Origin of the sequence: Flavobacterium fluvii (genome assembly GCF_900129545.1) — a bacterium.
GTDB classification, from domain to species: Bacteria; Bacteroidota; Bacteroidia; order Flavobacteriales; family Flavobacteriaceae; genus Flavobacterium; species Flavobacterium fluvii.
Map to the genome: position 1 here is coordinate 1,153,427 of NZ_FQWB01000001.1, position 57,671 is coordinate 1,211,097.

The 57,671-nt window shown below is 37.5% G+C and carries 49 protein-coding genes and 1 tRNA gene (2 of these 50 running past the window's edge); 27 read left to right on the forward strand and 23 right to left on the reverse strand.

Annotated features, from left to right (window positions below; all coding sequences use genetic code 11):
* The 3 genes from BUC16_RS04670 to BUC16_RS04680 form a co-directional block, all read left to right on the forward strand.
* On the forward strand, positions 1 to 105 hold the 3' end of the coding sequence (locus BUC16_RS04670) for a xylulokinase (RefSeq protein ID WP_073368291.1). Its footprint begins 1,380 nt before the window's first position; 105 of the gene's 1,485 nt are visible here — the last part of the coding sequence; the start codon falls outside the window, past its left edge; its stop codon occupies positions 103 to 105.
* A 7-nt stretch (positions 106 to 112) separates the two neighbouring features.
* Positions 113 to 1,438 carry a xylose isomerase gene (gene xylA, locus BUC16_RS04675; protein ID WP_073368293.1) on the forward strand — a complete coding sequence of 442 codons (1,326 nt, stop codon included), beginning with the start codon at positions 113 to 115 and terminating at the stop codon, positions 1,436 to 1,438.
* A 151-nt stretch (positions 1,439 to 1,589) separates the two neighbouring features.
* The gene (locus BUC16_RS04680) at positions 1,590 to 3,278 is read left to right on the forward strand and encodes a sodium/sugar symporter (RefSeq protein WP_073368295.1); all 1,689 of its coding nucleotides are present in this window, start codon (positions 1,590 to 1,592) and stop codon (positions 3,276 to 3,278) included.
* Between the two features lie 195 nt (positions 3,279 to 3,473).
* Here BUC16_RS04680 and BUC16_RS04685 read toward each other — a convergent pair.
* Positions 3,474 to 3,549 (reverse strand) — tRNA-Phe (locus tag BUC16_RS04685).
* 97 nt (positions 3,550 to 3,646) lie between these two features.
* On the opposite strand from BUC16_RS04685, the gene BUC16_RS04690 reads away from it, so the two are divergent.
* The 7 genes from BUC16_RS04690 to BUC16_RS04720 all read left to right on the forward strand — a co-directional run bounded on the left by BUC16_RS04690 (position 3,647) and on the right by BUC16_RS04720 (position 10,552).
* Positions 3,647 to 4,381, forward strand: coding sequence for a type III pantothenate kinase (locus BUC16_RS04690; RefSeq protein ID WP_073368296.1), 735 nt, complete (start codon positions 3,647 to 3,649; stop codon positions 4,379 to 4,381).
* Positions 4,374 to 5,627 (forward strand): BamG family beta-barrel-assembly machinery protein, encoded by a 1,254-nt coding sequence (gene bamG / locus BUC16_RS04695; protein WP_073368298.1) that lies wholly within the window; start codon positions 4,374 to 4,376, stop codon positions 5,625 to 5,627. The genes BUC16_RS04690 and bamG overlap by 8 nt, the downstream gene beginning before the upstream one ends.
* 53 nt (positions 5,628 to 5,680) lie before the next feature.
* Positions 5,681 to 6,235 carry an LPS export ABC transporter periplasmic protein LptC gene (gene lptC, locus BUC16_RS04700; RefSeq protein ID WP_073368299.1) on the forward strand — a complete coding sequence of 185 codons (555 nt, stop codon included), beginning with the start codon at positions 5,681 to 5,683 and terminating at the stop codon, positions 6,233 to 6,235.
* Positions 6,236 to 6,252: 17 nt separating this feature from the next.
* Complete coding sequence (locus tag BUC16_RS04705; protein WP_073368301.1) at positions 6,253 to 6,447, forward strand: hypothetical protein; 195 nt, start codon at positions 6,253 to 6,255, stop codon at positions 6,445 to 6,447.
* A 2-nt stretch (positions 6,448 to 6,449) separates the two neighbouring features.
* Positions 6,450 to 7,709 (forward strand): hemolysin family protein, encoded by a 1,260-nt coding sequence (locus tag BUC16_RS04710; protein ID WP_073368303.1) that lies wholly within the window; start codon positions 6,450 to 6,452, stop codon positions 7,707 to 7,709.
* A gap of 109 nt (positions 7,710 to 7,818) precedes the next feature.
* The gene (locus tag BUC16_RS04715) at positions 7,819 to 9,918 is read left to right on the forward strand and encodes a peptidylprolyl isomerase (protein WP_073368305.1); all 2,100 of its coding nucleotides are present in this window, start codon (positions 7,819 to 7,821) and stop codon (positions 9,916 to 9,918) included.
* A gap of 247 nt (positions 9,919 to 10,165) precedes the next feature.
* Positions 10,166 to 10,552 (forward strand): hypothetical protein, encoded by a 387-nt coding sequence (locus BUC16_RS04720; RefSeq protein ID WP_141226080.1) that lies wholly within the window; start codon positions 10,166 to 10,168, stop codon positions 10,550 to 10,552.
* Between the two features lie 187 nt (positions 10,553 to 10,739).
* Here the strand turns inward: BUC16_RS04720 and BUC16_RS04725 are convergent, their stop codons facing one another.
* From BUC16_RS04725 to BUC16_RS04735, 3 genes are all read right to left on the reverse strand, one after another.
* Positions 10,740 to 11,657, reverse strand: coding sequence for a GYDIA family GHMP kinase (locus BUC16_RS04725; protein ID WP_073368308.1), 918 nt, complete (start codon positions 11,655 to 11,657; stop codon positions 10,740 to 10,742).
* Positions 11,658 to 11,743: 86 nt separating this feature from the next.
* Positions 11,744 to 13,066: a hydroxymethylglutaryl-CoA reductase, degradative gene (locus tag BUC16_RS04730; protein ID WP_073368310.1), complete on the reverse strand. Its 1,323-nt coding sequence runs from the start codon at positions 13,064 to 13,066 to the stop codon at positions 11,744 to 11,746.
* A gap of 241 nt (positions 13,067 to 13,307) precedes the next feature.
* Positions 13,308 to 14,561 (reverse strand): ABC transporter permease, encoded by a 1,254-nt coding sequence (locus BUC16_RS04735; RefSeq protein ID WP_073368312.1) that lies wholly within the window; start codon positions 14,559 to 14,561, stop codon positions 13,308 to 13,310.
* A gap of 165 nt (positions 14,562 to 14,726) precedes the next feature.
* Between BUC16_RS04735 and purH the strand changes: the two genes are divergently transcribed.
* The 6 genes from purH to rodA all read left to right on the forward strand — a co-directional run bounded on the left by purH (position 14,727) and on the right by rodA (position 21,905).
* Positions 14,727 to 16,253, forward strand: coding sequence for a bifunctional phosphoribosylaminoimidazolecarboxamide formyltransferase/IMP cyclohydrolase (gene purH / locus BUC16_RS04740; protein ID WP_073368313.1), 1,527 nt, complete (start codon positions 14,727 to 14,729; stop codon positions 16,251 to 16,253).
* A gap of 53 nt (positions 16,254 to 16,306) precedes the next feature.
* On the forward strand, positions 16,307 to 17,335 hold the full coding sequence (locus tag BUC16_RS04745; RefSeq protein ID WP_073368315.1) for a rod shape-determining protein: 1,029 nt from the start codon (positions 16,307 to 16,309) through the stop codon (positions 17,333 to 17,335).
* A 62-nt stretch (positions 17,336 to 17,397) separates the two neighbouring features.
* Entirely contained in the window at positions 17,398 to 18,225 is an 828-nt protein-coding gene (gene mreC / locus BUC16_RS04750) for a rod shape-determining protein MreC (RefSeq protein ID WP_073368317.1), read from the forward strand.
* Complete coding sequence (locus BUC16_RS04755) at positions 18,218 to 18,724, forward strand: rod shape-determining protein MreD (protein WP_073368318.1); 507 nt, start codon at positions 18,218 to 18,220, stop codon at positions 18,722 to 18,724. The genes mreC and BUC16_RS04755 overlap by 8 nt, the downstream gene beginning before the upstream one ends.
* Positions 18,721 to 20,652 (forward strand): penicillin-binding protein 2, encoded by a 1,932-nt coding sequence (mrdA, locus tag BUC16_RS04760; protein WP_073368320.1) that lies wholly within the window; start codon positions 18,721 to 18,723, stop codon positions 20,650 to 20,652. Before BUC16_RS04755 ends, mrdA begins: the two co-directional genes overlap by 4 nt.
* Positions 20,653 to 20,669: 17 nt before the next feature.
* The gene (gene rodA, locus BUC16_RS04765; protein WP_073368322.1) at positions 20,670 to 21,905 is read left to right on the forward strand and encodes a rod shape-determining protein RodA; all 1,236 of its coding nucleotides are present in this window, start codon (positions 20,670 to 20,672) and stop codon (positions 21,903 to 21,905) included.
* 3 nt (positions 21,906 to 21,908) lie between these two features.
* Here the strand turns inward: rodA and BUC16_RS04770 are convergent, their stop codons facing one another.
* On the reverse strand, positions 21,909 to 22,754 hold the full coding sequence (locus BUC16_RS04770) for a DNA/RNA non-specific endonuclease (protein ID WP_244534339.1): 846 nt from the start codon (positions 22,752 to 22,754) through the stop codon (positions 21,909 to 21,911).
* A gap of 15 nt (positions 22,755 to 22,769) precedes the next feature.
* Positions 22,770 to 25,046, reverse strand: a complete 2,277-nt coding sequence (locus BUC16_RS04775) for a carboxy terminal-processing peptidase (protein WP_073368323.1) — start codon at positions 25,044 to 25,046, stop codon at positions 22,770 to 22,772.
* A 200-nt stretch (positions 25,047 to 25,246) separates the two neighbouring features.
* On the opposite strand from BUC16_RS04775, the gene surE reads away from it, so the two are divergent.
* The 4 genes from surE to BUC16_RS04795 all read left to right on the forward strand — a co-directional run bounded on the left by surE (position 25,247) and on the right by BUC16_RS04795 (position 29,626).
* Entirely contained in the window at positions 25,247 to 26,026 is a 780-nt protein-coding gene (gene surE / locus BUC16_RS04780; protein WP_073368325.1) for a 5'/3'-nucleotidase SurE, read from the forward strand.
* Positions 26,019 to 26,291 carry a hypothetical protein gene (locus tag BUC16_RS04785; protein WP_073368326.1) on the forward strand — a complete coding sequence of 91 codons (273 nt, stop codon included), beginning with the start codon at positions 26,019 to 26,021 and terminating at the stop codon, positions 26,289 to 26,291. The genes surE and BUC16_RS04785 overlap by 8 nt, the downstream gene beginning before the upstream one ends.
* A gap of 121 nt (positions 26,292 to 26,412) precedes the next feature.
* Positions 26,413 to 27,525: a lipid-A-disaccharide synthase gene (lpxB, locus tag BUC16_RS04790; RefSeq protein WP_073368741.1), complete on the forward strand. Its 1,113-nt coding sequence runs from the start codon at positions 26,413 to 26,415 to the stop codon at positions 27,523 to 27,525.
* Between the two features lie 67 nt (positions 27,526 to 27,592).
* Positions 27,593 to 29,626, forward strand: a complete 2,034-nt coding sequence (locus BUC16_RS04795) for a ComEC/Rec2 family competence protein (RefSeq protein WP_073368746.1) — start codon at positions 27,593 to 27,595, stop codon at positions 29,624 to 29,626.
* 2 nt (positions 29,627 to 29,628) lie between these two features.
* Here the strand turns inward: BUC16_RS04795 and BUC16_RS04800 are convergent, their stop codons facing one another.
* The 8 genes from BUC16_RS04800 to tamL form a co-directional block, all read right to left on the reverse strand.
* Positions 29,629 to 30,090, reverse strand: a complete 462-nt coding sequence (locus BUC16_RS04800) for a thioredoxin family protein (RefSeq protein ID WP_073368744.1) — start codon at positions 30,088 to 30,090, stop codon at positions 29,629 to 29,631.
* Between the two features lie 41 nt (positions 30,091 to 30,131).
* Positions 30,132 to 31,937 (reverse strand): peptide MFS transporter, encoded by a 1,806-nt coding sequence (locus BUC16_RS04805; protein ID WP_073368328.1) that lies wholly within the window; start codon positions 31,935 to 31,937, stop codon positions 30,132 to 30,134.
* 6 nt (positions 31,938 to 31,943) lie between these two features.
* On the reverse strand, positions 31,944 to 33,455 hold the full coding sequence (locus tag BUC16_RS04810; protein ID WP_073368330.1) for a peptide MFS transporter: 1,512 nt from the start codon (positions 33,453 to 33,455) through the stop codon (positions 31,944 to 31,946).
* A gap of 4 nt (positions 33,456 to 33,459) precedes the next feature.
* Entirely contained in the window at positions 33,460 to 35,118 is a 1,659-nt protein-coding gene (locus BUC16_RS04815) for a peptide MFS transporter (protein ID WP_073368331.1), read from the reverse strand.
* A gap of 74 nt (positions 35,119 to 35,192) precedes the next feature.
* Positions 35,193 to 36,890 carry a peptide MFS transporter gene (locus BUC16_RS04820; RefSeq protein WP_073368333.1) on the reverse strand — a complete coding sequence of 566 codons (1,698 nt, stop codon included), beginning with the start codon at positions 36,888 to 36,890 and terminating at the stop codon, positions 35,193 to 35,195.
* A gap of 291 nt (positions 36,891 to 37,181) precedes the next feature.
* The gene (gene accD, locus BUC16_RS04825; RefSeq protein ID WP_073368334.1) at positions 37,182 to 38,036 is read right to left on the reverse strand and encodes an acetyl-CoA carboxylase, carboxyltransferase subunit beta; all 855 of its coding nucleotides are present in this window, start codon (positions 38,034 to 38,036) and stop codon (positions 37,182 to 37,184) included.
* Between the two features lie 76 nt (positions 38,037 to 38,112).
* A complete protein-coding gene (gene fbaA, locus BUC16_RS04830) occupies positions 38,113 to 39,180 on the reverse strand; it encodes a class II fructose-bisphosphate aldolase (protein ID WP_073368336.1) in 1,068 nt (355 codons plus the stop codon).
* Positions 39,181 to 39,247: 67 nt separating this feature from the next.
* Positions 39,248 to 41,803, reverse strand: coding sequence for a translocation and assembly module lipoprotein TamL (gene tamL / locus BUC16_RS04835; protein WP_073368338.1), 2,556 nt, complete (start codon positions 41,801 to 41,803; stop codon positions 39,248 to 39,250).
* Positions 41,804 to 41,840: 37 nt separating this feature from the next.
* Here tamL and BUC16_RS04840 point away from each other — a divergent pair, with 37 nt between their 5' ends.
* The gene (locus tag BUC16_RS04840) at positions 41,841 to 42,572 is read left to right on the forward strand and encodes a TrmH family RNA methyltransferase (RefSeq protein WP_073368339.1); all 732 of its coding nucleotides are present in this window, start codon (positions 41,841 to 41,843) and stop codon (positions 42,570 to 42,572) included.
* A 53-nt stretch (positions 42,573 to 42,625) separates the two neighbouring features.
* On the opposite strand, the gene porT is transcribed toward BUC16_RS04840, so the two are convergent.
* The 4 genes from porT to BUC16_RS04860 form a co-directional block, all read right to left on the reverse strand.
* Positions 42,626 to 43,345 carry a type IX secretion/gliding motility protein PorT/SprT gene (gene porT / locus BUC16_RS04845; protein WP_073368341.1) on the reverse strand — a complete coding sequence of 240 codons (720 nt, stop codon included), beginning with the start codon at positions 43,343 to 43,345 and terminating at the stop codon, positions 42,626 to 42,628.
* 2 nt (positions 43,346 to 43,347) lie between these two features.
* The gene (gene ubiE / locus BUC16_RS04850; protein WP_073368342.1) at positions 43,348 to 44,079 is read right to left on the reverse strand and encodes a bifunctional demethylmenaquinone methyltransferase/2-methoxy-6-polyprenyl-1,4-benzoquinol methylase UbiE; all 732 of its coding nucleotides are present in this window, start codon (positions 44,077 to 44,079) and stop codon (positions 43,348 to 43,350) included.
* A 121-nt stretch (positions 44,080 to 44,200) separates the two neighbouring features.
* Positions 44,201 to 44,686, reverse strand: coding sequence for a dihydrofolate reductase (locus BUC16_RS04855; protein ID WP_073368344.1), 486 nt, complete (start codon positions 44,684 to 44,686; stop codon positions 44,201 to 44,203).
* 3 nt (positions 44,687 to 44,689) lie between these two features.
* On the reverse strand, positions 44,690 to 45,031 hold the full coding sequence (locus BUC16_RS04860) for a 2TM domain-containing protein (RefSeq protein ID WP_073368345.1): 342 nt from the start codon (positions 45,029 to 45,031) through the stop codon (positions 44,690 to 44,692).
* A 238-nt stretch (positions 45,032 to 45,269) separates the two neighbouring features.
* On the opposite strand from BUC16_RS04860, the gene BUC16_RS04870 reads away from it, so the two are divergent.
* Complete coding sequence (locus BUC16_RS04870; RefSeq protein WP_073368348.1) at positions 45,270 to 45,566, forward strand: isoamylase early set domain-containing protein; 297 nt, start codon at positions 45,270 to 45,272, stop codon at positions 45,564 to 45,566.
* 64 nt (positions 45,567 to 45,630) lie between these two features.
* Here the strand turns inward: BUC16_RS04870 and BUC16_RS04875 are convergent, their stop codons facing one another.
* The 5 genes from BUC16_RS04875 to BUC16_RS04895 all read right to left on the reverse strand — a co-directional run bounded on the left by BUC16_RS04875 (position 45,631) and on the right by BUC16_RS04895 (position 49,646).
* Positions 45,631 to 46,056, reverse strand: coding sequence for an HIT family protein (locus tag BUC16_RS04875; RefSeq protein ID WP_073368350.1), 426 nt, complete (start codon positions 46,054 to 46,056; stop codon positions 45,631 to 45,633).
* A 36-nt stretch (positions 46,057 to 46,092) separates the two neighbouring features.
* Positions 46,093 to 46,917, reverse strand: coding sequence for a thymidylate synthase (locus tag BUC16_RS04880; RefSeq protein WP_073368351.1), 825 nt, complete (start codon positions 46,915 to 46,917; stop codon positions 46,093 to 46,095).
* Between the two features lie 78 nt (positions 46,918 to 46,995).
* Entirely contained in the window at positions 46,996 to 47,622 is a 627-nt protein-coding gene (locus BUC16_RS04885) for a bifunctional nuclease family protein (protein WP_073368353.1), read from the reverse strand.
* A 165-nt stretch (positions 47,623 to 47,787) separates the two neighbouring features.
* Entirely contained in the window at positions 47,788 to 48,756 is a 969-nt protein-coding gene (locus BUC16_RS04890) for an electron transfer flavoprotein subunit alpha/FixB family protein (RefSeq protein ID WP_073368354.1), read from the reverse strand.
* 143 nt (positions 48,757 to 48,899) lie between these two features.
* Entirely contained in the window at positions 48,900 to 49,646 is a 747-nt protein-coding gene (locus BUC16_RS04895; RefSeq protein ID WP_073368356.1) for an electron transfer flavoprotein subunit beta/FixA family protein, read from the reverse strand.
* Positions 49,647 to 49,885: 239 nt separating this feature from the next.
* On the opposite strand from BUC16_RS04895, the gene BUC16_RS04900 reads away from it, so the two are divergent.
* The 5 genes from BUC16_RS04900 to BUC16_RS04920 all read left to right on the forward strand — a co-directional run.
* On the forward strand, positions 49,886 to 50,887 hold the full coding sequence (locus BUC16_RS04900; protein ID WP_262987413.1) for a pyruvate dehydrogenase complex E1 component subunit beta: 1,002 nt from the start codon (positions 49,886 to 49,888) through the stop codon (positions 50,885 to 50,887).
* Positions 50,888 to 51,003: 116 nt separating this feature from the next.
* Positions 51,004 to 53,490 carry a DUF5686 and carboxypeptidase-like regulatory domain-containing protein gene (locus BUC16_RS04905; RefSeq protein WP_073368748.1) on the forward strand — a complete coding sequence of 829 codons (2,487 nt, stop codon included), beginning with the start codon at positions 51,004 to 51,006 and terminating at the stop codon, positions 53,488 to 53,490.
* Positions 53,491 to 53,769: 279 nt separating this feature from the next.
* A complete protein-coding gene (locus tag BUC16_RS04910; RefSeq protein ID WP_244534341.1) occupies positions 53,770 to 54,303 on the forward strand; it encodes a DNA-3-methyladenine glycosylase family protein in 534 nt (177 codons plus the stop codon).
* Between the two features lie 111 nt (positions 54,304 to 54,414).
* Positions 54,415 to 54,945 (forward strand): inorganic diphosphatase, encoded by a 531-nt coding sequence (locus BUC16_RS04915; protein ID WP_073368360.1) that lies wholly within the window; start codon positions 54,415 to 54,417, stop codon positions 54,943 to 54,945.
* A gap of 471 nt (positions 54,946 to 55,416) precedes the next feature.
* Positions 55,417 to 57,671, forward strand: partial view of a sodium-translocating pyrophosphatase gene (locus tag BUC16_RS04920; protein WP_073368362.1) — the 5' portion only. It continues 322 nt past the right edge of the window; the window shows 2,255 of its 2,577 coding nt (coding positions 1–2,255); its start codon is at positions 55,417 to 55,419; its stop codon lies beyond the right edge, outside the window.

The following is a 57,671-nucleotide window of genomic DNA, read 5'->3' on the forward strand; positions in this document are numbered from 1 at the left end:
GACAACGACCACGTGATGACTTATATGCCTTTTAAAGACAAACAACCGTATTTAGAAGCCTATCAACTTTGGAAAAATGAACTAGAATTAATAATAAATAAATAAACAAAAAATGGCAACTTTAGGCAATAAAGAATACTTTAAAGGTATTGGCGAAATTAAATTTGAAGGAAAGGAATCAGATAATCCGTTGGCATTCAAATATTACAATCCAGACCAAATCGTGGCTGGTAAAACAATGCGTGATCATTTTAAATTTTCCATCGCATACTGGCATACCTTCTGTGGGCAAGGTTCTGATCCATTTGGGCCTGGAACACAAAATTTTGCTTGGGATCAAGCATCAGATGCAGTTCAAGCAGCCAAAGACAAAGCGGATGCAGCATTCGAATTTACAACAAAAATGGGATTCGGTTACTACTGTTTCCACGATTACGATTTAATTAGAGAAGGAGCAACTTTTGGAGAGTCTGAAAAAAGAATTCTAACCATTACCGACTATTTGAAAGAAAAACAAGCGGCTTCTGGCGTAAAATTGCTTTGGGGAACTGCCAATGCCTTTTCGAACCCTCGTTACATGAATGGTGCTTCTACCAATCCTGATTTTAACGTAGTGGCAAGAGCAGGTGGACAAGTAAAATTAGCCTTGGATGCCACAATTGCTTTAGGCGGTGAGAATTATGTTTTCTGGGGAGGACGCGAAGGATACATGTCGTTGTTAAACACCGATATGGGTAGAGAATTGGATCATATGGGGCAATTTTTGAGAATGGCTCGTGATTATGCTCGTGCGCAAGGATTTAAAGGAAACTTCTTCATTGAACCAAAACCTATGGAGCCAATGAAGCATCAATATGATTTTGATTGTGCCACTGCAATTGGATTTTTACGTGCACAAGGGTTGGAGAATGATTTCAAGATGAATATCGAAGTGAATCACGCAACTCTGGCGCAACACACATTCCAACACGAAATTGACGTGGCTGCACAAGCGGGAATGTTGGGGAGTTTGGATGCCAACAGGGGAGATTACCAAAACGGATGGGATACAGACCAGTTCCCAAACAACATTCAAGAAACTACCGAAGCAATGTTGGTGTTCTTGAAAGCAGGTGGTTTACAAGGTGGTGGAGTTAATTTTGATGCCAAAATCAGAAGAAATTCAACCGATATGGAAGATGTTTTCCTTGCACACATTGGTGGAGCGGACACTTTCGCAAGAGCTTTGTTGACTGCAGACAAAATCATTACTTCATCGGCTTATGATAAATTGAGGGCAGCACGTTACAACTCATTCGATGCTGGTAAAGGAAAAGAATTTGAAGAAGGAAAATTGTCCATGCAAGATTTGTACAAAATAGCTCAAGAAAACGGAGAACTTTCATTGCAAAGCGGTAAACAAGAGTTGTTCGAAAATATCATTAATCAATACATTTAATATATTTTGAATTAGTTTTGAATAATTAAAGGTGTCGGAAACATTTAATTGTATAGTTAAAGGCTTTCCAGACACCTTTTTATTTGTTCTAATTTTAAAAAAAACTCAATATCAACTAACTTAATTGTTTAATTTAACCACAACCTAATTTATGAACACATTACAATTGGCAGATTATCTAGTCTTTCTTGTCTATTTCTTTATAGTTGCAGGATACGGCTATTCCGTTTACATACGCAAAAAAACAAAGTCGATATCGGCCTCGCATGATTACTTTTTGGCGGAAGGATCCTTGACTTGGTGGGCAATCGGAACATCATTGATTGCTTCCAATATATCATCGGAACAATTTATCGCCATGTCTGGAAACGGATTCAAGATGGGATTGGCCATTGCGACCTACGAATGGATGGCAGCCTTGACCTTGATCATAGTAGCCGTATTTTTTATTCCGGTTTATTTAAAGAACAAGATTTATACAATGCCCCAGTTTTTGAGCGAAAGATACAACGGAAACGTGGCGATGATCATGGCCGTTTTTTGGTTGTTGCTTTACGTAATCGTGAATTTGACTTCCATTCTTTATTTGGGAGCCTTGGCCATCAACGGGATTTCAGGAATTGAAATCAATTTATGCATGTACGGATTGGCATTTTTCGCCATCATTATTGCATTGGGCGGAATGAAAGTAATTGGATATACCGATGTTGTTCAGGTCGTGTTCTTGATATTTGGAGGTTTGGTGACCACTTATTTGGCATTGGACAAAGTAGCCGAATTAAACGGACAAAGCGGAATGGTCCAGGGGTTCAATTATATGTTGGATCAATCTGGAGACCATTTTCACATGATATTCAAAAAAGACAATGCCAACTTCCCAAGTTTACCTGGATTGACGGTTTTGTTCGGAGGAATGTGGATCGTGAATTTGAATTATTGGGGATGTAACCAATACATCACTCAAAGAGCTTTGGGAGCCGATTTAAAGACGGCAAGAAGCGGAATTTTGTTTGCGGCTTTCTTGAAATTATTAATGCCTGTAATCGTGGTTTTGCCCGGAATTGCAGCTTACGTGATTTACACCAAGGGAGGTTTGCAAACCGAAATGTTGGGGCCTGACGGAATCATAAACCCAGACCGCTCATATCCGGTATTGTTGAACTTGTTGCCTGTTGGATTGAAAGGATTGTCTTTTGCTGCCTTGACGGCTGCCGTGGTGGCATCGTTGGCGGGAAAAGTAAACAGTATCTCCACTATTTTTACCTTGGACATCTTCAAGAAAAAAATTAACGTGGATGCTTCCGAAAAGAAAATGGTGCAAGTAGGGAAGATTACGGTTGTTGCAGCCATGCTGTTGGCAGTTGTTATTGCTCCCTTTTTGGGAATTGACAAAAAAGGAGGATTTGAATTCATACAAGAATACACCGGATTTGTAAGTCCAGGTATTTTTGCAATGTTTATCATGGGTTTCTTCTGGAAAAAAACAAGTTCCAATGCAGCGATGTTTGCCACCGTTGGAGGATTTGTATTGTCGGTAATACTCAAATTCTTGCCTGGTTTCATGAATTTGGAATTCTTGTACAGTACAGGATTTGCGACATTGGTGGAACAAGAAGATAAAACAAGGCTTTATGAAATTCCGTTTTTGGATAGAATGGGAATTGTATTTGGAGTATGTGTTTTGTTGATGATTTTAATCAGTTTGTACGATGCCAAAAAAGGTGTTAAAGTAAAAGGATTGGAAGTTGACACTGCCATGTTTAAAGTAAGCAATGGTTTTGCTGCAGGAGCATTGATTATATGCGGTGTGCTCGTGGCCTTGTATTCTGTTTTCTGGTAGGATTGTAACCATAAGGTTTTCTATAACTAAACTTGTAGACTTGAAACCGAGATTTGACTATTGTCGAATCTCGGTTTTCTTGTTTTTGGACGGTAAGGAATGTGTGAAATAGTGCTGAAAAAGAGTTTTTTGGAAATTTCAAAACAAAACCAAAGTAGGTTAAAAACAAAAAACCCACTCGAGTTGAGTGGGTTTTGGTGGTGCCTCCAGGGATCGAACCAGGGACACATGGATTTTCAGTCCATTGCTCTACCATCTGAGCTAAGGCACCGTGCTAATGCGGGTGCAAATATAGAACGATTTTTAATTTATCCAAAACAATTTTAAAAAAAAATCAATTCGTATCTTCGTGCCGTTAAAGATAAATTATGATTCTAGCGATTGATGTTGGGAATACCAGAATTAAAGCGGCTGTCTTTGAGGGTGCTACCGTTTTGGAGAACTTTGTTTTCTTGAAAACGGAACTTGAAAAAAATATTCAAAATATTTTAAATAAATATGAAAAAGTATCCCATTTGATGGTTTCTTCAGTTTCTGACGTGGAAAAACAGTCTTTTTCCGCCTTTGAAAACCTCGTAAATATACATTTTGTTTCCCATAGTGATTCTTTTCCGTTTGTCAACTGCTATTCAACTCCTCAAACGTTGGGGATTGACAGGATGGTGAATGCCGCTGGCGCAACTTTGCAGTTCCCGAACCAGAATCGGCTGGTTATCGATGCGGGAACTTGCGTTACTTATGATTTTATCGACGAATCCAACAATTATCTTGGTGGAGCGATTTCGCCGGGTTTGGGCTTGCGATATGCCGCCTTGCATAATTTCACTGCAAAACTTCCGTTGTTGGAATTGGAAAGCCCGGAACATTTTGTCGGGAAATCCACTTCGGAATCCATTCATTCCGGAGTTGTAAATGGATTGGTCCATGAAATTGACGGTTTCATAGCCGAATATGAGGCATTGTATCCAAAATTTATAATAATTTTAACGGGTGGAGACACAGTTTTTTTGGCTAAACGATTAAAAAATACCATATTTGCCAATTCAAATTTCCTTCTCGAAAGTTTGAACCAACTATTTCAATATAAAATCAAAAATGATTAAAAAAATTATAATAAGTGCTTGTTTATTTATGACGCTTGTTTCTTTTTCCCAAGAAGGAACTTCTTCCCCTTATTCTTTTTATGGAATTGGTGACATAAAATTTAGTGGGACGCTTGAAAACCGTTCTATGGGAGGCATATCAATCGCCCAAGACAGTACCCACATTAACTTGCAAAATCCAGCATCTTATGCCAATTTAAAATGGACTGCTTTCACGATTGGTGGAGCAAGTAATTATACCAAACAAAAATCAGGTTCCGAATCGGCCACTGCCCAAAAAACAACATTGGATTATTTGGCTTTAGGGATTCCTTTGGGCCAAAAATTTGGAGGAGCTTTTGGTTTGATTCCTTATTCTTCTGTAGGATACAGAATTGCAAACGAGAATCCCGACCCGACCCAAATCAGCAAACGTTTTAATGGTTGGGGTGGTTTGAACAGAGTTTTCATGGGTTTTGGATATAATGTGGTCAAGAATTTGAATGTTGGGGTGAATGCGTATTACAACTTTGGGAAAATTCAAAGTAAAAGTTTGGAATATATTCCAGAAGTTTCAACTGGATCCAGTGAGATGAATGTTGTCACTTTGTCGGGCGTGAACTTCAATATCGGGATGATGTACAAAGCCAAACTTACTGATAAATTGTCTGTGTTCAGCAGTTTGTATTATTCACCTGGAAGTACTTTGAAAGCTGAAAACACGAGAACCATCGCGACGGTATCTTATAATTCGGTTTATGATTTGCAATTGGTGGATGTTTTGCCGGAACAAACCAGCAAGGCTGATTTGAAATTACCTAAAAAATTAGCAATTGGAGCAGGAATTGGAGATTCCAAGAAATGGCTTTTGGGTGGGGAGATTGCTGTTCAAGGTTCGGGTAATTTGGCAAATAATTACAACACCATCGATGATGTAAGTTATGAAAACTCCGAAAGATACAGCATAGGTGGATATTATACGCCTAACTCCAATCCTTTTTCAAGTTATCTTGAAAGAATTACTTATAGAGGTGGATTCAAATATGAAAAAACGGGACTTATTGTCAATTCAACTTCAATAAACGATGTGTCGTTGAACTTTGGAATGGGATTGCCTATTACGGGCTCTTTGTCTAATTTCAACGTAGGCTTGGAATACGGACAAAAAGGAACTACTTCACATAATTTGGTTCAGGAAAACTATTTCAGTTTAATGGTGAGTTTTTCATTGAACGACAAATGGTTCGTGAAACGTAAATTCTTTTAAAATTTTATTTTCCTGTCCTCTAAAATAATCACCAACAGCTTCGTGCTTAACGTATGACTTCATTAAAAAAATACCTAATCCTTGCGCCTGTTTTGGTTCTGGCCATAACATCGTTTTTTGGATGTGAAAGTAATTTTAAGGAGGTGCAAAAAAGCAATTTTTCGGAGTTTGTTCCCAGTGGCGAAGCCGACAAAATAAATTTGAAATACACGGATTCCGGTCGTATAACCGTAGTGTTGGTCAGTCCAAAAATGCGGGAGTATGCCAGTGTTGATTTTCCGTTTACGGAATTTCCAAAAGGGATTGACGTCACTTTGTACGATAAAAACGGAAAAAAGACCTACATCAAATCGGATTATGCCACTTCCTTCAAGTCGACAAACATTATTGATTTGGTAGGGAACGTGAAAATTAATTCGCAAGATGGGCAAACGTTGGAAACGGACCAATTGTATTTTGACCAAAAAAACGAATGGTTTTATACCGAAAAAAGATTTAAATTTACGGATCCCAAAGGAGTTTCAAACGGAGTAGGAATCGACTTTAGTAAAGATTTTAAAGTTATCAATTCACAAAGTATAGTCGGCGAAGTACTGTCGGCTGATTAAATTTACACATTTCAATTATGAATTACCTTAAATATACCCAATACATATATCTTGTTGCAGCCGTTTTTTTTACCATTAAAGCTGTAGAAATTTGGGATCAGGACAACGACCAACATTTCCTTTTCCTGGGGATTGCCGTTCTTTCTGTTTTCATGTTCTTTTTTAGAAGAAGATTTGCCAATAAATTTGAAGACAGAAACAAGAAACCCTAATTATGGAAATAGGTATTATAATAGTATGTTTACTACTATGCGCCTTTTTCTCGGGAATGGAAATAGCCTTCATTTCTTCCAATAAAATATATCTTGAAATAGAGAAAAAACAAGATAGTTTTATTTCGAATATCCTTACAAAACTTACGGAGAAACCTTCAAAATTTATTGCCGCAATGCTTATTGGCAATAATATAGCCTTGGTGGTTTATGGTTTTTTTATGGGTGATTTATTGATGTATTGGATCCAGCTTTTTGGATTTCATTTTTCGGACTTGCTGAACTTGGTCATTCAAACCCTGATTTCGACATTGGTAGTGTTGATAACGGCGGAGTTTCTTCCCAAGGTTTTTTTTCAAATTTATGCCAATACTTTCATTAAGGCTTTTGCCATTCCGGCTTATGCTTTTTACGTGTTGTTTTATTATATATCCACATTTTTTATCTGGGTTTCTGATTTTGTGTTGAAACGATTTTTCAAAACCGAAGGCGACCAAATTCCCCTGTATTTTAGTAAAGTGGAACTCGGGAATTACATCACCGAGCAAATGAGTACGGTGGAAGACAACGAAGAGATGGACTCCGAGATTCAAATGTTTCAAAATGCCCTGGATTTTTCGGGAGTAAAAGCCCGCGACGTGATGAGTCCAAGAACAGAAATTGTGGCGGTTGATTTGTTTGATTCCGTTGCCGAATTGAAAACCTTGTTCATTGAAACAGGTTATTCCAAGATTGTGGTCTATCAAAACTCCCTCGATGACATAATTGGATACGTTCATTCTTTTGATTTGTTCAAAAAACCAAAAAACATCAAGTCGATCGTGATTCCGGTTGAATTTGTGCCGGAAACAATATATATCAAGGATGCCATGAATTTGCTGACCAAAAAACGGAAAAGCGTGGCTGTCGTTTTGGATGAATACGGAGGAACTTCGGGAATTATTACCATAGAAGACATAATTGAAGAACTTTTTGGCGAAATCGAAGACGAACACGATTCGGACGAAGAATTGACCGAAAATGAACTGGAAGAAGGTGTTTATGTTTTCTCGGCTCGATTGGATGTCGAATATTTGAATCTAACGTATAAACTTACTATTCCAGAGAGCGATTCTTACGGCACGCTTGGCGGTTTTATTGTGGATTTCACCAAAGAAATTCCTCAAAAAGGAGATGTAATTACCATTGGAAGCTTCCATTTTATTATAGAAGAAGCCACAAACAAGAAAATAGAATTGGTTAAAATGACAATAAAAGATTGATTTTTTTTAGTAAATCAAATTTTCTTGTAAATTATAGTGCTACTACTATAATTATTAATTAGATAATTGTATTTTCGCAAACTGAATATAAAAATTAACAACAATAAAAATGGCAGTTTTAGCAAAAATTAGACAACGTTCCGCTTTAATGATAGTGGTTATTGCATTCGCATTATTTGCATTTCTAGTACCAAGTCTTTTTGATAAAGGAAGCTTCGGAGGGAATTCTAAAGATGTGGGAAGTATAAATGGGAAAGATATTTCATTTGAAGACTTCAGGGTAAAAGTGAGTAATGTTGAAAAAAGTCAACAAGGAATTACTGCAACCGCAGCCGCAAATAGAGTTTGGGATCAAGAAGTTACCATCGCTTTGCTAATATCTGAATTTGATAAATTAGGATTGAGAGTGGGTGCAAAACACATAATGGAAGTGTTGAAAGCGGATCAAAACATCGGGAAAAACCCATTGTTCTTGAATGCTGGGGGAATGTTTGACGAAGCTAAATTCAAGGAATATTTCAAGTCAAATCCAGAGCAGGCACAGTTCTTGAAAGATCGTGAAAAAGATGCCGAGTTGAATGCCAAATTTCAAATTTACAACAATTTGATAAAAGCTGGAATTTACACTACCGAAAGCGAAGGAAAATTGAAATATGAAATGGAGTCCAACAAAGCAAGCTTTGCTTATGTTGCCGGATTGTATTCTACCATTAAAGACAGCGATGTAAAAGTTTCTGATGACGATATCGTTGCTTTCATGAAGAAAAATGAAAAAAAATACAAAGCCGACGAAACTCGTGAAATAGAATATGTGTTGATCGAAGACAAAGCTTCTCCAGAAGACGTGGCTGAAGTAAAAGCTAAAATAAACGGTTTGTTGTCTGGAAGCGTGGTGTACAATCAAGCTACCGGAAAAAATGATACTTTGCCAGGATTCAGATCAGCTACAAACGTTGTTGAATTCGTGAATTCAAATTCTGACGTTCCTTATGATTCTACTTATGTAGCCAAAAAAGATTTGCCTGCTGTTGATGCCGACAAATTATACAACTTGGCTCCAGGTGAAATTTATGGTCCTTACATGTTCGGAAAATACTATTGTATTTCTAAATCATTGGGTAGAAAAGTTGGGGTAAATGCAAAAGCAAGCCACATTCTTATTGGTTACGAAGGTTCTCAAACACCTAACACCAAAGAAAAAAGAACTAAAGAAGAAGCTAAAGCAAAAGCAGAAGCTATCTTGGCTCAAGTGAATGCCAATCCAGATAGTTTCTTGATGTTGGCTTTCACGGCATCTGATGATTCATCTTCACAACAAGGCGGTGATTTAGGATTTTTTGGCCCAAACCAAATGGTGAAACCTTTCAATGATTTTGTTTTCGCTAACCCAATCGGAAAAGTTGGTTTGGTAGAAACTCCTTTTGGTTTCCACATCATCAAAGTAACGGACAAGCAAGATGGAGTTCGTTTGGCTACCATTGCACAGAAAGTGGATGCTTCAGAAGCAACTTCGGATAAAGTGTTTACTCAAGCAACCAAATTTGAAATGGATGCTACCGAGAAAGATTTTGCCAAAACTGCAGCAGCAATGAAATTGACTGTGGCAATGCCGGTTACTGCAAGAGGGATGGACGAGTCTTTCGGGCCTTTGGGTAACCAAAGAAATATCGTGAGATGGGCATTTGAAGACGGAACAGAGGTTGGAGCCGTTAAAAGATTTGAAGTGGCTAATTTGGGTCACGTGATTGCCAAACTTAAAAAAGTGAATGCTGAAGGTTTGATGGCTGTCGATATGGTTAGATCTTATGTAGAGCCAATTCTTAAAAACAAGAAAAAAGCCGAGTTGATCAAAGCTAAAATGGCTGGAAGTTCATTGGAAGCCATTGCAAAAGCAGTTGGTGCGCCAATTCAACAAGCGGTAGACGTTACCATGGACAATCCTGTTTTAGTGGGTGGAGTTGGTCAAGAGCCTAAAGTGGTTGGAAACGCGTTCGCATTGGCATCAGGAAAACTTTCTTCTCCAATTGAAGGAAACACTGGAGTTTATGTAGTGTTGAACAAAAGCACTTTCAAAGCGCCAGCATTGAAAAGCCACGCAGCTTACGTGAGTAAATTAAAAGCGCAAAGCGCAGGTGATGCCAACAGAGTGGTTCCAGCTTTAAAAGATATTGCAAAAATTGAAGACAACAGAGGTAAGTTTAATTACTAAATTAACACTGTTTTAAATATAAAAATCCCGAGCAATCGGGATTTTTTTTGTTTTGACGGTATCTAATTGTTTTTCTGAAACGAATGATATTTTTAGTAGATTTGGTTGGTAGACGATTGGAATGTGCACGGTTGAAAATCCGCGCTATAGGGTGAAATGATATAACAATTTAATAATAATCTGTAAAGTTTTATTTATATATTTGCTAAATAAACAAGGTAGTAATCATTATAAATACCACTTGCAAATGAAGAAATTGCTTAAATTCACAATAATTTTAATAATTGGATTTTTTACGCATAGTTTTAAAGAATCACTGGATTGTGAAAATCTCAAAACAGGGGAATTTATTTATTTTGACCCAAATTCGGGTTCAGAATGTAAGATTATTAGAACACCTCATTCACAAATTGAAATCAATAAAAAACGAAACTTAAAAATTGAATTTTCAATTTATTGGACATCAGAATGTGAATATGAATTGATTTATCTCAAAATCAACAATAGGGCTTACGATAATATGATAGGAAAAAAAATGACTGTCAAAATTTTAGATATAAATAATAATACAATTTCGTATTCTTATAAATTAGACGGTTTCGAATCGAAAGCCGAGATGATTAAAGTTAAATAGTTTTTGGTATTTTTATGATGCTTGTCAAATCTAAATAACATAGAAAATCACACACTTATACTGTCAGCTCCAAAACTAACAATCCCAGATGGCGCTGATATGCGGTAAATATTCTCTTGTTGGATAGCGCGGTTTTATAAACCGTGCCCACCAACGAGAACATATAAACAAATAAAATTTCCTAGAATCACAAAATCATGTCTTTATAAGAAACGATGGTTTTGAAACCTCTTTCCTTGAAATAATCAGTCGGGTTTTCTTTGGCGATGGCCAATACAAAATCGCCTCCCCAAGCTCCAAGACTTTTGATGATGCCGTTAAAGTCGGGAAACAAGGATTCTTTTATGGTTTTCATTTCAAGAATGTTGCTCATTTCAGCTTCGTGTTCTTCCAATGCGGTGGCAAATTCTCGAAGGTTTTTTGCGTTTAAAACCTCTTTTGTCAGCGAGTCAATTAGGGTGACGTTTTCTGCCAAATCCTCGTTCTTGTTGTTGTAATAAGAAGCGATGGCTGCCTTACTGCTTTGCTTTTTGTCTAGATAGACGAAAAACAAATTTTCGGTAAATTCAGGTTCGAAAGTTACTTTTTCGACAACAGGATTTCCGTTTTCCAAATGATACAAAATAGGATTGTTGTTTTGGGCACAGGCAATATCGTATCCGCTGCCGCCAAAACTGTTGTTCAGCAACACAAAGGCATCAATTTCCAGCCATTGCGCAATATTGTTTATCAAGGTCGAGGAAGTTCCCAAGCCCCAATTCTTTGGAAATGTCAGCTCAGTCGTGATGTGGAAACCTGCTGATTTAGAAATAAAATCAGGGTTTAATAAATGTCCTTGGTGCAAGATTTCTATTAAAGTGTTTCTTTTGGACGATACTGTGTCGGAAATGTTTTTTTTGAAAATATCCTCAAACGAAAGTGTTTCTTCCAGCCAAATGCTTCCGTCCGAATCAAAACTTGTCCATTTTATTTCTTGGTTGCCTCCTTTTTCCACAATCAGGTTTTGTCCAAACTTGGTAGGCAATGCAAAGGCTTTGGCGCCGTCAAGAACCAGGTATTCTCCCGTGATTAGTAGTTTTCCGTTACTGTAAAATTCTTTCTTCATTTAGTTTATTGGGTTCTCTTTTAACCACAAATTGCACAAATTCTCACGAATTAATTTGTGAAAATTTGTGCAATTTGTGGTTGATATTAAATTTGCTTTCTTAAATTTTCAATATAATCAACAACGGCGCTATGGGAAACGACGTGGTGCTTGAAATGTTTGCGAATCGAATGGCGTTCCTCGTCATTGGCTTCAAACTGGTTCAGGATATTGTTCAAGTGCATTTTCATATGGCCATCCTGAATTCCCGTGGTGGTCAACGAGCGCAAAGCGGCAAAGTTTTGTGCCAAACCGGCAACAGCCACAAATTGCATCAACTCTTCCGCAGATGGATTTTCCAACATTTCCAAACATAATTTTACCAATGGATGCAATGACGTCAATCCGCCAACGGTTCCCAAAGCCAACGGAACTTCCAGCCAAAAACTAAAAATATCATTTTCGATTTTGGCGTGTGACAAACTTGTGTAATTTCCGTTTCGGGAAGCGTAAGCGTGAATTCCGGCTTCAACGGCGCGGAAATCATTGCCCGTGGCTAGCACGACGGCGTCGATTCCGTTCATGATTCCCTTGTTGTGGGTTACGGCTCGAAAAGGTTCCACTTCGGCAATTTGAACGGCACGAACGAATCTTTCGGCAAAGGCTTTTGGATTCGGGATGTGTTTTTCGACCAGGTCTTCAACGGGACAGGAAACTTCGGCACGAACAATGCAATTGGGAACGTAATTCGACAGAATGCTCATCACGACTTCGATGTCTTTTTCCTCTTCAGAAAACAAAGGATATGCTTGGGCTTCTTCTTTCAAGGTTTTGGCAAATTGCTCCAAACACGAATTGATGAAATTGGCGCCCATACTGTCTTTGGTGTCAAAAGTGGCGTGCAGTTGAAAATAATTGGGCAATAAATTGGTTTTGTTTTTCAAGACAATATCCAGAATTCCACCACCACGTTTTTGCATGTTTTTGGTAATGCTTTCGGTGTTGGTGAAGAATTTGTCTTTGATTTGGGTGAAAAACAGTTCCAGTTTCGATTCATCTCCTTTGAATATAAAATGGACTTGTCCTATTTTTTCGGTGTCGATAACGGTAGCTTTGAATCCGCCGCGAGTGGACCAGAATTTCGCCGATTTCGAAGCAGCAGCGACTACGGAGCTTTCCTCAATCGCCATGGGAATGCTGCTGTATTTGTCGTTAATCAAAAAATTGGGTGCGACGCCAAGCGGAATATAGAAATTGCTTATCGTGTTTTCTATGAATTCATCGTGCAGTTTTTGGAGTTTTTCGTCCGCATTCCAATAGTTTTTAATAATGGAAATGGCTTCTTCGGGATTTGGAAAATATTCTTTGGCAATCCAGTTTATTTTTTCTTCTTTGGATAATTTTGAAAATCCGGCGACGGCGTTGCTCATGTTTTTTGGATAACGGTTTATGATGCGGCAAAGATACGGTTTCCATTTAACCGGGAAAGGTTTCAGGACAAACGCATAAGATATTTTACCGCTGATTCGCAGATTTTAATAAATGGTTCATTCTGAAATTGATAGATTTTAACTGATTTGCTCAAAATTAGTCACTTATAAATCACGAAAATAAAACTCGCAAGAGAAAATCTGCGAATCTGCGGTGTTTTTTGCCACCGATTTCTGAACACTACATTCCCGTTCTAATCGCTTCCACGGGATCTAATTTGGAGGCTGAAACCGCGGGAAGAATTCCGGATATTAAACCAATTACTGCGGCAAGTCCAGTTCCCAAAAGAATGTTGCCCATTCCCAAAACGAATTCAAACTCCAGGGTTTTGGTCAAAATCATTGCGATAATCCAGACCATGAACAACCCAATTATTCCGCCAATTACGGAAAGAATAATGGCTTCGAAGAGGAATTGGAACAATATAAACCGGTTTTTGGCACCCAAGGATTTCTGGATTCCGATGAGATTGGTTCTCTCTTTTACCGAAACAAACATGATATTGGCGATCCCAAAACCGCCCACAAGCAAGGAGAATCCACTGATTATCCATCCCACGGCGTTCATTTTGGAAATAATTCCGTCTATCAAATCCGTGAATCCAGAGAAAACATTGATGAAAAAGTTGTCGATTTCACCTGCTTTCAAGCCTCTAAAACTCCTTAATTTCTGGCTAATTTCTGCTTTGTAGGCATCCATGTCGACTCCGACTTGCGGTTTAAAAATAATCACGTTGACTACAGCTTTATTATTGTCGCCAATTAGTTCTCTAACAAAATTTACCGGAATAAATGCCGAAGTGTCGTTGTTGTTTCCAAAGGACAACCCGCCGCCTTTCTTTTTCAAAACCCCGATAACGGTAAATCGTTGTCCGTACAAACGGATTTTTTTGCCAATGGGGTCGAAATCGCCAAATAAATTTTCTGCTATTTCTTTTCCTATGACTACAACCGGAGCGGCAGAATTGGCTTCGGATTCCGTATAAAATCGTCCTTCGTCAAACTCCAATCCTTGTATGTCTATGAATTCGTGCGAAACCGGAACTATATTTACGGAAGTAACCGTGTTTGATTCATATTTGATGGATTCCCTGTTAGTGAATATTTGGTAGCCCAATTGTTCCGTGTTGGTCATTGCACCTTTCAAATAAATATATTCGTCGTATTTTACGTTGGGAAATTGCTCTCTTTTCCATTCCGGGATTTCTGAAGGGCCAAAAGATCGGTTCATCAAATAAATGGTATTTTTGTCCAAAGAACTTAAATCCTTGGTGATTTTTCTGTCCAAGGAATCCACGGCGGCAAGCACGGCGATAATCGAGAAAATACCGATGGTAACGCCCAGTAAAGACAATAGTGTGCGTAGTTTATTGTTTCGTAAAGCATTCATCGCAAAACGGAAACTCTCTGATAATAATCGTAAATAAACCAGCATAAAACAATGTTTAGTGTTATTGTAAAATTCCAAAAATATTCTTCATAAACCTAATGAAAATTCACTGTCTCATTGGTATTGTTTTTTTAAATATTGTTACAATAAATACATTTGAATTTTATCATCAAAAAAACTACTTTTGCACCACAAAATTCTAACTACACGATGAGCACAACAAAAACTATCAAATCGGCATTAATTTCTGTCTTTTCAAAAGAGGGTCTTGAACCAATAATAAAGAAATTGCACGAACAAAATGTAATCTTTTATTCTACTGGAGGAACTGAAGAATTTATCAAAAATCTTGGCATTCCAGTTGTTCCCGTTGAAGACGTTACTTCATATCCATCTATTCTTGGTGGAAGAGTAAAAACTTTGCATCCAAAAGTTTTTGGAGGAATCTTGAATCGTCAAGACAATGAAAGCGATGTGCAACAAATGAAGGAATACGACATTCCTCAAATTGATTTGGTAATTGTTGACTTGTATCCTTTCGAAAAAACGGTTGCTTCAGGCGCCAGCGAAAGCGATATTATCGAAAAAATAGATATTGGCGGTATTTCGTTGATTCGTGCTGCCGCAAAAAACTTCAAGGATACCGTAATTGTTCCTTCGGTTGCAGAATATAGTTTGCTTTTGGATTTGATCAGCAAACAAAATGGAGCCACAACATTGGAAGACAGAAAATTGTTTGCCACTAAAGCATTCCATGTTTCTTCTCATTACGATACTGCGATTTTTAATTATTTCAATACTGACGAAACTATTTTCAAAACCAGCATTGCTGACGGACAAGTTTTGAGATATGGAGAAAATCCACACCAAAAAGGATTTTTCTTTGGAGATTTTGACGCCATGTTCAATAAAGTTCACGGAAAAGAATTGTCATACAATAATTTATTGGATGTTGATGCAGCGGTAAATTTGATTAACGAATTCAAAAATGACGGACCAACTTTCGCCATTTTGAAACACAATAATGCTTGTGGATTGGCAACAAGACCAACCATCAGCGAAGCTTATAACGTGGCATTGGCTTGCGATCCAACTTCTGCTTTTGGAGGTGTTTTGATTTCAAACACAAAAATTGATGTTGAAACAGCCAACGAAATAAACAAATTATTCTGTGAAGTAGTCATTGCGCCAAGTTATGACGAAGCAGCCCTTGCCATCTTGCAAGAAAAGAAAAACAGAATTATATTGGTTCAAAATGAAGTGGAATTGCCTCAAAAACAAGTGCGAACTTGCTTAAACGGAATTTTAGTTCAAGAAAGAAACAACATCACTGATACTAAAGCAGGTTTAAAAACCGTTACAGTAACAACTCCTACCGCACAAGAAGTGGAAGATTTGATTTTTGCCTCTAAAGTTTGCAAAAACACAAAATCAAACACGATTGTTTTTGCAAAAAACGGAACTTTGATTTCCTCTGGAACAGGACAAACCTCAAGAGTGGATGCCTTGTTGCAAGCTATCGAAAAAGCACGTACATTTGGATTTAGCTTGGAAGGTGCCTCGATGGCGAGTGACGCTTTTTTCCCTTTCCCGGATTGTGTGGAAATTGCAAAAAACGCTGGAATAACAGCCGTTATTCAACCAGGAGGGTCAATAAAAGACCAATTAAGCATCGATTATTGCAATGAAAATAAACTTGCAATGGTATTTACAGGAACACGTCATTTCAAACATTAATTTGTTTAGCTTTGTACGTTACAAATTTATAACTTTTAAACCCTTAAAAATTTATGGGATTTTTTGATTTCATGACCGAGGATATCGCGATAGACCTTGGTACCGCAAACACTTTAATCATACATAATGATAAAGTCGTAATTGACAGCCCTTCGATAGTTGCTCGTGATAGAATATCAGGAAAGATTATTGCCGTTGGTAAAGAAGCCAATATGATGCAAGGGAAGACCCATGAAAACATTAAAACGATAAGGCCTTTGAAAGATGGTGTAATTGCCGATTTTGATGCTTCCGAAAAAATGATCAGCATGCTTATCAAAAGCATTCCGGCATTGAAAAAAAGAATGTTTACTCCAGCATTGAGAATGGTGGTTTGTATTCCTTCCGGAATTACCGAAGTGGAGATGAGAGCGGTAAAAGAATCTTGCGAAAGAGTAAATGGTAAAGAAGTATATTTGATTCACGAACCAATGGCTGCAGCAATTGGTATTGGTATCGACATCATGCAGCCAAAAGGAAACATGATCGTGGATATCGGAGGTGGAACAACGGAAATCGCCGTAATCGCTTTGGGTGGAATTGTGTGCGACAAATCGGTAAAAATTGCCGGTGACGTTTTTACCAATGACATCGTGTATTACATGCGTACGCAACACAACCTTTTTGTTGGGGAAAGTACTGCAGAGAAAATAAAAATTCAAGTAGGGGCAGCCATCGAAGATTTGGAAACACCTCCAGAAGAAATGTCGGTTCAAGGTAGAGATTTATTGACCGGTAAACCAAAACAAGTAGCGGTTTCTTATAGAGAAATTGCAAAAGCCTTGGACAAATCAATTCAAAGAATAGAAGATGCCGTAATGGAAACCTTGTCCCAGACACCTCCAGAATTGGCAGCGGATATTTACAATACGGGAATTTATCTTGCCGGTGGAGGATCGATGTTGAGAGGACTTGACAAAAGAATTTCCCAAAAAACGGATTTACCGGTTTATATTGCCGAAGATCCTTTAAGAGCAGTTGTTAGAGGAACAGGAATGGCGCTTAAAAATCTTGGAAAATTCAAAAGTGTCTTGATTAAATAGGACAAAGATTTAGTTGACAGCATTAGGTTTTTAGTTTTACACATCTATTATACAGGTATAATATGCAGCAAATATTTAATTTTATTTATAAAAACAGTAATAGATTACTGTTTTTGCTGCTTTTGGGTATATCGTTATTTCTTACCATTCAATCCCATTCCTATCATCGAAGCAAAGTAATAAGTTCTGCCAATTTTTTGAGTGGCGGAGTCTATGAAAGAATCAATAATGTGAACGAATATTTGAATTTGAGAACCCAGAATGATGCGCTTGCCCAAGAAAATGCAAAACTAAGAAGCCTTCTTTTTGATAAAAAAGATACTACTTCGATTCCAAAATTGGACAGTATCAGGGGATTGCATCCGACCGATATCATTGTTTCAAAAGTGATTCACAACTCTTTTAATTCTCATGAAAACTATTTGACGTTGAATTCGGGTAGTCTTCAGGGCGTGAAACCAGACATGGGTGTCATTAATAGTTTGGGAATCGTTGGAATCATTGACAATACTTCGCCAGGTTATTCTACGGTGGTCAGTATTTTGAACATAAAATCCCAAATAAACGCCAAACTAAAAAAATCAAATCATTTTGGGTCTTTGGGTTGGAATGGAAAGAACACAGGTTTTGTACAATTGACGGACGTTCCTAGATTGGCCTCGATAAGAAAAGGTGATACCATCGTGACTGGAGGACAATCTGTTATATTTCCTGAAAACATCAACATTGGAACAATTGCCAAAATAGAAGTGGATGATCAAACTCATTATTATACCATACAGGTTAAATTATTCAATGACATGACCAATTTAGGTCACGTATATATCATAAAAAGTAAAGATCGCGAAGAAATTATCAATTTAGAAAATAAGAGAAAAAAAGATGAATAGTGCTTTATTCGTAAATATTTTTCGTTTTCTGCTTTTACTGGCAGTCCAAATAGTTGTTTTCAACAACATGAACTTTTTGGGCTACATCAGTCCATTTCCCTATATTCTTTTTATAATATTATACCCGGTAAACAGTAATAAATCAGGGCTTTTGGCGGCCAGTTTTTTTCTGGGGATTATTATGGACATGTTTTGTAATTCCGGGGGGATCCACACTACGGCTTGTTTGGTTTTGGCCTTTTATAGACCCTATCTTTTCAGGTTTTCTTTCGGACTTAGTTATGAATACCAAACCGTAAAATTGAATGATGTATTGACTCCCGAAAGGTTTACTTTTATATTGCTTTCAGTCGTGATACATCATTTTGTATTGTTCATATTGGAAGCTTTTAAAATCAGCTTCTTCTGGGACATCTTGATTCGAACACTATTTAGCACCGTTTTCACCATAATTATCTGCATTATAATTATATATCTTATTAAGCCGAATAAACGATGAGAAAAGTGCTTCTTCCTTCATTGATTATTATTGCAGCGTGCTTACTGCTATTGCGTATTTTCTATTTGCAAATTATTGATGATTCCCTTAAGTTGAAATCTGACAATAATGCCATTAAAATAAAATATGACTATCCCGAGAGAGGTTATATTTATGACAGAAATGGAAAGTTGCTGGTGGCAAACCAGCCATCTTACGACATTATGGTTATTCCAAGGGACATTAAAAATATTGACACCTTGGAGTTTTGCCAATTATTGAATATTACCAAAGAAGATTTTTTGGAGAAAATTGCCAAAGCAAAAGTGTATAGTCCTAGGCTGCCTTCGGTATTTTTGCCCCAATTGAACAAAATGGAGTTTGCCGCATTTCAAGAAAAAATTCGAAAATTCGAAGGGTTTTATTTCCAAAAGCGTTCCCTTAGAGATTACCAGGTTAATTTTGGAGCCAATATTTTTGGGTTTATTACACAAGTCAACGAAAAACTGATTGCAAAAAACCCATATTACAATAGTGGAGATTTAATTGGTAAACAAGGGGTTGAAGAAAGTTACGAAGAAGTGCTGCGTGGAATAAAAGGTGTTAAATATTTTCAGAAAGACAAATTCAACCGTGAAATAGGCTCTTTCAAAGAGGGTAAATATGACACCATCGCTGTTCAGGGAGAGGATATCAACTTGACCATTGATGCCGAACTTCAAAAATATGGGGAGGAATTAATGATTAACAAAAGGGGAGGAATTGTGGCCATTGAACCAAAAACAGGCGAGATTTTGGCATTGGTAACTGCACCCTCTTATGATCCTGCAATTTTGGTAGGTCGCCAACGGTCTAAAAACTATACTTTATTGTATCGTGATTCTATTGCAAAACCACTTTTTGATAGAAGTTTACTGGCAGAATATGCGCCGGGTTCTCCATTTAAAATCTTGACCGGTCTTGTTGGACTTCAAGAAGGCGTGATAAATGAGCAAACGACCTTTATGTGTCATCATGGGTTTAGTTACGCACCTGGTCGATTTATGAAGTGTCATGGCTTCGGGCCGCATCAACTGCATAATGGAATTGCATTGTCATGTAACGCTTATTTTGGCAATGTTTATTTACGAATTATTGGAAAATATGCAAGTACACCTTATGCGGTGGATGTTTGGAGCAACCACGTAAAGAGTTTTGGACTCGGACAATTTATGGGCTATGATTTGCCTACAGGAAAAAAAGGAAAGGTACCCACTTCTAAAACTTATAAAAAAATGTATCCTGGTTGGGGTTATAGTGGTAAAACTATTGTATCCAATTCCATTGGTCAAGGTGAAGTGGTGATGACACCAATACAGCTTGCCAATATGATGGCCACTGTTGCCAATGAGGGTTATTATTACACACCTCATATCATCAGGAAAATCAAGGGCGAAAAAATTGATCCCAAATTCACTAAAAAGCACTATACCACAATTGACAAAAAATATTTTGCGCCCATGATAAGTGGTTTGTTTGACGTGTACAATATGGGTACTGCCTCTGGTTTGAGGGTGGAAGGAATTGATATTTGTGGAAAAACGGGTACCGCAGAAAATTTTGCTAAAATAGGAGGCAAACGAGTACAATTGGAAGATCATTCCATTTTTGTGGCTTTTGCTCCTAAGGACAACCCCAAAATAGCAATAGCTGTCATGATCGAAAATGGTGGATATGGGGCAACCATAGCCGGGCCTATTGCCAGTTTGATGATCGAAAAATACCTGAGACACAAAATAACCCGAACAGATCTAGAAAAGAGGACACTGGAGAGGAGTTTACAAAGTCGTTATGCTATATTAGGAGGGCTTTCTGATGTAGTTTTGAAAGAAATGAGAATAAAAGATTCAATTGCAAAATCAAAAATCATTGTTCCGAAAGTTAAAATAGATACTACCAAAAGAAATTAACAAGCGATTCATTCCAAATGAAAAATCAAAGTTTAACAAATAATATCGACTGGGTTTGTATCATCATCTATATTTTATTGGTGATAATGGGATGGTTGAACATATACTCTTCCTCGTTGTCTTCCATGGATGGTACGTCCGAGAAACAGTTTATATTCATCGTTTTGACAGTTCCATTGATATTTATTTTGCTTTATGTGGATGGCAAGTTTTATGAGAAATACGCCAGTATCATTTATGGAGTTTCCTTGTTGTCATTACTTGGGTTGTTTGCTTTTGGCAAAACCATTGCCGGACAACGCTGTTGGTACGCCTTTGGAAGTTTTACGCTTCAACCGTCAGAATTTGCAAAAGCCGCCACGGCATTGGCATTGGCCAAATATTTAAGCGATACCCAAATCAATTTGAAGGATGTCAATAGGCAAATCCAGGCTTTGGCCATCCTGTTTTTTCCCGTGATGCTCATATTGCCTCAGCCAGACCCGGGGAGTGCCTTGATATACAGTATTTTTATTATTGTTTTATATCGTGAAGGATTGCCTGCTTGGTACGTGTTGACTGGATTTGTTGGTATAGTCCTGTTTATGTTGACGCTTATTTTAGAACCCCAGTATGTTATTCTTATTGCATTAATAGTTATTGTTTTAGTTCATTTCAAGTCAAGATTAGGCGATAGAAACATATTCTTGAGCGGGATTATTTTTGCCCTGATATCTGGATTTGTCTTGTCCGTAAGCTACGTTTTTACTAACGTTTTTAAACAGCACCACCGTGATCGTTTCAATATATTATTGGGAAAATCAGTCGATATGAAAGGGATTGGTTATAATACAAACCAATCGGAGATTGCCATTGGTTCTGGTGGCTGGTTTGGAAAAGGATTTCTGGAAGGAACGCAAACCAAAGGAGGATTCGTGCCGGAACAACACACGGATTATATTTTCACTACCGTAGGCGAGGAATGGGGTTTTCTGGGTTCGCTATTTGTAATTGCTTTGTTTGCCGGCTTGTTGCTTAGAATTATTTACTTGGCCGAAAGACAAAAAACAAAATTCAGCAGGGTTTACGGCTACTGCGTGGCGGGTGTTTTATTCATTCATTTCTTTGTGAACATTGCCATGGTCGTGGGTGTGTTTCCAACTATTGGTGTACCATTGCCTTTCTTTTCTTATGGAGGTTCCGGACTATGGGGCTTCACCATTCTCCTCTTTATTTTTATAAAGATGGATGCCAATAAGGTAAATGAGTGGTAGTTTTTAGTTAAAACTCCAAGCTTTGTAATCGCTGTTTTTCTCCAAACTGTTTTCGATTTTATCTTCCAATTTTGGAAAGAAATCAATTCCAGTCATTTTTTCGAGACTATCTACTGTAACTACAAAATCATATAATGGTTTGTCGCTGTTTTTGCTTGGAACCAAAAAAGCAATCATTCTGTATTGACCATTGTAATTGTCCAACAAAATTTTGTAAAAATAATTGGGAATGGACACTTTCTCTTTGCCAATTGTTTTCAAAGAAGGTTGTAAAATCCCTCCTGTAATCACGTAAATGCCATCGTATTTGGTTGCCCAATAACGAACTTTTTGTTCCAATCTATTCCAAACGCCACCGTTGAAATTGTGCAATTGTGGGGAAATATTCGAGGTAAAAAAGGTGTCGTTGTAGGCATTAAGATCAAATTCCATATCGCCGGCCGGACAAAGATGTCCTTTGTCATAACCTGATTTTTTGTAATTTCGCCAATCTGCCGAGCCTGTTTTTACCTTTGGGTCTTCAATAAAATAGGGTCTTTTGAAATTATTGCTTCTCACGTAACTTTTTTTCAATTCATAAGCGACCCACTCCGCCTGTTCGTGTTTTTCGCTGTAGGACAACGTATAATAAGCGTGTTGGATGATTTGATTCGTGGTTGACGTGGGCAAGAAATTAAAGGCTCGATTTTGTTTTTGAATTTCATTTCCAGAATTGTCGGACGAGAAGTCAAATGCCGAAAAAGATCCCAAAAGAAAAGCCATAATTATCCCAAAACTAAAAACGCTCCAGAAATTTTTTTTCAATTTCTGGAGCGCAATAGCAGTTAATACCTGTTTTATTCTATTCATTACTGTAAGTAATCCTTATTTAGCTAGTTCTTTTTTCTTTATTGCCACAGGGACACTTTTTTTGACAACTGGTTTAAATTGTAAATCATCCAAGATATTTAATGCTTCTTCCACATAAATATCTTTAGATAAACTTTCGTGCCATCTTTCTCTTTTTTCTTTAAGAGAAGCATCTTTTTCCATGGCTTCAGCTTCTTGAGGCAAAGAAGTAAACTTCAAATGATAATCATAATTGGCTATCGCTTTGAATTTTTTTGCACTATCTTCTATGGCTTTTTGATTCGTTTTAAAATCCTCCATTTTCAGGCTATACAAATTTTCGTTGCTTCTTTTGTCAATCCATTTTGCATTTTCTTCGATCAATTTAAACTGCGGGTTCTGTGCAATTCTTTTTTTGCTTTCTGCAATTGCTTTCTCAAAATTTGCGTTGTTTTTCCATACTTTATAAGGTGCGGGATCTATTTTGTCCCAAGGCATCGCAGAATCAACATCTCGCTCTCCCATTTTTAAGTAGGCGTATTTGTCCGGCATGACAATGTCACTGCTTACTCCTTCGAGTTGGGTTGAACCTCCATTTATTCTATAAAATTTTTGGGTAGTGGTTTTTAATGCTCCCAAGTCTCCGGTGCTGCTACTGCGAACAAATTTATTCAAATCAATCACGTTTTGAACCGTTCCTTTACCATAGGTTTGTTTGCTGCCAACAATGATTCCTCTTTTGTAATCTTGAATGGCTGCTGCCAAAATTTCGGAAGCCGAGGCAGAAAAACTATTGACCATAATTACCAATGGCCCATCCCATTCAATCTTTTTGTCCCTGTCATACAAAACTTCTTTTTGTTTGTCTGCTGATTTAATCTGCACGATTGGTCCTTGCTCGATGAATAGTCCAGCGATATCCACAACTGTCGATAGCGAACCACCTCCATCATCACGAACGTCAAGTACAATTCCGTTTACACCCGCTTTTTTCAAAGATTCCACTTCGGCGGCAATGTCTTTTCCGGCATCTCTACCATCGGCATTTTCGAAATCAATGTAGAATTTAGGCAAATAAATCACGCCATATTTCACGCCATTTCTTTCCACGACACTTGACTTCGCATAAGTTTCTTCAATTTCCACGATGTCTCTTACGATTGAAATAGTTTTGATGGTGCCATCCACTTTTTTTACGGTAAGACGAACCTCGGAACCTTTTGGTCCTTTAATTTTTTTGACCACATCATCTAGACGCATCCCGACAACGTCAAGAGGTTGTCCATTTCCTTGGCCTACTTTCATGATGACATCACCGGCTTCCAATTGTTTTCCTCTCCAAGCGGGTCCTCCTGAAATAAGTTCGGTGATTTCAGTAAAGTCATTTTTCTTTTGAAGACGTGCTCCAATTCCTTCGAATTTTCCGCTAATGCTCACGTCAAAACGTTCTTTTTCCTCAGGTGGAAAATAATTGGTGTGCGGGTCAAAACGGGCCGTGATGGAGTTGATGTAGATTGAAAACCAATCATCTCTGGTTAATTCCTTCATGAATCCAAAATATTCATCCAATGATTTCAAGGAACTTTCACGGGTAATTTTTTCTAATTCTTCAATAGATTTTGATTTTCCATCCGAAGGTTTTTCTGTTTTTTCTTTCTCTTTTTCTGCAACATTGATATTGTCAACAAATTCACCTGGTTTTAATTCTTCAGAAATATTTTTGCCGTCTTTGTCGACAATTCCTTTTTCTTTGTTTTCTTGAATTTTCAAGCGATCTGTCAACGACGAAAGTGTTGACAACTTGAGTTGTTTGCGCCATCTTTCTTTTAATTCGGCTGCATTTTTGGCATAAGGAGCTTTTTCGTAATCCGTGTTGAATGTTTCGTCAACAGAATAATCAAAAGGCGTGCTCAAAATGACTTTGTACAAACTTTTGCCTTGTTCCATTCTTTTAATCAAACGCTCGTATGTAAGATTGAAAAAAGACAAGTCTTTATTCAGTAATTGGTCATCAAGCTGTGTTTCATATTTTGAAAATTCGTCAATGTCGGATTGCATAAAAAACCTTTTGGATGGATCCAATGCTTGAATGTAGTCCTTATAAATTCCTTTGGAAAAGGTGTCGTCAATTAATGCAGGACTATAATGCCCTTTTTCGATAACAAATGTCAATAATTCCAACAGCATTTTATCTTTTCCAGGATCGACACTTTTGGCGGAATTATTTCTAAATGCAAATAGAGTTACCGAAAGCAAAACCACGGCAAGAAGTATTTTATAATTTCTTTTCATAAAATCAATAATAGTATTCATAGTATATTTAAAAAAACTAAATTACGGTAAAAACCATGCCAACAAATACAGCGCCCGCATAAATTTTTGTTAAAGATATAAAATTGTTTTTTTTGTTTTGGGTTTAATCTTCGAACTGGATTAATTTTGTTTCTTTGTTTGCTGGAAATCACCACGTTTTTATTTGCAATTTAACAATACTAAATTTGATAAAATATACAATGAAAAAAGACAAACCTTTAATCTTGGTAACCAATGACGATGGGATTTCTGCTCCGGGAATTCGTGCATTAATCGCTGTTATGGCAGAAATTGGAACGGTTGTGGTCGTGGCTCCGGATAGTCCGCAAAGTGCCACCGGACATTCCATTACCATAAATGACACCTTGTATATCAACAAAATTTCCAAAGATAATGATGTCATTGCAGAATACAGTTGCTCGGGTACTCCGGTTGATTGCGTGAAATTGGCAGTCAATGAAGTCATAAAAAGAAAGCCGGATTTGTGCGTCTCAGGTGTGAACCACGGCTCTAATTCATCTATAAACGTGATTTATTCCGGAACGATGAGTGCCGCCGTCGAAGCGGGAATCGAAGGAATCCCGGCTATCGGTTTCTCTTTGCTGGATTACGATTGGAATGCCGATTTCGAACCCATAAAATCATTTATAAGAAGTATTACTTTAGAAGTTTTGGAAAAAGGACTTCCGGAAAGCGTGGTTTTGAACGTGAATTTTCCGAAATTAGGTGAAAAAGAAATTAAAGGAATAAAAATTTGTCGTCAGGCAAAAGCACTTTGGATGGAGAAATTCGACAAACGAAAAACGCCGCAAGGACGAGATTACTATTGGCTCACCGGAGAATTTGTCAATCAAGACCATGGCGAAGACACTGACGAATGGGCGCTGGCCAATGGTTATATTTCAGTGGTTCCGGTGCAGTTTGATTTAACCGCACATCACGCTATACAAAAACTTAACACTTGGAACTGGAATGAATAAAACGGATATATTGATAGGTTTCGTGATAGGAATTTTGGCTTCCCTGTTGGGCAGTTTTCTTTTTATCAAATTTTTTACGGCTTTTGATTTTATGGAAGGTGTTGAATCCATGAAATTCGAAGGAAGACTGGGTAAATTAATTACATTGGGATCCATCCTTGATTTGGTCGCTTTTGGTGTTTTGCTGAAATTGGACAAGGAAATGATGGCTCGTGGCGTAATTTTGGCCGTTATTGTAATCACGATTATCACTTTATTTGCATAAATTTATGCGACAAACAACCCATTAAAAACAAAAATGAAACGAGCTCGCATAATTTCAAACATCAAAGAAATGGTTTTTTGCGAGTTCCATCTGACCATTGAAAAGCAATAAAAATAAACAGATGAAATACTACATTATAGCAGGAGAAGCTTCGGGAGATTTGCATGGAGCCAATTTGATGAAGGCCTTGTACAAGGAAGATCCCAATGCTGACATTCGGTTTTGGGGAGGTGACTTGATGCAAAAAGTAGGCGGCACTTTGGTAAAACATTATCGTGATTTGGCTTTTATGGGTTTTGTGGAAGTATTGTTTCACTTGAAAACCATTTTGAACAACATTAAAATTTGCAAAAAAGACATAAACGATTTTCAACCGGACGTGATTATTTTTATCGATTATCCCGGATTCAATTTACGTATTGCAAAATGGGCAAAAGAGCAAGGTTTGAAAACCCATTATTATATTTCTCCACAAATTTGGGCTTGGAAAGAGAATCGAATTACCGAAATCAAACGTGATGTCGATAAAATGTACGTGATTCTGCCTTTCGAGAAGGATTTTTATGAAGGCAAACATCATTTTCCGGTTGAATTTGTGGGACATCCACTGATTGATGCCATCCATAATCATCCGGCAATGGATGCTGCTGTTTTCAGGAAAGAAAATCAATTGAACGAAAAACCCATCATTGCCATTTTGCCGGGCAGCCGCAAGCAGGAAATTACCAAAATGCTTTCGGTGATGTTGAGCGTGGTCAATGATTTTCCTGATTATCAATTCGTGATTGCCGGTGCGCCAAGCCAGGAATTTTCTTTTTATGAAGGTTTTATAACCAATGAAAATATCAAATTTGTCTCGAACAAGACCTATGATTTATTGGGCAATGCCACGGCGGCATTGGTCACTTCGGGAACGGCAACGCTCGAAACGGCTCTTTTCAAAGTGCCGGAAGTGGTTTGTTATAAAGGCAGCATGATTTCATACCAAATAGCCAAACGCATCATTACCCTAAAATATATTTCCTTGGTCAACCTGATTATGGACAAGGAAGTTGTTACCGAATTGATTCAAGACGGTTGCAGTACAAAACGCATTCGGGAAGAGTTGAAAAAAATCACGGAACCGGGTTATCGCCAAAACCTTTTGGAAAAATACGAGATTTTGGAAGAAAAATTGGGAGGCATCGGCGCGAGCGAAAAAACAGCCAAATTGATTGTGGGAGATTTGAAATAATTTACTTTTTTGAAACATAAAATTTAGTAAGGTTATTTCGGACTAAAAATTGTTTACTTTTATGATTATGAAAGTATTACAATTTCCTTTGGCGAGAATTACGATTGGTTTTTTGGCCGGAATTCTGGTGGCGCATTACTTCAAGCCGAGTGTTTTCTTCGTGTTTTTACCGCTTTTTGTCGCTTTTTGTGCATTCGTAATTGTTTATTTTGTATCGAAACGGAATGCCGTAAACCCAATCTATTTTGGTTTGGCAACCTATTTTCTTGCTTTTGGAATTGGCGCAAGCAACCAAATCATCCACACCGATTCTTTTCAATCCAATAATTATATTCACGAGAAATCTATTTTTGATGAACCCCATTTGCTGTCGGTAACTGTTCGAGAAAAGCTGCGAAGTTCCAGTTTCAACGACCGTTATGTTGTACTTGTAAATCAAATTGACGATTCAGAGAAAACAGGTAGAGTTCTCTTGAATATTCGAAAAGACAGCTTGAATCATTCCTTCGAAATTGGAACTCATTTGCAAATCCAAGGGAGTTTATACGAAAACACTCCAGCAAAAAATCCGAACCAGTTTGATTATGGGAAATACCTCGAAAACAAACAAATTTATGCACAAGTTTATGTCGATGCTTCCGAAATCAAAATAGGTTCCATCATCGAAAAAGATGTTTGGTATTATACGTCGAAATTGCGTGCAAAAATCATTCGAAATTTGGAGAAAAGCAATTTCCACAAAGCCGAATTGCACGTTGCCGTTGCCTTGATTTTAGGGCAACAACAAGATATTTCGCCAGAGATTATCAAGGATTATCAATATGCTGGAGCAGTGCATATTTTGTCGGTGTCGGGATTGCATATCGGGTTTGTTTTGTTTTTCGTGACTTTTCTTCTGAAACCTTTTCCCAATACTAGGCGGGGTTCATTTATCAAGTTGATTATCATTTTGGTTTCACTTTCCACTTTTGGCCTGATTGCTGGATTGGCTCCATCGGTCCTTCGCTCGGTTACGATGTTTTCGTTTGTCGCCATCGGAATGTATTTGAGGAGAAGCACCAATATTTTCCACACTTTGTTGGTTTCGATGTTGCTTATTTTGTTGTTTCAACCTTCATTTTTGTTTGATGTGGGATTTCAATTGAGTTATCTCGCCTTGTTTTTTATCCTTTGGTTGCAACCGTTGTTGTCGGGTCTTTGGTCTCCAAAAAATAAAATAGTCAATTACTTTTGGGAAATATTGACTGTTTCTTTTGCGGCACAAATTGGTGCTTTTCCGTTGAGTATTTACTATTTCCACCAGTTTCCTGGATTATTTTTTGTGACGAACTTGGTCATTATTCCGTTTTTGAGCGTGATAATGGGCTTGGGTGTTTTGGTGATGGTTTTGGCGGCATTCGATTTTGTTCCAGTTTTCTTTGCCAAACCATTGGAGTGGAGCATTTACATTTTGAACAAAATCATCAATTCGATTGCTTCGTTGGAGCAATTTATCATTCGGGATATTCCGTTCAATTGGCAGTTGTTGTTGAGTCTGTATTTATTGATTGTTGCCACGATTGTTTGGTTCAAGAAACCAAGTTTCAACAGATTGGTTTTGGCATTGATTGGTGTAATTATTTTTCAAATGACTTATTTTCAAACGCATTGGACAATTCAAAGCCAAAAAGAATTGGTTGTTTTCAATTCGAAAAAATCTACTTTGATTGCAGAACGCAATGGGGACAACATCACTTTGTATGCCAATGACAGTCTTTTGAAAACGGCACTAAAAAATAAAACCCTGACTTCTTATTCTATGGGGAATTTCAGCAGTTTGAAAATCAAAAAAAGATTGCAGAACCTGATTTATTTTAATGGAAATAAAATCTTGATTATGGATAGTTTAGGTGTTTATCCAAATGTTCATCCGGATATTGTCGTGGTTACCCAGTCTCCCAAAATAAATTTCGAACGTTTTTTACAAGTCGCCAAGCCTAAAGCAGTTGTGGTTGATGCCTCGAATTTCTGGACCATTCAAAAATTGTGGAGAGCCAGTTGCCTAAAAGAGAAAATCCCTTTTCACGCTACTGGCGAAAAGGGATTTTATAGATTGGATTGAAATTATTTGTTTTTCAATATTTCATTGGCAACATTCAACCAAGCCGAAGGACCACCGGCTACATAGCCCGTTTTTCCTAGACCGGTATAACTTGGTTTGCCATTTTTTATCTTGGCCGTGGCAAAGTAAACGGTAGGATATCCTTGGATTCCGAATATTTGTTGTAAATCGTTGTTTTGAGTTTTTATTGCATCGGATTGTTGTTTGGCATTTGGGAAATCCAATTCCACCAGAACAACATTTTTCTTTGCCCATTTAGTAAATTCGGGGGTTTTCAATACTTCTTTTTGCAAACGGATGCACCATCCACACCAATCGCTACCGGTAAAAAAAAGCAACATCGGTTTCTTGGTTTTATTGGAAACGCTTATGGCAGTGTTGATGTCGGTTTCCCATTTTAGCTCTTGAGCCTCAACTGCAAAAGAACCTAAAAATACTAATAATGTTATAAATACTTTTTTCATTTTTATGTGATTTTTAAAATTTTTATCCAAAAATAATGCCATTATTTTACTCCGTGCATTAATTTTTTGATGACAGGCGACATCACAATGGCAAAGATGCCCACCACAATTGAAATCAGTGTCAACATCCAAAAGAAATAACTCAATCCGTGTTCGTTGGCAATTTTATCGATGTTCTCGCCAAACATTCCTGCTCCCTTCATTCCAATTGCAACCGCAAGATACCAAACTCCAAACATAAATGCAATCATTCTGGCTGGAACCAGTTTACTCACGTTCGACAGTCCAACGGGTGAAATACACAATTCGGACATGGTGTGAAAAAGATAAACCAGAATCAACCAAATCATGCTCACCGAAGCCGTTTTGGCTCCAGGTTCGATGTCTTTTGCTCCAAATGCCACGCAAGCCATTCCCAATGCCAGCAATGCCATTCCTATTCCGTATTTGAAATTCACCGAAGGGTTGTATTTGCTTTCCCACCATTTGGAAAACAAGGGGGCGAGCGAAATAATGAACAAGGAATTCAAGGTAGAAAACCAGGTTGCAGCCACTTCCGTCAAAGGCTCGGTTACTTTGTCTATTTTTAAAAATTCCAATGTTCCGTCAGACAAGGACAAATAACCTGCGGTATAATAATCTTTCGCCAACATCCAAAGGGCGATTGCCCAAATAATGACGAAACTGGTGCTTAAAATCACTGATGCCAAGGTGTATTGTTTGAAAGTTTGCTTAAACAACAATGTCAATACCCAGGTGATAATGGCCAATGGCAAAATGGTAATCAAGGAATTGATCACCAAAAAAATTACGCTCCAATTGCCTACCAAAACACGATTGGTGTAATCGGCGGCAAAAATGGTTAAACTGTTTGGTGATTGTTCGAATATCGCCCAGAAGAAAATGGTTAGAAACGCAAAAAAGGTAACCGCCATCAGCTTTTCTTTCGTGATTTTTGAATATTGGGTAAATCGGTAAGCAAGCAAAATAATAAATAAAACCAATGCCGTAACGATGGCAATGGAGTTTCCGTTTTCACCCAGAAATCCGAAAACATCTATTTTTCCTCCAGAAATTTTTGAAACAGGTGCATTCAAAATCCACAACAATCCCAAAGTAGCCATTATGGCAATTAATCCCAGTTGTATTGGCGTGAACGGATTTCTTGTGTCGGTGTCAGCTGCTTGTACTTTTGCCTTGCTTTCTGCGCTTGGTTTTAAGCCAATTTCTCCAAAGATGTTTTGGGACAACCAAAATTGCAACATCCCGAAGAACATGAAAATCCCGGCCAGACCGAAACCGTAACTCCAGCCCACTTTTTCGCCCAAATAGCCACAAAGCAAGATTCCGAAGAAAGCGCCGGCATTGACACCCATATAAAAAAGCGTGTAAGCTCCGTCTTTTTTCTCGGGACGGTCTTTGTACATTTCGGAAATGATGGAAGTCATGTTGGGTTTGAAAAATCCATTGCCAAAAACCAACAACACCAATCCCAGATAAATGGAAAATTCTGTTTCCACCGCCATGGAAGCATGTCCCAAAGTCATCAGGCAAGCTCCAACAACAACGGCCCAACGAAAACCAATGATTTTATCGGCAAAATAACCGCCCAACATCGTGGACAAATATACCAGTCCCACATAAGAACCAAATAGGGAGGAAGCGTTTTCTCGGCTCCATTCCCAACCTCCATCCATGGCCGAAGCCGTCAAGAACAAAATAAGCAGGGAGCGCATTCCGTAGAAGGAGAATCGTTCCCACATTTCGGTAAAAAACAGGACAAATAATCCAGATGGATGTCCTAAAACAGGGTTCTTGAAAAATTGGTCTGTGGTGTTTTGAGTCATATAATTTTATTTTACTTCCTGCATTAATTTTTTTACCAAAGGGGAGATCAATATCAACAACAATCCTGCAATCAATGCGTAGATTGCCAATTGCTGGTATCCATCGGCATAGGTATTTAATTTTTCTAAATTGGTTGCGTCTTTTGAAGCTTCTGCAATGTTTGCTCCCAATAATCCAGCGAAATATTGTCCGTAAGCACTCGCTAAAAACCACATTCCCATAATTACGGCCTGTAGCTTTTGTGGAGATAATTTGGTCATTACCGACATTCCAATTGGGGACAAACACAATTCGCCAAAAGTAATGACAAACCAACCAAAAGTGAATAAGTTTAATGACGTTTTGCCGTCAGGTCCAGCAAAGAATTTAGTGTAATAGAATATCCAAAAACCAGCAGCAAGCAATATAAATCCTAAACCAAATTTAACAACTGTATTGGGTTCAATTTTCTTTTTTGCCATCCAAATCCATAGAATTCCGAGCCATCCAGCAAAGATAATTACAAATAAAGCTCCAGAAGAATTATTTACTCCATTTGGATCAACCTCGATACCAAGAAGTTTATTCTGTAAATTATTGGTGGCAAACAAACTTAACGACCCTCCACTTTGCTCATAGAATGCCCAAAAGAAAATGGAGAAAATGATAAATACCAAAGCAGCAAATAGTTTCTTGACCTGCACTGCCGAAAGATTTCGCATTTCATAAAACAAGTACAAGATGGAAGCCGGGCCAATTATCATCATGAAATAATCAGTGTAAACCGTATTGGCAACCATCAAAATGATGATGGGAATTAGTATTAACGAACCGATGTAAGTCAAAACTTCGTATACTTTTCTTTTGGTTTTTTCGACATTGACCAATGGAGACAATCCAATTTCTCCCAAACTTTTTTGTGTTTGAGTGAATGTCAATAAACTAATAACCATTACTATGGCGGCGAAACCAAAAGCGTAGTTCCAGCGAAGATGTTCCGGAACAAATCCCGTCCAAAGATTTCCATTGGCAACTGCGATACAAACATAACCGCCTAATAGCGCACCCAGATTGATTCCGGCGTAGAAAAGAGAAAAACCGGCATCCCGTCTAACATCGCCGTCTTTATATAACTGTCCCACTATGGAAGAAATATTGGGCTTAAAAAAACCTGTTCCAACGATAGAAAAACCAATTCCGGTGAAAAACAGCTCTTTTGGACTAACGGCCAAAATCACGCTTCCAATAATCATTAAAATTCCTCCCCAAAAAAGTGATTTTCTAAGCCCTAGAATTTTGTCGGCAAACAATCCGCCAATAAAAGGGAACGCATAAGTCCAGGCTTGTAATGCACCATATTGCAAATTGGTTGTGGTTTCATCCATGTTCAGCTGGCTGACCATAAAAACGGCCAACATTCCGCGCATTCCGTAAAAACTGAAACGTTCCCACATTTCGGAGAAAAACAAATACCACAATTGTTTTGGGTACTTTCCTTCAAAATTTTGTATTTGCTCGATAGTTAAATTTTGCTCCATAATTTTAATTGATTCCTTTTTCTCTCATTACTTTATTCAGGTTTTTTACCAAGGCGAACATTATCAAGGTTGCAAACATCAATAGGCAGAAATTTACCCAAAAGAAATTGGCTTTGTCATCATAAGTGTCCCACATGCTGGCCAAAACGCCACTTAATTTGTTTCCGATTGACGTAGACAAAAACCAGCCACCCATCATCAAGGCCGTTATGTTTTTTGGACTTAATTTAGAGACTACCGACAATCCCATTGGACTCAGGAATAATTCTCCAATGGTGATTACGCCATAATTGGCGACTAGCCACCAAACGGAAACTTTCTCGGTGCCGTTATTTCCAATGTGGACTGCGGCAACCATTATTAAAACCGACAAGGCAGAAATTAATAATCCGAAGGCAATTTTTGTGGGTGTTGAAGGTTCTTTTTTTCGGGTTCTTAAAAAGGTAAAAAATGCCACGACCAAAGGAGTCAATATAATTACCCAACCCGGATTGATGGATTGGCTTAGATTGGTAGCCCAAACACTTATTTTACTTCCTTCTTGAGGTAGTTTTTCTTTGGACACATTTCTAAAATAGATGGGGTAATCGTCTACTTTTACAACCTCGCCATTTTCTTTTTGAAGTCGGAATTTGGCATCGTATAGTTCTGTGGATGCTTTTTCATAAGTGATTTCTTTTGACTGTACCAATGTTGAAAATACTTTTTCTGTTGTTCCGGTAACTTCCCTGTCCGTGTATCTGTCTGCCCAAGTTGTCAACGCGGAACCATTCAATTTAAAAACCGCCCAGAATAAAATAACAACCGCAAAAATGGAAAGTAGTGCCCCAATTGGTCTTTTGTCTTGCTCTTTGGCCTTGAAATAAAGGCTTCCGTAAAAGAAAATAATCGGGATACATGCAAAAACGAAAGCGTCTGTACTGTCTGAACCAAAAATGTAGCTGGCAGGATTGGCGTCGGATGTAGTGCCTTTTAAAAACCAGCCAATTATACCAAAAATAACCGATGGCAACAAGATGAAAAGAACAATTCTTAAAAATGACATATCGCCTTCCTGTGTTCCTTTTTTATGGTCGTAACCTGCATAATGTTTTGTTCCCAAAAGAAAAACGATGACGCCTATAAACATTCCTATTCCAGCTGCCATAAAAGCATAATGCCAGCCCAAAAGAATTTGCAAGGCTGCTCCAAAAAAGTTGCAGATAAATGCCCCAATATTTATTCCCATATAGAAAATATTGTAGCCTTCGTCTTTTTTGTCAAGATATTCTTCTTTGGAATAAAAATTTCCCAAAAGGGTGGAAATATTGGGTTTGAAAAAACCATTGCCCACAATAACCAAAGTCATGGCCGTGTAGAGCATTGGCAAACTGTGAATTCCCATCATGAAATAGCCTACACCCATCATTAACCCTCCAATCACGATGGATTTTCGATAGCCCAAATACCTGTCGGCAACCAAGCCGCCTATGAAAGGTGTCAAGAAAACCAAAGCGATAAAAGTTCCGTATAAGTCAGAAGCTTCTTTTTCGGTCATGGCAAAGCCAGCTTCGACATCTTTCAGGTATAGCGTAAAAATACCTATCATTAAATAATAACCGAAACGTTCCCACATTTCGGACAAAAACAAATAAGGCAATGCTTTTGGGTGATTTTTCCACATAAATGAATGGTATTAAAAAACAAACCTACAAGATGCTCGTAGGTTTGAAAGGTATAAAAAAATAATTAAACGGTTTATCTATTCTCAACTTCTAAATCAACGCCTTCAACGTGGTCATTGTGCATGCGTTTTTCCAACCAAGAACTTAGCACAAATAATATTGCGGCAGCAACACCGGACATAATAATAAACAACACAAAAAACTCGTAGAGATTGGTAATTTGGAAACCTAGAAAATGTGTAGCGCCACCTTTTCCATCTTCACCACCAGGAATCAGGGCACTTAATGTACCGGCAAATTTATTGGCGGCAGCATTGGCCAAAAACCATGTTCCCATCATCAGTGAAGATAAACGCAATGGAGCCAATTTTGAAACCATTGACAATCCGATTGGTGACAGGCACAATTCTCCCATTGTATGGATGATATATAGTGCAAACAACCAACTCATTGAGACTTTATCGCCAACTCCCAATCCTTTTACTGCTATTGCTATAACAACATAACCCAGGGCAACTAAACCTAAACCAATGGCCATCTTTTTTGGAGATGATGGTTCTAATTTTCTAGTGTATAAAAACCCCCAAATAATAGAAAAAATTGGAGCTAAAATAATTACGGCCAATGGATTTACTGACTGAAACCAACTTGCTGGAAACTCACTTTTTGCAAAATCTGCAATCATTCCTGTTGCAAACAATGCAATTAATATTACACTCACAGCACCTATAACAATTAATCCTGTTTTCTTTGACCAGTCAAAAAACCACGCTAACCCTTTTGATAAAAAATAAGTACCTACTAATCCTACAATCAAAATTAACCAAGCTGGAATGTTAATAGCTACATTTCTATTTACTTGTCTATCAGCAAATAAAGTCAATGATGCTCCGGCTTGCTCGAATGCTCCCCAAAAGAAGATAACGAAAAAAGCAAGAATAAAAATTACCGTGATTCTTTGGGTTTCTATTTTGGTTAAACTTTTATCGGTGAAGATGATGATTGGCATTGCAATCATGGCACCATAAATGAAATAACTAATGATGTCCACATCGCTTCTGAACATTTGCTTGAAGTTCAGCATAAAAAAGATGATTGCAATAGAACCTATTATCATTCCTATGCTTTTTGCATCCAGTTTTTTTACCGGTAAACCAATCTCTTTTCCTTCTTCAGAAATAAGGTATTTTTTTTGTCCAAGTATAAAAGCAACCAACCCAATCAACATTCCAACTCCGGCTGCCAGGAATCCCCATTTGAAATCCATGGAACCGCAAACGAGTGGGGAAAAGAAAGCACCAAGGTTAATTCCCATATAGAAAATGGTGAATGCACTATCAATCCTTCTGTCATTGGCAGGATAAAGTTGTCCAACCATTGTGGAAATATTGGGTTTGAAGAAACCATTACCAATGATTATTGCTGTTAAACCCATCCACATTATGGAAACTCCACCATTGACTCCAAGCGATGCGCTAAAAAACATGCAGAATTGTCCAATTGCCATTAATAGTCCACCAATAATGATACTTCGTCTATTTCCTAAAAATTTATCGCACAAATAACCTCCCAACAAAGGAGTTAAATAAACCAATCCCGTATAGCTTCCATATATTTGGGAGGCATCGGCATCTTTCATCAATAATATTTTGGTCATGAAGAGAATAAAGATTGCCCTCATTCCATAATAACTGAATCGTTCCCACATTTCTGTGAAGAATAAGAAATACAATCCTTTAGGATGTCCTGTTTTTACTTGAGTTTCACTCATTTTATTAATTTTGGTTAATGTTATCTTGTGCGTTGTTTTTATAAAAACTGGCTTTATATAAGAACTGTCAATTTTAGTGAAAAATTTACAATTATTTCACGTTTTGAGTGTTAAATGTTAGAAAATTATTAATAAATGTTTCTAGGACAATTAATCCATCCAAAAAGTAAAAAGCTGAAAAGCAGTTGTTCGAAAATTGGGAAGTGTTCCAACTTTTCTTGATTTTTTGGATTCCTTTTTCTGAACCAAAAAGGCAAAAAAAAAAAATCCCGATTATCTCGGGATTTTTTTTTATCTAATATTGTTGTTTTGAATCAAATCAATATACAAATTGATGGAATCTTTCAGGTCTTTTCTTGGAGTGATAAAATCCAGGAAGCCGTGTTCAAGAACAAATTCGGCAGTTTGAAAGCCTTCCGGCAAATCTTTTCCGGTGGTGTCTTTCACCACTCGAGGACCAGCAAAACCAATCAAGGCTCCAGGTTCAGATATGTTGATGTCGCCCAACATGGCGTATGAAGCGGTTGTTCCTCCTGTTGTAGGATCGGTACACAAGGAAATGTATGGAATTTTTGCTTCGGATAATTGTGCCAGTTTTACCGAGGTTTTGGCCAATTGCATCAACGAATAAGCTGCTTCCATCATTCTGGCTCCGCCTGATTTCGAAATCATTACAAATGGAACATTGTTTTTGATGGAATAATCGATTCCGCGAACAATTTTTTCACCCACAACTGCTCCCATAGATCCTCCAATAAAGGCAAAATCCATGCAACAAACCACTAATTCTTTTCCTTTAGATTTTCCAACGCCTGTGCGAACCGCATCTTTCAATTTGGTTTTTGCCATAACGTCTTTCAAACGATCGGAATATTTTTTTGTGTCCACAAAATGCAAAGGATCTTTGGAAGACATTTTTGCATCCAGTTCAACGAATTCATTGTTGTCAAACAATATTTCAAAATATTCGGCACTGCCAATTCTTACATGAAAACCATCTTCTGGGCTAACCCATAGATTTCGTGCCAATTCTTCGGCATCAATAACTTTTCCTGTAGGTGATTTGTACCAAAGTCCTTTTGGGACGTCCATTTTGTCTTCGGTAGCCGTTGTAATTCCTTTCGTTGTTCTTTTAAACCAAGCCATGTTTTGTATTTTAGATTTACAAAAAGAGATATCCGATTTACGAATATATCATAAATCGGATATCATAAATTGTATATTATAGTGTATTCACGTTGTTCAAATCAGCAAACGCTTGTTCCAATCTGGCGTTGAATGTAGCTTCGCCTTCACGCAACCATTTTCTTGGGTCGTAATATTTTTTGTTTGGAGCATCGGCACCAGTTGGGTTTCCTATTTGAGTTTTTAGGTAATCAATATTGTTTACCATAAAGTCGCGAATACCTTCGGTAAGTGCAAATTGCAAGTCGGTATCGATATTCATTTTCACTACACCGTAGCTAATTCCTTCCCTGATTTCTTCCAATGTAGAACCAGAACCTCCGTGGAAAACGAAATCAACTGGATTTGGACCGGTGTTGAATTTGTTTTGAACATAATCTTGAGAGTTTTTCAAGATTTTTGGAGTCAATTTCACGTTTCCTGGTTTGTAAACCCCGTGAACGTTTCCAAAAGAAGCTGCAATTGTAAAACGTGGACTTATTTTTAATAATTCTTCGTAAGCATAAGATACTTCAGAAGGTTGTGTGTATAATTTTGAACTGTCAACGTCTGAGTTGTCTACACCATCTTCTTCTCCACCAGTGATTCCTAGTTCGATTTCCAATGTCATTCCCATTTTGCTCATTCTTGCCAAATATCCTTTACAGATTTCGATGTTTTCTTCGATAGGCTCTTCGGATAAATCAATCATGTGTGAAGAGAACAATGATTTTCCTGTTTCTGCAAAATGTTTCTCGGAAGCATCCAATAATCCGTCAATCCAAGGCAATAGTTTTTTTGCACAGTGGTCAGTATGTAAAATTACGGTTGCACCATAAGCTTCCGCCAAAGTATGAATATGTTTCGCACCAGCAATACCGCCAGCAATAGCAGCTTTTTCACCAGCATTAGAAAGTCCTTTTCCAGCGTTAAATTGGGCTCCGCCATTTGAAAATTGGATAATAACGGGAGCATTTAGTTTTGCGGCAGTTTCAAGAACACCATTTATCGTGTTTGAACCCGTAACGTTTACTGCGGGAAGTGCAAAACCTTTTTCTTTTGCATATTTGAAAATTTCTTGAACTTGATCTCCTGTAGCCACTCCTGGTTTTATATTGTGTGCCATCGTAATTAATTTAGATTAATTTATTTAGTTAAATTTTTAGACTGCAAAAATAAGAATTAATTAGCACTTAGAATGGATAATTTATACCAAAATTAAAAACAGAATGAGCGAAATCGTAATCGTTGAACCATCTTTTATGAATTTCATTGGCTGGATTGTAGGTTTTGAACCCTAAATCAAATCGAACCACGAAAAAACTCAAATCGTAACGCAAACCAAAGCCGGTTCCTAATGCTAATTCTTTTAAATCACTAAGGCCATTGAACTTTGCTTTATCATCAGTTACATTGTCAAGCACGTTCCAAATATTTCCTGCATCTGCAAATAACGCCCCTTTTACATCGCCTAATATCCTGAACCGGAATTCGGCACTCAAGGCAATTTTCATGTTGGCTTCGTTGTAATCATTTACTGCGCCGCTACTTCCAGGACCTAAACGGTAGGGTTGCCAAGCCCTGTTGTCATTAGAGCCTCCTGCAAAATAACTTCGTGAAAAAGGGATGTTGTTGGCGTTTCCGTAAGGGATGGCGATTCCGAAAAAGGTTCTAAAAGCAAACACTTTTTCTTTGGATAAATCCCAGTACTTGATAAAGTCGAATTCCGTTTTGATGTATTCGGAATATTCTAAATTAAATATTTCGTAGTTGCCATTTTGATTTTTAGGCAAGTTTGCCACGTTTGAAACCAAGGATAAAAAGGAACCAGCAGATTCTATTTTTGTTCTAAAAAGATAAAAATTATTGTCGAGCAAATCTTTTCTGGTTGTTTTTGAAAAAGTATAACCCGTGGCCAGAATAAAATCGTTTTCAGTAAGCCTGATTCTTCTTTCTTCGATATTGTCTACATCCTGGTATTCTTGGTCTTCAGGTTTTAATGCTGTTTGATCGGTCAGAACGGCATTGGTAAAACCTGAGGTTCCTTCTTCAATTTTTAAATTTCCATTATCGTCAACATAGGAAGGTTCTGTGTTATAAACCTTAGCGATGTCGTTCAAAGCATCGTAGGACGATTCGTAGACGTTGTAATAGTTCTGGGGATTCAGGTTTCGCACATATTGCATATTGATTATGTCAAAACGGGCCGTATTGTTTTTTGTGGGCGTCCAATTATAAGACAATGAACTGGTAAAGTTCTGTTTGTCTAGTCCAATGTTTGTTTGTGTTGATAATCCAACCGAAAGTTGGGTGGAAGGAATCATGCTTTTGGGAATAATTTTTTCCGTTTTAAACGGAAACCATATTCGGGGAATATTCAGTTTTAAGTCAACTCCGTATTCGGAAACATTGAAAAATTTGCTTTCCGGATTAGACATTTCTTTTGAAGAGCCAATGTTTCCTCGGCCTGAAATTTGCAATGTTTCGGCCCCGCTGAATATGTTTCTAATCGTTCCCGAAAGGCTCCCAGTAATTCCAATGTCTTGGATGTTGGAGTGTGTTACGTTGAAAATTGGATTTAAACTGTATTTTTTCTGAGGCGACAAATATACATTCGCAATTAATGAACTTGCTGTTGAATCTCTTTCGTCTACTTTGTAAAGTATGGTTGGATAATTGAAGATTTTAAGATTGTTCAAATATCGGGTTGTCAAAACGGTTTTGGTATCGGCAAACAAACTTCCTTTTGTGATAAACACGGCGTCGGTAATGGCTCTCGGCCTGTATTTCAGTTTGCTGTGACTGTACAAATTAAAATTATTGTAAGTAATGCTGTCCGTAATTTTAGTGTTGACGGTCGTGGCTGAATAGTCGGTATAAATGTTTACATCGCTTATTTTGTATATTTTGAATGGTTCGGTTCTCGTGGAATCGTTTTCTTGAACAGAAAAATCGCTTATTTTTAAGTCTACGTTTACCTTGTTTTCAGTGTTGAGCGTGTCCAAATCATAAGTTACGTAATTTGGCTGGAATTGATACACGCCATTGTTCCTGAAATAGGTGCTGATCCTGTTTTTTTCATCCTCAAAATCTTTTGTTTTGTATTGTTTTCCCGATTTCAAATAGGCATCTGCCGTGATTCCCTGATACAAGGAATCCAGTGCAGGAGTTTTGATACTGGTTTTTATCGTATCCAGAAAAGAGGCATTTCCAGTGGTTATGGTATATTTTATTTTGGCTTTTTTGGGACTCAAGCTGTCTAATTTGTAATTTGTCTTTACACCAAAAAAACCATTGTTGAAATAATAATATTTTAATCGGAGCAATGATTTATTGCTTCTAACCGTATCTACAATAACGGGAGCTTCTCCCGTTTTCTTCAAAAATTCATGAAATCCTTTATACCAAAAAGATTCCCCCAGCCTGTCGACTTGTTTTGCCGACAACCATTTTGACATTCGTTCGTATTTGCCGGGATTATTGGTGAATTTGGCTTTGTAAGAAGAATCAGGATTTGGCTTGGCTATATTGTACAAGTTCAGTCGCAATCGATAACCTAGAATGGAGCTGTTGGGTTTTTGGTACAATTGATCGTGTACATCATCATCCTTCGTGCCCTTGTCGTTTACCAAAATTTCATTTTTGGTAAGAAGCTGTTTGCCATTGGGAACACGCTTTGTGGTCTCGCAAGCAGAGATAATTATTCCTATTAAAATAAATGTTGCTATTTTTGTGCTAATCTTTTTCAAATGCTGGGGAATATATAATTCAAAAGTACATTATTTTATGGTTAGTAAAAACCAAATAAAACTTATAACGAGTTTACAACAAAAAAAATATCGGTTCGCCAATCAATTGTTTTTTGCCGAAGGCATAAAGGTAATTCAAGAATTGGTAGAATCAAATTTTGAATTGGTTCATTTATACACCACCCAAAATAATTTTGAGGAGGTTTCGAACGACAAAAGAACGATAATTGCCGAAAGTGATTTAAAAAAAATCAGTGCTTTGGCAACTCCAAATTCTTGTTTGGCGCTATTTAAAATTCCAGCCGAAAAAAAAATCGCCCAATCCGGATTGATTATCGCTCTAGATTCCATTCGTGATCCCGGAAATTTGGGAACCATATTGCGATTGTGCGATTGGTTTGGCATTGACCAATTAATTTGTTCGAAAGAGACGGTGGATATTTACAATCCAAAAGTGGTTCAGGCCACCATGGGTTCCATTGCCAGAGTCAATGTAAATTATATTGATTTGGAAACTTTTATCAGCCAAACCCAATTGCCGGTTTTTGGAACTTTTATGGATGGAAACAATATTTACAAAACCGATTTGCCCCAAGAAGGAATCATCATTATGGGCAATGAAGCCAATGGAATTTCTCCAGAACTCGAAAAACTGGCTAAAAATAGACTAACAATACCCCGTTTTGGAACACTTCAAAAAACAGAAAGCCTGAATGTGGCAACTGCCACCGCAATTGTATTAAGCGAGTTTCGTCGAGGGAATCTTTAGCTTTCAGTCGTTAGATGCATTTAAAACTGAGACTGAATACTGCAAACTTCCTTTTAATGGAAAGTAAAGTTGATAAAAACGGCCCTGGTTTTCATCGATTCAATGTTGCCGGTCCAAGGACTGTCTGGATTATTGTCGCGAATTAATTCGTCGGTAAGTCCAAAAACGCCTCTAATGGAAGGAGAGAAAATGAAATATTCCGAAAAAACATCAATGCCAAAACCAACTTCGTAATTTGTCGTCCAAGGTTTCATCCTGAAACGTTCTTCATAATTGTCGTCTATTGATTTGGAATTGCTGGATAAATTCAATGTTGCCGAAACTCCTCCCACTAAATATGGTCTTATATTTCCTGTTCGAAGCGATAAAAATTTGAGCAACAAGGGAAAGTGGAGATTGGTGCTGTTTACTTCTCTAAGCAAGTCCGATGGAGTGGGTGTGGTGGGAAAATAACTTGGAGGATAATGCAAACTCCTTGTTGTATAGTGCAATCCAGGTTCAAATCGCAAACGGATGTATTCTTGAAGTTTCAAATCGGCAACGAGTCCTACATTGAACCCCGTGCTTTTTTCGACTTGAATGTCTTCGCCAACGGTTTTATAATCCATTTTAAAACCATAGGAATTGAAACCGAGGTAAAAACCAAAATACAATCTTTGTTTTTGGAAATTTTCAAGATTGATGATGGGGTCTTTGCTAAATAGTCTATTAGGCAATTGCGCCTGTGATTTTAGGCTCATGACCAATAAAATTAAGACAGCTATTTTTCTCATGTTTACTTCTTGGATGCCGAATAAATTGTAGCCACTCCAAATGTTTGCGGCAAGGCGATCACATCTATAAACCCAATTTTTTTCAAAATATTGTTTAAAGCTTCACCATAAGGAAAAGCAGCAGCCGATTCGGATAGATAACCGTAGGCAACATTGTCTTTCGAGAATAATTTGCCAATAAGCGGTAAAATATTTTTGCTGTAAAAAGTATAGCCTTGTTTGTAAGGGGTTTTTTCTGGAATCGAAGTTTCCAGAATGACAAAGATGCCATTTGGTTTCAAGACTCTCAAAATTTCAGCCAATCCTTTTTCCAGATTTTCAAAATTCCTGACACCAAAAGCTACCGTGATGGCGTCAAAATAGTTGTCTTCAAAAGGCATGTTTTCGGAATCGGCCAAGACCATTTCTATGGTGTTGGACAAGTTTTTGTCTTGAATTTTTTTCTTTCCCACTTCCAGCATTCCGGCCGAAATATCCAATCCAATAATTTTTTCAGCCTTGGTTTGTGCCATCAAAATAGCCAAGTCTCCCGTTCCTGTTGCAATATCCAGAATGGTTTTTGGATTGGTTTTGGCGACCATTTGCAGTACTTTTTTGCGCCATTTTACGTCAATTCCAAAAGAAATAACTCGATTAAGATTATCATAATTGCCTGAAATGGTGTCGAACATTGAGGCTACCTGTTCTTTTTTGCTTAAAGAGGAATCTTTGTAAGGAGTGATGATTTTTGACATTTTATAAAATTTGAGACAAAGGTAAACTAGATTTTTGGATAATAAATGGTTAACCACAGATTCGCCTGTTTTTTTCAATTATTTTTAATGAAATCTGTTAATGCGGTTGAATTAAGTATTTTTATTTTTTTCTGGTGAATGTTTGAAATGTATAATCATAAAGATGTTTTTCGTCTTTCGGATTAAAAGTTTCACTGGTCAATTCCCAAATTCCAGGATTTATTTCCGGGAAATAAACATCGGCATCAAAAGAATGATGCACTCGAGTGATGTCGAGTTGGTCAGCAAAAGGAATGGATTGGGTGTAAATTTCGCCGCCACCAATAATGTAAATATCTTCGTTTTTTGGACAGGCTGCAATGGCTTTTTCTAAAGTGTCAACGACTATGCAGCCTTCGTGCTGAAAATATTTTTGTCTTGTTATAATTACGTGGGTTCTGTTGGGTAAAGGTTTTGGGAAACTTTCAAAAGTTTTTCTTCCCATGATGATGTGGTGTCCTGAGGTAACTTCCTTGAATCGTTTGAAATCATTGGGCAAATGCCAAAGTAAATCATTGTTTTTGCCTAAAGCATTATTTTCGGCGACAGCCGCAATCATGATTATCATTTTTTACTGGGGTTTGGTTGCGGTATCTTCTTCTACCTTCGTTTGCAATTGGTCAATTTTTTTTTGTTGTTGGGCAACAAGCCTGCTTATTTGTTCTCTTTCCCAGTCTTTGTTCATAAAACGGTCGGTAATAAATACTTTTGTGAAATGCAGGATAAAAAGGAAGAGCCAAGCTGTAATTATCCAAATCGACCAGTTGAAAGTATATCCAAAAGCCCCGAAATGATTGGCAACAAACATAAATATACTCCCTAGAATGAACAAGACAAAATGAAAATAGAGTGCTTTTTTCTGTTTTATCCTTTTTCGGGCATATTCATATAGTTCTTGTTGTTCTTTTTCCATAAGGCGAATTTTGATTATAAAGATAAAATTTATTTTGAAATTCCATTATTTTTATTCCAAGATTATTCCAAGAGAAAACGTTCTTAATTTTAGAATCTAAAAAATTTTGTTGAATAAATTTATGAATATATCCAAAAAACAAGATTGTTTTTGTCATACTCGTAAAACTTTGTCCTAAATATTGGATGTTCAAAAAAATATATTTTCTTTGCCCCATAATTCTAAAAATGAAATAGTTATGTCAATAAAGAAACAATTTGTAAAAACGAAACCAGTTTGTAAAGTTACGTTTTCGGTTGAAGCAAAAGAAGCAAATGTTGCTTCAGTTGTAGGAGATTTCAATAATTGGAATCCGTCAGAAGGGGAATTGTCAAAATTGAAAAACGGTACTTTCAAAGGCGTTTTTGATTTGCCAAAAGATGCGGCTTATGAATTTAAGTATGTAATTGACGGTGCTTATGTCAACGAGCCGGAAGCAGATTCTTTCAAATGGAATGATTTTGCCGGAACAGAAAATGGAGTGATATTAGTCTAATCATAAAGTAAAAATCCGCTGAAAAGCGGATTTTTGTTTTTTTGGTAGCGTTTAAAAGTTTGGTTTATAATCCAGCTTTTATTTTGGCTATTACCTCTGCATATTCTGCATCAGATAACGTGGTTTTTTGTGGGTTCATTTCGAAAACCCCTCCAAAACCATATCCATCTTTATATTTTGGAACGATGTGCATATGTAAATGCGACAAGGTATCGGCATAAGCTCCGTAATTAATTTTGGTTGGGTTGAATGCTGCTGCGATGGCTTTTGCCGTTTTGGCAACATCACGCATAAAAGCATCACGTTGGTCATCGCTCAATTCGTGAAGTTCCACGCCGTGGTCTTTATAAACTACATTGCAGCGACCTGTATACGATTGTTCTTTGAACAAGAATAGTTGTGATACTTCTAAATCACCTATTTTAATCATTAAATTGTGTAATGTTTCGTTGTTTTGGCAATACAAACATTCTGAAGCGGGTGTTGGCATACTTTTATATTATTTATTGTGATTAAAGTGAAGGATTTACACCGCAACACTTCCTTTTATTGAATCGTGTGGTTCGTAACCTACCAACGTAAAATCTTCAAAAGTAAAATCGAAAATGTTTTTTACGGCAGGGTTCAAAATCATTTTTGGCAATGCTTTTGGTTTGCGCGACAATTGCAATTCCAATTGTTCGAAATGGTTGTTGTAAATATGGGCATCACCAAAAGTGTGAATGAATTCACCCACTTGCAAATCGCAAACTTGGGCAATCATCATCGTAAACAAAGCATAAGAAGCAATGTTGAAAGGTACTCCAAGGAAAATATCGGCACTTCTTTGATACAATTGGCAAGACAGTTTTCCGTCAGCAACATAGAATTGAAAGAAAGCGTGACAAGGAGGCAATGCCGCTTTATTGTTGGCAACATTGGCTGCAAATGAGATGGAAGTATCCGGCAAAACACTTGGATTCCAAGCGGAAACCAGCATTCTTCGGCTATTCGGATTGGTTTTGAGTTCTTGGATAAGGTCGGTGATTTGGTCTATTTCTTCGCTGTTCCAGTTGCGCCATTGGTGTCCGTAAATTGGGCCTAAATTGCCGTTTTCGTCCGCCCAGGCATCCCAGATTTTCACTCCGTTTTCCTTTAGATATTTGATGTTGGTGTCGCCTTTCAAGAACCAAAGCAATTCATGAATGATTGATTTGAGGTGTAATTTTTTGGTAGTCACCATCGGAAAACCTTCTGCTAAATCAAATCGCATTTGGTAACCAAAAACGCTTTTTGTTCCCGTTCCAGTTCGGTCTCCTTTTTGATTTCCGTTTTTTATAACGTGTGTTACTAAGTCTAAGTATTGTTTCATGGCATTGCGAGGAACGAAGCAAACTGTTCGTTTTTAAGTTATATTCTGTTTACTGACATCTGTTTACTGAACACTTATTTACTGTCTTCTCGAAATTTCGTCCCTGATTTTGGCCGCCTTTTCGTAGTCTTCGTGTTCTACGGCTTGATCCAGTAATTCGTTTAATTCTTGCAGGCTGTGTTTGGCATAAGTTTCACCCGATTGATTGCTTTCTTCTCCTAGTCCAAATGTTTCGGGATTGGAAAGTACATCGTCTATTTCTTGGCTACCTTTATCGGTTTCCGATGGATTTGCCTTCAAGTAAATACCTGCTTTGTCGAGAATGTTTTTATAGGTAAAAATAGGAGCATTAAATCGTAAAGCCAAAGCAATCGCATCGGATGTTCTGGCATCGATTATTTCTTCGATTTTATCTCTTTCGCAAATGATGCTCGAATAAAAAACCCCATCAACCAATTTGTGAATGATGACTTGTTTTACGACAATGTCAAAACGCTCGGCAAAATTTTTGAATAAATCGTGGGTCAAGGGACGAGGTGGTTTTATTTCTTTTTCCAAAGCAATGGCAATCGACTGGGCTTCAAAAGCGCCAATAACGATGGGCAATTTTCTTTCGCCGTCAACCTCGTTTAATATTAAGGCATAAGCCCCATTTTGGGTTTGACTGTATGAAATTCCTTTTATGGATAATTTAACTAAGCTCATATTTGAATAATTGGAAAGCAGATGACACCTTGAATCTACCCCTTTTTTTTAATGAAAAATAAAAGTGCAATTTTAATCAAAAAACACGAAACAAAAAAGCCACCTATAGCAAAGATACGATTATCTTGTTTGTAGGCAGCTATCTTTTGGGAACGAATTATAAAATTAAGAATTCGAGGCTTTGAATGCTTTTAGTTTTTCGGTTAATTTAGGCACGATATCAAAAGCATCGCCAACAATTCCGTAGTCTGCCACTTTAAAGAAAGGCGCTTCTGCATCGCTATTGATGACCACTTTTACTTTCGAAGAGTTGATTCCGGCAATGTGTTGAATCGCTCCCGAAATTCCGATGGCGATATATAAATTGGCGGCTACTGGTTTTCCTGTTTGTCCCACGTGTTCTCCGTGAGGTCTCCAACCTAAATCTGATACCGGTTTTGAACAAGCCGTTGCAGCACCAAGAACTGCAGCTAAATCTTCGATCAATCCCCAGTTTTCAGGTCCTTTCAATCCACGACCTCCTGAAACTACAATGTCAGCATCGGCCAAAGAAACTTTTCCGGTTACTTTTTCCACTGATTCTACTTTTATTCCAAAGTCATTGTCACCAATAGTTGGATTGAAATCTTCTTCGGTTAAAGTCGATGCATTTTCGAAAATTCCATAAGAGTTTTTAGCCAGACCAATAATTTTTACATCGCTGCTGATTTCGGTAATGTTGAAAGCCTTGTTTGAAAAAGCATTTCTTTTCACTTGAAATGGGGAAGTGCTTACGGGTAAACCTACCACATTCGAAGCAAATCCAGCTTCCAAAGAAACGGCAACCAAGGGTGCAAGATAAATGCTGTCTGTGGTTGAAGAAAGCAAAACTACTTTTGTCGATTCTTTTTGAGCTGCTTGTTTGATAACATCGGCATACGCTTTTGCTGAAAAACCAGCCAATTTGGCATTGGTTACTTTCAAGACTTTATCTACTCCGTATTTTGATAATTCCGAAACATCTCCAGTATTTACCGTTACCGCAGTAACGGTTGTTCCTAATGATTCGGCTACTTTTTTCGCATAAGAAGCCAATTCAAAAGCTACTTTTCTGAATTTTCCTTCTGCGGATTCTGCATATATTAATATTGACATAATGATTTTAGATTTATGATTGCTTCGCCAGTTCGAGCAAAGCTCTCGGGTTACGATTTTAGATTTATGATTTAGACTAAAGATTTTAGATTTTTTACAATCTGCAATCAAAAATAGTTAATCAGAAATCTGTAATCAAATTCTTAAATTACCTTGGCTTCGTTGTGTAATAAATTAATTAATTCGTCCAGATTGTCGGCGGCAACTAATTTCACTGCCGATTTTGGAGCCGGTTTTTCAAACTTCACGGCTTTAGTATTAATTGAAGCATCAACAGCTTCTACCACAATCAATGGTTTTGTTCTGGCTGTCATAATTCCTCTCATATTCGGAATGCGTAAATCTTTTTCTTCTACCAATCCTTTTTGCCCACCAATGATTAGGGGCAAAGTAGTTGAAATAGTTTCTCTTCCACCGTCGATTTCACGAATGGCTTTTACGTTTGCTCCGTCAACAGTTATTTCGGTACAAGAATTTAAAAAATTCGATCCCAAAATTCCCGCAATCATTCCCGGAACCATTCCGCCGTTATAATCCAATGATTCTTTACCGGCAATTACAAGGTCGTAACCGCCATTTTTTATCACTTCGGCCAGTTGTTTGGCAACAAAAAAACTATCTGTCGGATTGGCATTCACGCGAATGGCATCGTTGGCGCCAATGGCCAATGCTTTTCTTAGAGTAGGCTCGGTTTCTGGCCCACCAACATTGACAACAGTGACATTTGCTCCTTGTTGTTCTTGAAACCAGATGGCGCGAGTCAAGCCGAATTCATCGTTTGGATTGATTACAAACGAAACACCATTGGTGTCAAATTGCGAATCACCGTTGGTAAAATTAATTTTTGAAGTAGTATCAGGAACGTGACTGATGCAAACTAATATTTTCATAATTTGGAATTTTTCTAAATTGGAATCACAAAATTAGAATAAATATTCGGAATAACATACTATGCATGCATAACATTATTGAAGCTATTACGATTTCGTATTTCAATTTTTGTGACATATTTAGGCTTGTTTTTTTTAATCAAGTAAGACAACGCACATAGAACGATTCCCTTCTTTGTTTTTTATAACAAAATTTATGCATTTAAGTGGTATAAAATATTTATTTTTGCCATTCGAAAATTACACACAAACAAAAAAATATGAGAACGATACAATTTAGAGAGGCTATTTGCGAAGCGATGAGCGAAGAAATGCGTCGCGACGAGTCAATATATTTAATGGGTGAAGAAGTTGCCGAATACAACGGTGCCTACAAAGCCTCAAAAGGAATGCTTGCTGAATTTGGAGAAAAAAGAGTAATTGACACTCCTATTGCCGAACTTGGTTTTACCGGAATTGCAGTAGGTTCGGCAATGAATGGTTGCAGACCGATTGTAGAATACATGACTTTTAACTTCTGTTTGGTTGGTATCGACCAGATTATAAATAATGCTGCGAAAATCCGTCAAATGACGGGAGGGCAATTTAATGTGCCTATCGTTTTTCGTGGACCAACTGCTTCTGCAGGACAATTGGGGGCAACACACTCACAAGCTTTAGAAAACTGGTTTGCCAATACTCCAGGTCTTAAAGTGGTGGTTCCATCGAATGTTTATGATGCCAAAGGACTTTTGAAATCAGCGATTCGTGATAATGATCCCGTAATTTTTATGGAATCTGAGCAAATGTATGGTGACAAAGGCGAAGTGCCGGATGGAGAATACACAATTCCAATTGGTGTTGCCGACGTGAAACGCGAAGGAACTGATGTAACAATCGTTTCTTTTGGAAAAATCATCAAAGAAGCTTTCATTGCTGCCGATGAATTGGCCAAAGAAGGAATCTCTTGTGAAATTATCGATTTAAGAACCGTTCGTCCAATGGATAACGAAGCGATTTTAACATCGGTTAAAAAAACAAACAGATTGGTGATTCTTGAGGAAGCTTGGCCATTTGCAAGTGTTTCTTCCGAGATTACATATATGGTTCAAGAACGTGCTTTTGATTTTCTTGATGCTCCAATTCAACGTATCACCACTGCCGACACACCAGCACCTTACTCACCGGTATTGCTTAAAGAATGGTTGCCGGAAGCTGTAGACGTTGTGAAAGCGGTAAAAAAAGTATTGTATAAAAAATAATTCTTGATTTTAAAATTTTTCGGTTTTAGAACTTTAAAATCGGACAATTCTTTATCGAATTAACTATATTTGAAACTTCATCTGAATTTTAAAATTCGATGAAGTTTTTTTTTATTATGAAAAAAAGTATACTACTCAATTTGTTTTTTTTATTTGCCATGACAAGCTCCCTTTTTGCCCAGACAAAAGTTAGCGGTGTTGTCGTGGACAAGTCAAATCGTCCTGTCCCTTTTGCAAACATAGCTTTCCAAAATTCGACTGAAGGCGTTGTGTCCAATGAAGACGGTATTTTTTATCTGGAATCTCCAAAAAACTATACTACGATTGTAATTACTTCGGTAGGATTTTCAGACAAGGAAATTGTTTTGGAAAAACCTGTCACATACAAAATTACGGTTCAGTTGAGCGAGGTTTTGAGTTTAAATGAAGTGGTGATTTATGCGGGCAAAACATCCAAAAAGAATAATCCGGCACTTGATATTCTGAGAAAAATTTGGGAAAGAAGACGCAAAAATGGTTTGCATTTATTCAAGCAATACCAAATGGAAAAGTACGAGAAAATTGAGTTTGACTTGAATACCATTGATACGGCTTACATGAAAAAGAAGCTCTTCAAGGGGATGGAATTTATTTTCAAGCATGTAGATACCTCGAAGATTACGGGAAAAACGTATTTGCCTATTTTTATAAACGAGGCCTTGTCTGATGTGTATGGAGACAACAATTTAAAGAAGGTAAAAGAAAAAACAAAAGCCAATAAAACTTCTGGCTTTAACGGCAACCAACAAATTTTGGCCTTTGTAAACGATTTGTATACCGACTTCGATATTTATGACAACCACCTCACTTTTTTTGATAAAAGTTTTACAAGCCCTTTATCGACATCAGGAATTGATGTTTACAATTATATTTTAAGGGACAGTGCTTTTGTAGATAAAAAGTGGTGTTACAATATTGTGTTTTATCCAAGGCGTAAAAACGAATTGACTTTTAAAGGTGATTTTTGGGTAAGCGATACCACTTACGCCATAAAAAACATCAATATGGCAGTTACCAAAAGTGCCAATATTAACTGGGTAAAAGATATTTACATCGAACAGGAATTTGAAGTAATGAATGATTCCGTTTTTCTTTTGACCAAGGATTACATGATGACTGATTTTGCTTTAAACAAAAAAGACAAATCCAAAGGTGTTTATGGTAAACGAACCACTTACTACAGAGACCATAAATTCAATGTTGAAAAACCCGAGAATTTTTACAAAGAAGAAGTCAATTATTTAGACAAAGAGGTCTATAATAAATCAGAAGAATATTGGGAGGAAAACCGTTTCGAAAATCTGACCAAAGATGAAAAAGGGGTTTACAAAATGCTGGACACCTTGCAAACCGTCAAGAAATTCCAGCAACTATACAGTTTGGTCGAAATATTGGATAGTGGATATCTTCATTTTGGAAATTTGGATTATGGTCCTATATTCGCTATGGTTGGACAAAACTCTGTGGAAGGATTGAGATTGCGAACGGGAGTAAGAACTTATTTTGGTCCCAATGATCCTTGGCGATTGCAATCGTATATTGCCTATGGATTTAAAGACGATAAAATCAAATATGGAATTACCGGAAAATGGATGGTAAACGACAAAAAAAGAATTATTTTATCAGCCGGAAACCGTAGGGATATTGAACAAATCGGTGCTTCTCTCACTACAACAAATAATGTTTTGGGGCGCAATTATGCCTCCTCGGGATTGATTACAGTTGGCAGCAACAATAAACTGACCAATGTGAATTTGAGTAATGTACAATTTGAAATTGAACCGATAAAAAATCTAATTTTCGGAACGGGAGTCACCTACCGAACCTTGATTTCTGCCAGTCCCGAATTTAGCCTGGATTTTTACACGGATTTGTCCCAAACCACCAAAAAAAGTCAGGTAAAACAATCTGAAGTGAACTTGCTGGTCGAATATACGCCAAACAAGAAACCGATTGGCTTTGGTGTGGAAAGAGATGTCGCAGACAATCCGTTTACCAGTCTTTTCGTGACGTATAGTCAAGGATTCAAAAATTTGTTTTCCAGTGATTTCAACTATAAAAAATTACAGTTGTATTACAGGCAGCCCATAATTATTGGACCATTGGGACGATCAAACCTTACTGTCGAAATGGGAAAAACATTTGGATACATCCCTCTTGGATTAATGAGCGTGGTGCCTGGAAATCAATCCATTTTCGATATTTCGAATACCTTCAGCAATCTTCAATACTATGAATTTGTTGCCGATCAATATGTGACTTTTAAGTGGGATCACGATTTTCAAGGGCGATTTTTTGCCAGAATTCCTTTTATGAGAAAGCTGAATTGGCGTGAAAACATTGGATTTAAATCGGTTTACGGAACAGTTTCTGACGACAATAGAACGATAAATGCCTCGGGATTGGTTTACAACGCACCCGAAAAAGTGTATTGGGAATACAGCGCAGGAGTTGGAAACATCTTCAAGTTTTTTCGTGTAGATTTCTCTTGGAGAGGAAACTATCTTGAAATGCCCGATGCCAACAAATTTGCAATCAAAATTTCTATGGGATTTTATTTTTAGAAACCAATATTGTTAAACATTTCCAAGTATCCGCTTTTAAAATTTTCAACCACAAATTACACGAATTTTCACAAATTTCATTGCTGTTTTAAATGCATTTGTTTCACTTATTAGATTTGATCTGGTTACGGATTTGTGTGAATTTGTGTAATTTGTGGTCAACTTTTTTTTAAAAGCTTTCCATTTTCATCAGGGCAAAAAAACGAACTTATGCAAGAAGCCATTCAATATCTTTCAGAAATAGATGCCGTTTTCAAACATATTGTCGAAAAATAAGGAATGCCAACAATTCCAAAACGTCCACAAGGTTTTGAAACATTGGTACTTTTGATCCTGGAACAGCAGGTTTCCATAGATTCCGCCAAAGCCACTTTTCTAAAACTCAAAGCCAAAGAAGCAAACTTACAACCCGAATCATTGCTTCGCATTTCAGAAGAAGAATACAGGAATATTGGCGTAAGCCGACAAAAAACGACTTACATCAAGGCTTTGTCCCATTCGATAATTCAAGACGAAATTGACATAGCAAGTCTGGCGACCAAATCTCCAGAACTTGTTCGGGAGGAATTAATCAAAATCAAGGGAATTGGCAACTGGACCATCGATGTTTATTTGATGTTTTCGCTCCAGACTCCGGATATTATTCCGCTGGGTGACATTGCCATCATAAACACCATAAAGGAATTGCTCGACATTCACGACAGGCAAGAAATGGAAAACTATGTTGCAAAATGGAGTCCTCATCGGTCTGCGGCAAGCTTTTTATTGTGGCATTATTACTTAAATAAAAGGAATCGAAAGGTAGTTTATTGATTTATAAACAATATCGAAATCGTAATGAATGATAAAGCTAGTTTTTTATTGTGAAAACCTAAAGTTTAATTAAGTTTGCAAACAGAAATTTAGAAAATAAAAAAACCAAAAATGGCAGCAGATAAAATAAACACTTTTGATGTGTTGATCGAAATTCCAAGAGGAAGCAGAAACAAGTATGAATATGATTTTGAAATAAAAAGAATACGTTTCGACAGAATGTTGTTCTCTTCGATGATGTATCCAGCAGACTACGGATTTTTCCCTGAAACTTTAGCCTTGGATGGTGACCCGTTGGATGTTTTAGTTTTGATAAACGAACCTACTTTTCCTGGTTGCGTGATGGAAGTAAAGCCAATCGGTGTTTTCCACATGGCAGACGACAAAGGTTCTGACGACAAAATAATTTGTGTGCCGGTTTCGGATCCAATATGGAGTTCATTGAAGGATTTGAGCGATATCAATCCACACTTGTTGAAAGAAATTGAGCATTTTTTCCAAGTTTACAAAGATTTAGAGCAAAAAAGAGTTGACGTGGAAGGTTGGGGAGACGTGAATGAAGCGATGTCAATTATTAAAGAATGTACTGAACGTTTCGACCAAATTGAAAATAAACCGGCAGGTTTGTTCAGTATTAAATAATAACAATAATGTTAAAAGTGCTTTTGTTTTTCAGGAGCATTTTTTTTAGATTTAAAAAGCAGCACTTCTCGAAGTGTTGCTTTTTTGTTTATAGGTGTTTTGCCGCTCTTTGGCGTAAGTTAGAAATAAGGATTTCCGAAATAATTTCCAGATTTAGGCGTCAATAGTTTAGTTTATCGAAAAGTCTTTAAGGTTTCAAGTTGTAAAAATAGTGAAAACAGAAAACAGCTATTTTGGATTGGAAATAATTATTGGAATTATTCTCAATTTTTGAAGATTGTTTAAGGTGAAATTGTTGTATTGTTGGCAAAAAATGCTATTTGATGAGTATTAAATAATTTTAGTATATTATTTTTTAACAAACAGCAATATTATTGTGTTGGAGTGTTGTTTTTTCAATATCATTATAGTACGTTTGCATCATAACGACAGTACTTTTTTGTCGGAAAAATTTATAAAAAATCTATATTTATGAATACAATAATGATTTATGTGCCAATAATTATGGCGTTGTTGGGATTGGCTTTTATGGCTTTCAAAAGAGCGTGGGTTTTGAAACAAGATGCCGGCGACGGAAAGATGAAGGAGATTTCAGATCATATCTACGAAGGAGCATTGGCTTTTCTTAATGCAGAATATAAATTGTTGGCAAGATTTGTTGTTGTTATTAGTATTGTTTTAGCAGGAGTTACGTACATCCCTGGAATATCAACTCATTTACTAATTGTTGTTGCCTTTGTTTTTGGTGCTTTTTTCTCGGCTTTGGCTGGGAATATGGGAATGAAAATCGCAACAAAAACAAATGTTAGGACAACGCAAGCTGCTCGAACCAGTTTGCCGCAAGCGCTGAAAGTTTCTTTTGGAGGTGGAACGGTAATGGGATTGGGTGTTGCAGGTTTGGCTGTTTTGGGTTTGACTTCTTTCTTTATTCTGTTTTTCAATATTTTTATGGGAGGCGTTTGGACTTCTACCGAAGACATGACCATCGTTTTGGAAACCTTGGCGGGTTTCTCGCTTGGAGCAGAATCTATTGCTTTGTTTGCCCGTGTTGGTGGTGGAATTTATACCAAAGCCGCAGATGTTGGTGCCGATTTAGTGGGCAAAGTGGAGGCTGGAATTCCAGAAGACGATCCAAGAAATCCAGCTACAATTGCAGATAACGTGGGTGATAATGTGGGTGACGTTGCCGGAATGGGAGCTGATTTATTTGGTTCTTATGTAGCAACAGTTCTGGCCGCAATGGTTCTTGGAAATTATGTTATCAAGGATATGGGCGGAAAAATCGAAGATACTTTCGGCGGAATAGGACCTATTTTATTGCCGATGGCAATCGCAGGTTTTGGAATACTATTCTCCATCATCGGAACAATGTTGGTTAAAATCACGAATAACGATGCTAAAGAAAAACAAGTGCAAGGAGCCTTGAATGTTGGAAACTGGGTTTCCATTGGCTTAACTGCCGTAGCTTGCTTTTTCTTGGTTCAATATATGTTGCCTCAAACCATGAAAATGGATTTCTTTGGCGAAGGATCGCAAGAGATTTCCTCAATGCGAGTTTTCTATGCGACCATCGTCGGATTGATTGTTGGTGCGGTTATTTCGTCAGTTACTGAATATTATACAGGTTTGGGTACAAAACCAGTTATGGCCATTGTACAAAAATCGTCAACAGGGTCGGCAACAAATGTTATTGCTGGTTTGGCTACGGGAATGATTTCCACGTTTCCAACGGTTTTATTGTTTGCAGCCGCCATTTGGACTTCTTATGCTTTTGCAGGATTTTATGGAGTAGCATTGGCTGCTTCTGCCATGATGGCCACAACGGCGATGCAATTGGCAATCGATGCTTTTGGACCCATCTCGGACAATGCTGGTGGAATTGCTGAAATGAGTGAATTGCCGAAAGAAGTTCGTACTCGTACCGATATTTTGGATTCTGTAGGAAACACGACAGCTGCAACTGGAAAAGGATTTGCCATTGCCTCGGCGGCATTGACTTCCTTGGCTTTGTTTGCTGCTTATGTAACTTTTACCGGAATTGACGGAATCAATATTTTCAAAGCGCCAGTTTTGGCAATGTTGTTCGTTGGTGGAATGATACCGGTGGTTTTCTCTGCATTGGCAATGAACTCCGTTGGAAAAGCCGCCATGGACATGGTGTATGAAGTGCGTCGCCAGTTCAAGGAAATTCCTGGAATTATGGAAGGAACCGGAAAACCGGAATACGGTAAATGTGTGGCAATTTCTACCCAAGCCGCTTTACGTGAAATGATGTTGCCAGGAGTTTTGACCATTGGTTTTCCTATTGCCATCGTGCTTTTGGGAAAAATAGTTTACAGCGACAACAACCAATTAATTGCCGAAATGTTGGGAGGTTATATGGCTGGAGTTACTGTTTCAGGAGTACTTTGGGCTATTTTCCAAAATAATGCGGGAGGTGCTTGGGACAATGCCAAGAAATCATTTGAAGCAGGTGTCATGATTAATGGCGAAATGACATACAAAGGTTCCGATGCGCACAAAGCTGCCGTAACCGGAGATACCGTTGGGGATCCATTCAAGGATACTTCTGGACCTTCCATGAATATCTTGATTAAATTGACGTGTTTGATAGGATTGGTAGTTGCCCCAATTTTAGGAAACGGAACTTCTGAAAATGCTATTCCACATTGTCCGTTGCCACCCAAAGAGATGAAATGTACTATGATGGAAAAAGGTGCAATGAT

Coding starts and splice junctions, on each gene's coding strand:
- xylA (WP_073368293.1), top strand. CDS start 113: ATGGCAACTTTAGGCAATAAAGAATACTTTAAAGGTATTGGCGAAATT.
- BUC16_RS04680 (WP_073368295.1), top strand. CDS start 1,590: ATGAACACATTACAATTGGCAGATTATCTAGTCTTTCTTGTCTATTTC.
- BUC16_RS04690 (WP_073368296.1), top strand. CDS start 3,647: ATGATTCTAGCGATTGATGTTGGGAATACCAGAATTAAAGCGGCTGTC.
- bamG (WP_073368298.1), top strand. CDS start 4,374: ATGATTAAAAAAATTATAATAAGTGCTTGTTTATTTATGACGCTTGTT.
- lptC (WP_073368299.1), top strand. CDS start 5,681: ATGACTTCATTAAAAAAATACCTAATCCTTGCGCCTGTTTTGGTTCTG.
- BUC16_RS04705 (WP_073368301.1), top strand. CDS start 6,253: ATGAATTACCTTAAATATACCCAATACATATATCTTGTTGCAGCCGTT.
- BUC16_RS04710 (WP_073368303.1), top strand. CDS start 6,450: ATGGAAATAGGTATTATAATAGTATGTTTACTACTATGCGCCTTTTTC.
- BUC16_RS04715 (WP_073368305.1), top strand. CDS start 7,819: ATGGCAGTTTTAGCAAAAATTAGACAACGTTCCGCTTTAATGATAGTG.
- BUC16_RS04720 (WP_141226080.1), top strand. CDS start 10,166: ATGAAGAAATTGCTTAAATTCACAATAATTTTAATAATTGGATTTTTT.
- BUC16_RS04725 (WP_073368308.1), bottom strand. CDS start 11,657: ATGAAGAAAGAATTTTACAGTAACGGAAAACTACTAATCACGGGAGAA.
- BUC16_RS04730 (WP_073368310.1), bottom strand. CDS start 13,066: ATGAGCAACGCCGTCGCCGGATTTTCAAAATTATCCAAAGAAGAAAAA.
- BUC16_RS04735 (WP_073368312.1), bottom strand. CDS start 14,561: ATGCTGGTTTATTTACGATTATTATCAGAGAGTTTCCGTTTTGCGATG.
- purH (WP_073368313.1), top strand. CDS start 14,727: ATGAGCACAACAAAAACTATCAAATCGGCATTAATTTCTGTCTTTTCA.
- BUC16_RS04745 (WP_073368315.1), top strand. CDS start 16,307: ATGGGATTTTTTGATTTCATGACCGAGGATATCGCGATAGACCTTGGT.
- mreC (WP_073368317.1), top strand. CDS start 17,398: ATGCAGCAAATATTTAATTTTATTTATAAAAACAGTAATAGATTACTG.
- BUC16_RS04755 (WP_073368318.1), top strand. CDS start 18,218: ATGAATAGTGCTTTATTCGTAAATATTTTTCGTTTTCTGCTTTTACTG.
- mrdA (WP_073368320.1), top strand. CDS start 18,721: ATGAGAAAAGTGCTTCTTCCTTCATTGATTATTATTGCAGCGTGCTTA.
- rodA (WP_073368322.1), top strand. CDS start 20,670: ATGAAAAATCAAAGTTTAACAAATAATATCGACTGGGTTTGTATCATC.
- BUC16_RS04770 (WP_244534339.1), bottom strand. CDS start 22,754: ATGAATAGAATAAAACAGGTATTAACTGCTATTGCGCTCCAGAAATTG.
- BUC16_RS04775 (WP_073368323.1), bottom strand. CDS start 25,046: ATGAATACTATTATTGATTTTATGAAAAGAAATTATAAAATACTTCTT.
- surE (WP_073368325.1), top strand. CDS start 25,247: ATGAAAAAAGACAAACCTTTAATCTTGGTAACCAATGACGATGGGATT.
- BUC16_RS04785 (WP_073368326.1), top strand. CDS start 26,019: ATGAATAAAACGGATATATTGATAGGTTTCGTGATAGGAATTTTGGCT.
- lpxB (WP_073368741.1), top strand. CDS start 26,413: ATGAAATACTACATTATAGCAGGAGAAGCTTCGGGAGATTTGCATGGA.
- BUC16_RS04795 (WP_073368746.1), top strand. CDS start 27,593: ATGAAAGTATTACAATTTCCTTTGGCGAGAATTACGATTGGTTTTTTG.
- BUC16_RS04800 (WP_073368744.1), bottom strand. CDS start 30,090: ATGAAAAAAGTATTTATAACATTATTAGTATTTTTAGGTTCTTTTGCA.
- BUC16_RS04805 (WP_073368328.1), bottom strand. CDS start 31,937: ATGACTCAAAACACCACAGACCAATTTTTCAAGAACCCTGTTTTAGGA.
- BUC16_RS04810 (WP_073368330.1), bottom strand. CDS start 33,455: ATGGAGCAAAATTTAACTATCGAGCAAATACAAAATTTTGAAGGAAAG.
- BUC16_RS04815 (WP_073368331.1), bottom strand. CDS start 35,118: ATGTGGAAAAATCACCCAAAAGCATTGCCTTATTTGTTTTTGTCCGAA.
- BUC16_RS04820 (WP_073368333.1), bottom strand. CDS start 36,890: ATGAGTGAAACTCAAGTAAAAACAGGACATCCTAAAGGATTGTATTTC.
- accD (WP_073368334.1), bottom strand. CDS start 38,036: ATGGCTTGGTTTAAAAGAACAACGAAAGGAATTACAACGGCTACCGAA.
- fbaA (WP_073368336.1), bottom strand. CDS start 39,180: ATGGCACACAATATAAAACCAGGAGTGGCTACAGGAGATCAAGTTCAA.
- BUC16_RS04840 (WP_073368339.1), top strand. CDS start 41,841: ATGGTTAGTAAAAACCAAATAAAACTTATAACGAGTTTACAACAAAAA.
- porT (WP_073368341.1), bottom strand. CDS start 43,345: ATGAGAAAAATAGCTGTCTTAATTTTATTGGTCATGAGCCTAAAATCA.
- ubiE (WP_073368342.1), bottom strand. CDS start 44,079: ATGTCAAAAATCATCACTCCTTACAAAGATTCCTCTTTAAGCAAAAAA.
- BUC16_RS04855 (WP_073368344.1), bottom strand. CDS start 44,686: ATGATAATCATGATTGCGGCTGTCGCCGAAAATAATGCTTTAGGCAAA.
- BUC16_RS04860 (WP_073368345.1), bottom strand. CDS start 45,031: ATGGAAAAAGAACAACAAGAACTATATGAATATGCCCGAAAAAGGATA.
- BUC16_RS04870 (WP_073368348.1), top strand. CDS start 45,270: ATGTCAATAAAGAAACAATTTGTAAAAACGAAACCAGTTTGTAAAGTT.
- BUC16_RS04875 (WP_073368350.1), bottom strand. CDS start 46,056: ATGCCAACACCCGCTTCAGAATGTTTGTATTGCCAAAACAACGAAACA.
- BUC16_RS04880 (WP_073368351.1), bottom strand. CDS start 46,917: ATGAAACAATACTTAGACTTAGTAACACACGTTATAAAAAACGGAAAT.
- BUC16_RS04885 (WP_073368353.1), bottom strand. CDS start 47,622: ATGAGCTTAGTTAAATTATCCATAAAAGGAATTTCATACAGTCAAACC.
- BUC16_RS04890 (WP_073368354.1), bottom strand. CDS start 48,756: ATGTCAATATTAATATATGCAGAATCCGCAGAAGGAAAATTCAGAAAA.
- BUC16_RS04895 (WP_073368356.1), bottom strand. CDS start 49,646: ATGAAAATATTAGTTTGCATCAGTCACGTTCCTGATACTACTTCAAAA.
- BUC16_RS04905 (WP_073368748.1), top strand. CDS start 51,004: ATGAAAAAAAGTATACTACTCAATTTGTTTTTTTTATTTGCCATGACA.
- BUC16_RS04910 (WP_244534341.1), top strand. CDS start 53,770: ATGCCAACAATTCCAAAACGTCCACAAGGTTTTGAAACATTGGTACTT.
- BUC16_RS04915 (WP_073368360.1), top strand. CDS start 54,415: ATGGCAGCAGATAAAATAAACACTTTTGATGTGTTGATCGAAATTCCA.